Source organism: Serratia sp. CY37869 (genome assembly GCF_052168895.1).
GTDB lineage: Bacteria > Pseudomonadota > Gammaproteobacteria > Enterobacterales > Enterobacteriaceae > Serratia > Serratia ureilytica.
Genome location: NZ_JBJNLU010000003.1, coordinates 1 through 57,671 on the forward strand (window position 1 = coordinate 1; position 57,671 = coordinate 57,671).

Genomic DNA, 57,671 nt, shown 5'->3' on the forward strand with positions numbered 1-57,671 from the left:
CGAAGGTCCCCCTCTTTGGTCTTGCGACGTTATGCGGTATTAGCTACCGTTTCCAGTAGTTATCCCCCTCCATCAGGCAGTTTCCCAGACATTACTCACCCGTCCGCCGCTCGTCACCCAGGGAGCAAGCTCCCCTGTGCTACCGCTCGACTTGCATGTGTTAAGCCTGCCGCCAGCGTTCAATCTGAGCCATGATCAAACTCTTCAATTAAAAGCTTGATTTGCTTCCACTCGAGAAGCGATGCTCAAAGATTTACTGCATGAATTTTACTTCAGTTAGTCACTCTTCAAGACTTGATATTTTTTTGCACCCGAAGATGCTGGATATCGTCTTGTGGAGTGCCCACACAGATTGTCTGATAAATTGTTAAAGAGCAGTGAGTTAGGCGCTTTCGCTTGCTAACTCGAGGTGGCGTATATTACGCTTTCCTCTTTCAGAGTCAACCCTAATTTTCAGGATTTTTTCTCTGCGACCCCCGGAGACTCTGTGAAGTTGTTCACATGTTCCGTGTCGATGGAGGCGCATTATAGGGAGCCGGTTCAGAATGACAAGCGTTAATATGCATTTTTTATCTGACCGCTCACTATTCATTCGTAACGCCTATTAAACCCGCTTTTTGATGGCTGCCGGCAGGTCCGCCAGGCTGTTTAGCACCCAATCGGCCAGCTTTTCGCCCTGCTCCGTCACCGGCTTGCCGGTACGCACCAGCACCTTGGTGCCGACGCCGGCCGCGATCGCCGCCTGCATGTCTTCCGGTTTATCGCCCACCATATAAGAAGCGGCCATATCGATGTTCAATTCCTGCTGCGCTTGCAGCAACATGCCCGGCTGCGGCTTACGGCAGTCGCACACCTGGCGATACTCTTCTACTGCTGCCTCCGGATGATGCGGGCAGAAATAGATGCCGTCGAAGTCGACGTCGCGATCGGCCAGCGACCAGTCCATCCACTCGGTCAGGTACATAAACTGGTCTTCGCTGAACTTGCCGCGCGCAATGCCGGACTGGTTGGTCACCATCACCAGCGCGAAGCCCATCTTTTTGAGCTCGCGACAGGCGTCGATCACGCCGTCGATAAAGTGGAAGTTGTCGATTTCATGGACATAGCCATGGTCAACATTAATCGTGCCGTCACGATCGAGAAAAATTGCTGGAACGCTTTGTGTCACCGCTTTGCTCCTGAGGGCCTGTATACGCTAACAGTATCGCATGTTTTACCCCACGCTGAGAACGCCGGAGAACGTCGTTGGTCGTTGACTTAGACGTCTAGACGCCTTAACATCTGAGGCATACCTTGGTTCCACGCCGAGGTTTACTTTTATCTAGCCACGGGCAACCACGCTAAAATAAGAAGAATATGATTAAACTTTCTAACATCACTAAAGTGTTCCAGCAGGGTTCGCGCACCATTACCGCGCTCTCTGACGTGACCCTTCACGTTCCTGCCGGGCAAATCTATGGCGTCATCGGTTCCTCCGGCGCCGGTAAAAGCACGCTGATCCGCTGCGCCAACATGCTTGAGCGCCCCACCTCCGGCCAGGTGCTGGTCGATGGCCAGGATCTGACGTCTCTGTCAGAAAGCGAACTGACGCGCGCCCGTCGCCAAATCGGCATGATCTTCCAGCACTTTAACCTGCTCTCTTCCCGTACGGTGTTCGGCAACGTGGCGTTGCCGCTTGAGCTGGACAATACGCCGCGCGCCGAGATCAAAAAGCGCGTGACCGAACTGCTGGAACTGGTCGGCCTGGCGGACAAGCACGACGCCTACCCGGCCAACCTGTCCGGCGGCCAGAAACAGCGTGTGGCGATCGCGCGCGCGCTGGCCAGCAACCCTAAAGTGCTGCTGTGCGACGAGGCCACCAGCGCGCTGGATCCGGCCACCACCCGTTCCATCCTGGAACTGCTGAAAGACATCAACCGCCGTCTGGGCCTGACCATTCTGCTCATCACCCATGAAATGGACGTGGTGAAACGCATCTGCGACCAGGTCGCGGTCATCAGCCAGGGGCAGCTGATCGAAAAAGACAGCGTCAGCGAAGTGTTCTCGCACCCGAAAACGCCGCTGGCCCAACAGTTCATTCAGTCCACGCTGCATCTGGATATCCCGGACGACTACGCCGCGCGCCTGTCGCCGGAGCGTCAGGGCGACCGTCAGCCGCTGCTGCGCCTGGAGTTCACCGGTCAGTCGGTCGATGCGCCGCTGCTGTCTGAAGCCGCTCGCCGCTTCAACGTGAACAACAACATTATCAGCGCCCAGATGGATTATGCCGGCGGCGTGAAATTCGGCGTGATGCTGGCGGAGCTGCACGGCAGCGACGAAGACGCGCTGGCAACGATTAAGTTCCTGCAAGAAAATCAGGTAAAAGTAGAGGTTCTGGGTTATGTCTGAGGCAATGATGTGGTTGATGGCGCGTGGCGTGTGGGAAACCGTCATGATGACCTTTGTCTCCGGCTTTTTCGGTTTCGTGCTCGGCCTGCCGGTAGGCGTGCTGCTGTATGTCACCCGCCCGGGGCAGATCATCGCCAACAATTCGCTGTATAAAATCCTGTCCGGGCTGGTGAACATCTTCCGTTCCATCCCGTTCATTATCCTGTTGGTTTGGATGATTCCGTTTACCCGCATGATCGTCGGCACCTCGATCGGTCTGCAAGCGGCGATCGTGCCGCTGACCGTCGGTGCCGCGCCGTTCATCGCGCGCATGGTGGAAAACGCCCTGCTGGAGATCCCGTCCGGTCTGGTGGAAGCGGCGCGCGCTATGGGCGCCACGCCGATGCAGATCATCAAGAAAGTGCTGCTGCCGGAGGCCCTGCCGGGCCTGGTCAACGCCGCGACCATCACCCTGATCACCCTGGTGGGCTACTCCGCCATGGGCGGCGCGGTCGGCGCCGGCGGCCTGGGCCAAATCGGTTACCAATACGGTTATATCGGTTATAACGCCACAGTTATGAATACCGTATTAGTATTACTGGTAGTTTTGGTTTATCTGATCCAATTCTGCGGCGATCGCATCGTCAAAGCCGTTACCCATAAATAGTTTCACAGCATATTAATGCGAGTCTAATGAGGAAGGGATATGTCGTTAACATTTAAATCCATCGCGACAATTGGCGCACTGATCGGCACTCTGGCTCTGGCGGGCTGCGGCCAGGATGAAAAGAATCCAAACCACATCAAGGTCGGCGTGATCGTCGGCGCTGAACAGCAAGTGGCCGAAGTGGCGCAGAAAGTGGCGAAAGAGAAATACGGTCTGGACGTTGAGCTGGTCACCTTCAACGACTACGTGCTGCCTAACGAAGCGCTGAGCAAAGGCGATATCGACCTGAACGCCTTCCAGCACAAACCGTATCTGGATCAGCAGATCAAAGATCGCGGCTACAAGCTGGTGCCGGTCGGCAACACCTTTGTTTACCCGATCGCCGGTTACTCCAAGAAAATCAAATCGCTGGACGAGCTGAAAGAGGGTTCTCAGATCGCACTGCCGAACGATCCGACCAACCTGGGCCGTTCGCTGCTGCTGCTGCAGAAAGTCGGTCTGATCAAACTGAAAGACGGCGTTGGCCTGCTGCCGACCGTACTGGACGTGACCGAGAACCCGAAAAACCTGAAGCTGGTTGAGCTGGAAGCCCCTCAGCTGCCGCGCTCTCTGGACGATCAGCAGATCGCGCTGGCGGTGATCAACACCACCTATGCCAGCCAGATCGGCCTGACGCCGGCGAAAGACGGTCTGTTTGTGGAAGATAAAGACTCGCCTTACGTCAACCTGCTGGTTGCGCGCGAAGATAATAAAGACGCGGAAAACGTGAAGAAATTCGTTCAGGCCTACCAGTCTGACGAAGTGGACGCCGCCGCCAACAAAATCTTCAACGGCGGTGCCGTGAAAGGCTGGTAAGCGCTTATTCACCAATTTTATTCCTATAATTGCAAGACGGGCCAAGGCCCGTCTTGTTATTTCCGCCATAGATTGCTTCAATAGCGCCACTTTCATTAAGGCAGAGGAATCTCAATGCGTGTTTTACCTCTCTGTTTGTTAGCGCTCGCGCTGGCCGGATGTTCATCGCAACGTATCGCGCCATCCTCAACAAACAGCACCAGCAAGCCGACCACGACCGCCCCGACCAAGACCACGCCGGCCGCCCGCCCCGCTCCGGTAAAACTGTATAAAAGTGCAGAAGAACTCGTGGGTAAACCATTCCGCGATCTGGGTGAAGTGTCCGGCGAATCGTGCCAAACCACCGTACAAGACTCCCCACCGAATCTGGCTACCGCCCGTAAACGCATGCAAATCCGTGCGTCTTACATGAAGGCCAACGCCGTGCTGCTGCACGACTGCCAGATTGTCAGCGGCGTCGCCGGTTGTTACCAGCAGGCCGTTTGCCAGGGCTCGGCGCTTAACGTCTCGTCTAAATGACCGAATTCGTTTTTGAGCAGATCGGCGTGATCCGCTCGCCTTATAAAGAGAAATTCGCCGTGCCCCGCCAACCGGGGCTGGTCGAAGACGGTGGCGGCGAACTGCTGCTGCTGCCGCCTTACAACCAGGCGGAAGCGGTTCGCGGTCTCAGCGATTTCAGCCATCTGTGGGTGATGTTCATTTTCCATCAAACCATGGAAGGCGGCTGGCGCCCGACGGTACGCCCACCGCGTTTAGGCGGCAATGCCCGCATGGGCGTGTTCGCCACCCGCTCCACCTTCCGCCCCAACCCGCTCGGCATGTCGCTCATTGAGCTCAAAGGCGTACGGGTGAAAAACGGGGAAGTGGCGCTGGAACTGGGCAGCCTCGATCTGGTCGACGGCACCCCGGTGGTGGACATCAAGCCTTATCTGCCGTTCGCCGAGAGCCAACCGCAGGCCCGCGCAGGCTTTGCCCAGGCCGCGCCCGCCGGCGATATGCCGGTGCGTTTCGCGCCGCAGGCGGAACAGCAGCTGCAGCAACATCAGGCGCGCTACCCGCAATTAAGGCGTTTTATCAGCCAGGTGCTGGCACAGGACCCCCGTCCCGCCTATCGTAAAGGAGAGGACGTCGAACGGGATTACGCCGTCTGGCTGCTGGATTTCAACGTGCGCTGGCGCGTCGTGGACGGCCACACCGAAGTGCTGTCGCTCGACCCGCGTTAAAATTCCGCCGCCTCTCTTTTGGCGACCCGCTCGCGCTGGTAAACTAAATCACTTTTTGGCCGCCACTCTGGCAGCCCGATGCAATTTGCAGTTCTAACGGAACCAAAACACCATGCGTACTAGCCAATATCTGCTCTCCACTCTGAAGGAGACACCTGCCGACGCCGAAGTGATCAGCCACCAGCTGATGCTGCGCGCCGGGATGATCCGCAAGCTGGCCTCCGGTCTTTACACCTGGCTGCCGACCGGCCTGCGCGTTCTGAAAAAGGTTGAAAACATCGTTCGCGAAGAAATGAACAATGCTAACGCGATCGAAGTATCCATGCCGGTGGTTCAGCCTGCCGACCTGTGGCAGGAAAGCGGCCGTTGGGAGCAATACGGCCCCGAACTGCTGCGCTTCGTCGACCGCGGCGACCGTCCTTTCGTGCTGGGCCCGACGCATGAAGAAGTGATCACCGATCTGATCCGCAACGAGATCAGCTCGTACAAGCAGCTGCCGCTGAACTTCTTCCAGATCCAGACCAAGTTCCGTGATGAAGTGCGCCCACGTTTCGGCGTGATGCGTTCCCGTGAGTTCCTGATGAAGGATGCCTACTCCTTCCATACCTCGCAGGAGTCTCTGCAGGAGACTTACGACGCGATGTACGAAGCGTACAGCAAAATCTTCAGCCGCATGGGCCTGGATTTCCGCCCGGTGCAGGCCGATACCGGCTCGATCGGCGGCAGTGCGTCGCACGAATTCCAGGTGCTGGCGGACAGCGGTGAAGACGATATCGTGTTCTCCACCGGTTCCGACTTCGCCGCCAACATCGAGCTGGCGGAAGCGGTCGCTCCGGCAGCGCCGCGCGCGGCGGCCAGCGAAGAGCTGCGCCTGGTGGATACGCCAAACGCCAAAACCATCGCCGAGCTGGTCGAGCAATTCCAGCTGCCGGTGGAAAAAACCGTGAAGACGCTGATGGTGCGCGCCACCGAAGAGAGCGGCCATAAACTGGTCGCCCTGCTGGTGCGCGGCGATCACGAGCTGAACGAAATCAAGGCCGAGAAGCTGGCGCAGGTTGCCGCGCCGCTGACCTTCGCCACTGAAGAAGAGATCCGCGCCATCGTCGGCGCCGGCCCGGGTTCCCTCGGCCCGGTCAAGCTGCAGATGCCGGTGGTTGCCGACCGCAGCGTGGCGGCGATGAGCGACTTTGGCGCCGGTGCCAACGTCGACGGCAAACACTACTTCGGCATCAACTGGGAGCGGGATCTGCCGCTGCCGCAGGTGGCCGACATCCGTAACGTGGTGGAAGGTGACGCCAGCCCGGACGGTCAGGGCACGCTGCTGATCAAACGCGGCATCGAAGTGGGCCATATCTTCCAGCTCGGCACCAAGTATTCGGAAGCGATGAAAGCGACCGTACAGGGTGAAGACGGCCGCAACCAGGTGCTGACCATGGGTTGCTACGGCATCGGGGTGACGCGCGTCGTGGCCGCCGCCATCGAGCAGAACCACGACGAACGCGGCATTATCTGGCCGGACGCCATCGCGCCGTTCCAGGTCGCTATTCTGCCGATGAACATGCACAAGTCGTTCCGCGTGCAGGCGCTGGCCGAAGAGCTGTACAACACCCTGCGCTCCCACGGCATCGACGTGATCCTCGATGACCGCAAAGAGCGCCCGGGCGTGATGTTCGCGGATATGGAGCTGATCGGCGTGCCGCACTCTATCGTTATCGGCGACCGTAACCTCGACAACGAAGAGATCGAGTACAAAAACCGCCGCGTCGGCGAGAAGCAAATGATCAAAACCGGTGAAATCGTTGATTTCCTGCTGGGCCAGATCAAACGCTGAACACCGCCCATCAGCGAATAAAAAACCCGCCTAGGCGGGTTTTTTTATGTCCATGGGGACAGGGGAAGTTAGTTGTTGCTGCAGCTTTTACTGCGGTCGAAAGCGATTTTACCGTCCGGCACCACCGCCTTCTCTATCTGCCCCTCTTCCATCGACGGCTGCACGCTGAAGTGCGCGTTGAAAGTCAGAAACACCGGCTCACCGGCATTCTTATTGGCTTTGGCGTAACCTTGCTCCAGCGCGATGTTGTTATCCACCGGGAACGTGATGCCGGTGGCGCAATCTTTGAACACCGCCGCGTCGGCCATATAGGTGTAGCTGCCTTTCATCACCATCGGCGTTTTAGGCAATGGCTTCTCGACCGGCTCCAGACGATAATTCAGCTTGGAGGCGATCGGCGCGCCGCTGCGATCCAGCATCTCAAGACTCTTGCCCACCGGGCGGAAGTAGCGTTTTTCCCCGGTGCTGTCAGTCAGCACCAGCTTATCCGCGGTGCGCGCCCATTTGCCGTAGTCGGCGAAGGTCTGATCGCCGTCTTTGGTGCCGCGATAAGTTTCCTGCAGCACAAAGGTGCCGTCCTCATCCAGGAACAGCGCCGTATCCAGCCCGCCGCAATCGGCGCAAGGCAACAGCCCTTGATAACTCTGCGGCATCGCCTGCAGCGGTTGTTCCTTCGGTTGATAATGATTGTTGCATCCCAACAACGAGAGTGCGCCTGCCGCCAAGAACAGGGCTACCGTAATTTTCTTCACAGTTATTCTCCTACTGTGTTCATGTATTCCTAAGTGCGAACCTTGCCACGCAGCGCCTTGGTGGCGCCCTTACGCGCCTTGCCTTCCAAACGGCGCAATTTTGCCCCTTTGGTCGGCTTGGTCGCCTTGCGCATTTTTTCCACCACCATCGCCTGCTGAATCAGTGCGACCAATCTGGCCAACGCCGCTTCGCGATTCAATTCCTGACTGCGATACTCTTGCGCCTTGATAATCACTACGCCATCAGCGGTAATGAGATGATGATTCAGCGCCAGCAGCCTTTCCTTATAATACTCTGGCAGGCTGGATGCCCGGATGTCAAAGCGCAAATGGATCGCCGTTGAGGTTTTGTTCACGTGCTGGCCACCCGCGCCCTGCGCGCGGATCGCCGTCAATTCCAGCTCATTATCCGGTATGGCTACGTTTCTTGACAGTTCCAGCACCGGTCACACCTGTGCCTGCTGCCACTCGGCAAACTGGATTTCCAGACTATTCTGAGCATCAGACAGCCAAATAGTTCCCTCCTGCAGCGTTGCCTGTAGCGTCATGGTGCGGCTGGCCAGCGCCGTCAGGCGCGCCAGCTGTTCGTCATCGAGGAAGCGCACGCTCAGGTTCTTGTAGCCGGCCACTTTTCCCTGCATCGCCTGCCACCAAACGTGCGCGGCGCGCTCGCCGTAAGCGTACAAGACCACGCGCGGCGACTGGTTGCAGGCCTTGCGGATGCGTTTCTCGTCGGGCAATCCCATCTCGATCCACATTTCCAGCCCGTTGTGGTCGTTGCGCTGCCAGATCTCCGGCTCGTCGTCGGCGCTCAGCCCTTTGGTGAACACCAGCCGCTCGTCGGCGTGGCAGATCCAGGCCAACAGGCGCAGCATCATGCGTTGCTCATTTTCGGACGGGTGTTGCGCCAGCGTCAGCGTGGCGTCGTGGTAGAAGTGACGATCCATATCAGCAATATTGACCGCGGCTTTATAAATGGTTGCTTTCAGCGCCATGGGTGACCTCGTTATTATCCGGCGACAGTGTACTTGATCAGGGCCAAACCCCGCCAGCGCGGCCAGGCTGCGGCAGTGCGAAAGGCGTGCCGGGGTGCTGATAACTCCATAACAGCTGTGCTATAGTCGTCTAGGATAGGATAAAACTCCGAGAGTCTGCGCCTCATCGCGATAGTAGTCTTGATGATGCAGAGGTTCTTAAGGGAGGAAACTGTGCAACAATACTGTGAGTTAGTACGCCGTACTTACGCCGAGATTGGCAGTGGAGATCTTGGCTACGTGCCTGATGCGCTGGCTTGTGCGTTAAAGGCATTGGACGATGTCGCAGCGAACCACGCGCTACCGTCCTCCGTTAGGGAACAGGCGGCCTTTGCCGCCGCTAACTTATTGGTGAGCGACTATGTTGATGAATGATGAGTACCAACCCATCAATTGCGATGACTACGACAACCTGGAACTCGCCTGTCAGCATAAACTTATTCTGAAGCTGGAGTTACGCGACGGAGAAGTGATCGAGGCCAAGGCGATCGACCTGCTGCAAAAGAAACGCGTTGAGTATCTGACCATCGAACAGAACGGCCAGCAGCGCGACCTGCGTCTGGACCATATCAGCAGTTTCAGTCATCCGGAAATCGGTACCGTGGTCGTCAGTCTGTCGGACTGAGCAGCGGTAACCCCATCCCAACAGGGCAGCCCAACGGCTGCCCTCGTCATTTAGGGCTTCAGGCTGGCGTAATAAGCCGCCAGATCGGCGATATCGTCATCCGACAATCCCGACACATAGGCTTTCATCACCTCGGCCTGGCCGCCGTTGCGTTCCCCTTTCTTGTACGCCTGCAACGCGTGCTGCAGGTACATGGCGTTTTGCCCGGCCAGATTCGGGTACATCGGCACCGTCACCTTGCCCTGCGCGCCGTGGCAGGCCGCGCACGCGGCGGCTTTGGCCTGACCGGCGGCCGCATCCCCCGCCGCCAACGCCGGCAGGCTGAACAGGCCGGCGGCCAACAGCGCGATTTCCACAAACTTCATCATTGCTCCTCACGATTATGATTTTTTTCCCAGCGCAGCCGCCACGGGCGTTCGCCTTCCGGCACCTGCCCCGCCTCACAGACGAATACGCCCAGCGCGGCGATCAGCTGCTCATCATAATAAATCAACGGGATGCGTTCACGCTGCCAGGGAGGAATACCCAGCTCCTGCCACAGTTTTTTTATCGGCCGCGAATGGGCGCGCCCCACGATGCGCACCGCGCCCTGCACGCCGCCGAAACGAATGCTAATCTGCTGCGATGGCAGCGGCGCGCGCAGCGCCAGATCGCCCTCACCGGCAACCAACTGCCCCATCCCGTCCGGCAACGTCAGCGGCAGGTCAGGCTGCCAGGGCAGACGCACATCGCGCAGTGCCGCCAGCGGCGGCAACAGGTGCAATCGGCCTCGGAAGCGGCGGATCTGATAGGCGCCGAGCTGCAGCTGCGGTTCGGCATCTTCCCGGCTGAGCGCCACCTCCTCCCACAGACGCTGCAACTGCTCACGCGCCGGCATGGTAACGTTGAACAATGCGATCCAGCGCCGCAACAGAGCGAAGCGCCGCACCGGCGAACAGGCCGTCAAACCGTCGATCGCCAATGAGCGATCCGCCGCCAACAGGCTTTGCAGCGGTTCCGCCAGCAGCTCGTCCAACAATTGTTCCTGTTCGGCGCACAGGCTGGCGCTGCGCGCCACCGCCGAAGCGAAGTGCGGCCAACGTTGATTGAGCTGCGGCAACACCTGCAACCGCAGGAAATTGCGATCGAAGCGCGTGTCCTGATTGCTGTCGTCGTCTATCCAGGTTAAGGCGTGGCGTTGCGCGTAATTTTCCAGCGTTTGACGCGAGCAGCCCAGCAGCGGCCGCAACAGCAGGTGCTCGCCCAGCGTGGCGCGCGCCGCCATCGCCGACAATCCCGCCGGCCCGCTGCCGCGCTTGAGCGCCAACAGGAAGGTTTCGCTTTGATCGTCAAGGTGTTGGGCGGTGAGCAGCGCTTCGTCCTCCGCCAATGCTGCGCTGAAAGCGGCATAGCGCGCCGCACGCGCCGCCGCTTCGATGCCGCCCTGGCGGGCATCCACCTGCACGTGCGTCACCGTCAGCGGGATCCGCCACTCGGCACACCGGCTGCGGCAATGCTCAACCCAACGGTCGGCAAAGGCGCTCAGGCCATGGTGCACGTGCAGCGCACGTAGCTGCAGCGCCGGACGTTGGCGGCGCAACGCCGCCAGCAGATGCAGCAGCACGCTGGAATCCAGGCCGCCGCTAAACGCCACCAGCAGCCGCTGCTGCGCGCCCAGCTGGTCCGCCACCTGCGTCGTTAATTGATCAGTATCCATCGGTAGGCTTTGTCACTTCTACATAGCTGCACGTTAACCCCGCCTACCGCCATCAATCAAGCATTAACCGTCCGGGCCTGGCGTCGCGTCAGCAGCCACCAGCCGCCCAGCACCGCGATCACCGCCAGCGCACATCCGGTCGCTCCCCAGCCGATCTGGGCGAAAATGCGGCCATACGCCTGCATCGCCGCCCCTTCGATGTGATCCTCGGCGGTCTGATTGGCGATAATGCCCGCCAGATAGTTGGCGATCGAACCGGTCGCCAACATATAGATGCCGGTCAACACGCCGGTGGCGCCGGGGATATTCAGCCGGGTGATCTGCGCCATCGCCACCGGATCGATAAACAGTTCGGCAAAGCCCATCACCGCCAAACCGGCGATCATCAGCCCCATTGATCCCGGCCCGTGCAGCCGCGTATTGAGCGCCATCAGCGTAAAGCCGACGCCGATCAACAGCAGACCGAAGGCGAACTTGCACCAGATGCGCAGCGTGCGATCGCCATCGCCGCTCGCCAGCCAGGCCAGCGCCACGCCACCCAGCATCACCGCGCAGGCGTTAACCGACTGGAACAGCGCGGTCGGCACCGTCCAGCCAAACCAGCGCCGGTCAACGAAATGATCGATAAACAGGCTGATGGAGCTGCCGCCCTGCTGGGCAAAAGCCCAGAACAGCGTGCCCAGCAGCATCAGTACGATGATCTGCCACAGCCCCCGGCGCTGGCCGGCATCCGCACGCAGCATAATGCGCGCCACCAGCGCCACCGCCGCCACGCACACCAACCCGAGCAAATAGCCGGCCCAGCCGCGTTCAAACAGCAGCGTGAAGAACAGCGGCGACGCCAGCAGCGCCGCCAGCAGCCATCCCCAGTGCGGCAGGCCCAGGCTCCTGGCGCGCATCAGCGGTGCATTCACGCCGCGCGTGTGGCGGAAATGGCGTCCGCCCAGCAGAAAAATCACCAGACCGGCGAACATGCCGATCCCGGCCAACGCAAAGCCGACGTGCCAGCCATAGCGCTCGGCCGCCAACCCGCAGGCGATCGGCGCCAGAATAGATCCGACGTTGCCGGCGGCGTACAGCAGTGAGAAGCCCCCTTCGCGGCGCGAGTCCTGCGCCGGATACAGCTCGCCCAGCAGGCAGCTGATATTGGATTTGAACAGGCCGTAGCCGCAGATGATGATCGCCAGCGCCAGATAGAGCGACTGGGCGGAGACCGCGCTCAGGCCGAGCACGATATGCCCCAGGGTCATCAGCGCCGCGCCGGCGATCACCGCGACGCGGTTGCCCAGCAGGCGGTCGGCGAGCCAGCCGCCAAGAATAGGAGTGACGTAAACTAACGAAGCGTAAGCGCTGTAGAGATCGATGGCGTGGCTGTCGGTATAGCCGAGTTGGTGGGTCAGATAGAGGATCAATAACGCACGCATGCCGTAAAAGCTGAAATATTCCCAAATTTGTATCGCTACGACATAGTAGATTGCGCGCGGCTGTGAGGGTGTTTTCATGGTGGTCTCCCATCAGTCGGTGAACGACAAAGGGGAAGCGCGAGCGCCTCCCCTCTTATTGGCTGCGGTTATTTCGCCTTCAGCACTTTCACCCGATAACGTCCGTCCGCCTGGCGATAGGCGCCGTGAATGTCGGTTTCAAAGCCCGGATAATGCGCGCCGATTTCGCACAGCATCTGCAGGAACTCCAGCACCGGCCGGCTCTCTTCGGTCAGCATCTCGCCCGGCATCACCAGCGGCACGCCCGGTGGGTATGGGAGGATCATGTTGGCATTGACCTTACCGACCATCTCTTCCAGATAGACCTCTTCCACTTCGCCGTGCAGCTCTTTCTGGAACGCCTGGTACGGATTCATCACCATGGTTGGCAGCACTTCGAACGCGCGGTACATCAGGTCCGGCAAGTTGTGTTGCTCCACCAGGCGGTGAATGTTCTGCGCCAGATCCTGAATGCGCATGTTTTCATAGAAATCAGGCGCTTCCTGATACAGCGAAGGCAGCATGTTTTTCACCCGCAGGTTCAGGTCGAACGAGCGTTTGAAGTCGGTCATCGCGCGCAGCAGGCTGAGCGCCTTGGTTTTATCGATGCCGATGCTGAACAGGAACAGCAGGTTGTAAGGCCCGGTTTTCTCGACGATGATGCCGCGTTCGTCGAGGTATTTCGCCACGATGCTGGCCGGGATGCCGAACGGCTGCATCTCGCCTTCCTTGCTCATCCCCGGGGTCAGGATAGTGACCTTGATCGGGTCCAGATACATGTGTTCGTTGTCGATGTTCTTGAAACCGTGCCAGGCGCTGTCGGAGCGCAGCGGCCAGCATTCCGGCTCATCGATATGCTCCGGCTGCCAGACGTCGAAGAACCAGCCGTCGGACTCGACTTTCAGGCGTTTGATCTCTTTGCGGAACTTGATCGCGCGCTCGATAGAGCCGTTGATCAGGCGCTTGCCGGCGTTGCCTTTCATCATCGCCGCGGCGGTTTCGGTCGACGCCACGATGCCGTAGTGCGGCGAAGTGGTGGTGTGCATCATGTAGGCTTCGTTGAAGGTCTCTTCGTTGATATCGCCCTTCACATGAATCATCGAAGCCTGCGAGAAGGCCGCCAGCAGTTTGTGGGTGGACTGGGTTTCGTAGATCACCTTGCCCTCCACGCGGCCGCCGCTCATGCCGCACTTGCCTTTATAGATCGGATGGAAGTTGGTGTAAGGCACCCAGGCGGAGTCGAAATGAATCGACTTCACGTCCAGAGTGTTCTTGATAAAGTCGGTGTTGTACAGCAGGCCGTCATAGGTGGAGTTGGTGATCACCGCATGCACCGGCCAGGTGGCGTTCGGGGTCTCCTTCACGCGGTTGGCGATGGTGGCGCGCTGGAACTCGCTCTGCGGAATGCCGCCGAGGATGCCGTAGGCATTGCGGGTCGGGCGGAAGTAGATCGGCGTGATGTCGCTCATCATCATCAGGTGAGTCAGCGACTTGTGGCAGTTACGGTCAATCAGCACCGTGCTGCCCGCCGGCGCCGAATACATGCCGACGATCTTGTTGGCGGTGGAGGTGCCGTTGGTCACCATGTAGCTGCGCTCGGCGTTGAACACGCGGGAAATGTACTCTTCCGCCTCTTTGTGCGGGCCGGAGTGATCCAGCAGCGACCCAAGCTCGGACACCGAAATCGAGATATCCGACTTCATGGTGTTCGGGCCGAAGAAATCGTAGAACAGGCTGCCCACCGGGCTTTTCTGGAAGGCTGTGCCGCCCATGTGGCCCGGCGTACAGAAAGTGTATTTGCCTTCGCGCACGTATTTGAACAGCGCCTTGGTCAACGGCGGCAGGATGGTGTCGATATACTCGTCGGTGTTCTGTTTGATCTTGGCGGCGATGTCGGTTGCCGCGCCGAGCGCATACTCGAAGAAGCGCACCTGCATGCGCAGATCGTTCAGGCTGACGTCCAACGTGGAATAGGTGTTGGCGAATGCGTACAGCGGCATGTATTCGTTCAGTTGGCTGATCTCTTCGCACAGCTCCAGATTGTATTTGTCCCAGTCGAAGATCACCCCGCACAGACGGGCGTTGTTCTCGATCAGTTTCAGCAGGTCTTCGCGATCGTTAGGGTAAACGATGCGGAAATCCAGACTTTCCAGCGCCTGATGCAGTTCACGGATAGGCTCTTCTTTGAAGTAGACACCCATGTGATTCATGATGGCGATAACGTTCATATGCATTTCTCCTGGCAAAGCAAGCCCCTTCCCGTCGCGGCTGACAGGTCGGAAAGAAAGGGGCTGGGTAAATTCAGTCGGTCAGCGGACGCGAATCAGTGCGCTTTGGCCGTGGTGTTTTCATCGACCGCCGCTGCATTGGCAGCCTGGCGGGTATTCATTTTCCGGGCGTAGAACATCAGGATAATCAGGCTGATGATAAAGGTGCCGGACAGTTCGAAAGAGTTGGCGCCCATCAGCGCGATGAAGCAGAAGCCGCAGCCGCACACCGAAGCGATCAGGCTCAGCAGGTTGCGCACGTTGACCCCTTCGAAGCGAATCAGGTCTACGCAGGAGTAGAAGTAAGGCAGCATGGTCAGCAGCACCGCGATGCCGGTCAGCTCGCCGAACAGATCGGAAGCCTTGCCGCCGGCGGAGCTCATCAGGGTGATCAGCACCATCAGCGCGGTCATTTTGCAGCTCGCGAGCAGCAGGCCTTTTTTCGGAATGCCGTTTTTATCCAGCTCGCCGTACACTTTCGGGAAGTTGCCGTCGTTGGCGGCGCGCACCCCGGCCTGGCCGACCAGCATCATCCATGACCCGAGCGAGGTCAGGCAGGCAAAGGCGGTGAACGCGGAAACCATCGGTGCCGCCCAGTTGCCCATAATCGCCGAGGCGCTGATGGCGAACGGCGCGCCGCTGGCGGCCATTTCAGACGCCGGGAACATGCCGCTGATCACTTGGGTGGCGGCGATGTAGATGATGCCCGCCAGGCCGGTGCCAAGCATGGTCGCCAGCGGCACGGTGCGTTTCGGGTTTTTCACCATGCCGGTGCTGACCGCCGCGGATTCCACGCCGATGAACGCCCACAGGCACAGCAGAATACTTTTGATGACCGCATGGCTGTCGGTGGTGCCGGAGGTATTCCAGTTAGCCTGGTAGGTGGCGGCGTCAAACCAGTGCCAGCCGAGGGTGGCGGTTACGATCACCGGGATCAGCACCAGCACCAGGCCCAGGGTGGTCAAGCGGCTGACCCAGGTCCCGCCCAGCATGTTGACGAAGGTGAAGATCCACACGATGGCGATACAGGCGATGCCGGCAGGCACCGGGTTGTTCAACGCCGGGAAGAAGGTGGAGAGATAAGAAACGGCGGTAATGCCGATGGCCAGGTTGCCGATCCAGTTGGCATGGTAATAAAGCACGCCGGTCTGGAAGCCGAACGCCGGGGAAATTTCACCGGCGTAGGCGATAGGGCCGCCCTGCTGCGGGTTTTTGGTCGCGAGGCGGGCGTACACGTAGGCCAGCGACATCGCCCCGATAATCGAGATCACCCATCCCCAAATGGCGATGGATCCGAGACTCGCCAGGTTGGCGGGCAATAAGGCAATCCCGCTCCCCATCATATTACCGGCGACTACGCCGGTGCAGGCAATAAGCCCTATTTTCTTGGGTGAAGCCATGGTCAGTTTCTCCTGATTTACGTTTCTTATAAGCCACACCCATAAATAAAAGATTTTAATGAGCCGGCTTGATAGTCAGGATGCTAACCATCGGCAGAAATAAAGTCCTAAAGATAAAGTGAGATTACGCTCATGATCATACAAATGATAATCTGAGGTTTTTGATTAACACATCAAGATAAAAAGGTAAGCTAAAGAAAAGATAAACATCGTTAAAAAACAGGATAATAACCAGGTTAATCACGAATAACAAACGGCAGAAAAGGAACGATATTGCGCAGCAAAATAACACAATGGCGCAACATGTCTTCACCAATAAATAACGCCGCCGGAATTCCCTGAGAATAATGGCGGCGTGGTTCTGGTGAATTATTGGCGCTGATAGTTATTTAAATAAGGCACCACGTTGGTCAATGACGTCTGGAATACGCCATTGGTGATCCAATGCAAGGTATCTTCACCGGGGCGCAGGTTGAACGCGGTAATATAAGAATCCGCCGCCAAATGATTCTGCCCCTGCATTTCATACACTTTGCCCAGCAGCACATAATTCAGCCACGACATTTGCAACTCAATCCCCAGCTCGATCGCCCGGTGCGCATCGTCAATGCGTCCCTGCGCCAGCGCATCAACCGCCAGAACTTGCTGCACGATCGGCGTATTTTTCAATTCGGGGATCGTCGCCAGATGGCTGATATCGGCGCGCAATTGCGCCAGCCCCTGGCTGTCGAACGGTTGATAAGAGTTGCGCAGCACATCCACCAGCGCTTTTTCCGCCAGCAGGTAGTGGAAATTCGGCGCGCTTTTAATCAGCTCGCTCAGCTGCGCGCTGGCGCGAGTCAACGAATCAGCGTCGCCATGGATCAACAATTGATGCGCCTGGTAGAAGCGCTGCAGCAGCGGCCCGTTGTCCGGCAGCAGCTGCGCCAGACGCTGTTCCAGCTGCGGCGGCCAGGGCTGTTTCAGCGCGGCGGACAGGCTGGCGAGGAAGTCGCTTTGGATCTTCAGCTGGTTATCGGCGGTAATGAAGTAACGCTTGTCCAACATGATTGAGCTGTCGGCGTTATCCACCAGCCGTACGGACAGGAAACACTGCTGGGCGCGGTAGTGGCGCTGATTAACGAACTCGATATACAGCGACTTGCCCGAGTTGCTGGGGCCGGAATAGTTGTAATTGGTTTGGTCGTGCACCAGGAAGGTCGAGTAGGTGTTGAGCGAATCGGTGATCAGCTCGCTGACGCCCACCACATAGGAGAGCTGCGGCATCCAGTTGCTGCAGCTCTCGCCGCCCTGAATGCGGATATCGATATCGCGCGGGTTAAGCAGCACCGGCATGGTCGATACCGGCACGCGTTGCGACAACGTGGCGATGCCGACAAACGCCACGCAGACGCTGAGCGCCGCCAGAAACGCCAGCCACACCCAGAACGTCGAGCGGCGATAAAAGCGCGGCTGCTTTTCGCCGGGCGCGGCAACCGGCGTTCGGGTCCGGCTCGGCGGCACGTACGGCGTATCGTCTTCATCATCGCTGCCGTCTTCCGGCTCATGCATGATCACCGCAATCTGCGGCGCCGGCGCAGGGGCGGGCTGCGACTCCCCGTCTTCACACCAGATCACCGAAGCCGCCAACTTATACCCGCGCTTAGGCACGGTGATAATGTATTCCGGACTGTCGCTGTCGCCGTCTTTCAGGTATTTGCGCAGTTCTGAAATGCATTGGGTCACCACGTGATTAGTGACGATATTGCGCTTCCAAACGCTATCGATCAGCTCGTCGCGGCTCAACACCACATCGGGGTGCCGGGCGAAATAGCACAGCATGTCGATCAGGCGCGGTTCCAGCGTTTTCTGGCGGCCGTCACGGCTGATGGTGTTGTCGGCAGGGGTAACCAGCCACTCCCCGACGCGAAAAGCAGGCTCTTGCATGGCGGAAATAACTCTGTAGGCATGTGGGGCAAGGGCGCGATCATAGCATAATCGCCCCCGGCTGTGGCCGCCGGGAGGCGATTAAGCCGTTAACTCTCGTATAATTCTAACGGTAAACCATCGGGATCGCTGAAAAAGGTAAAACGAGATTGAGTATAAGGATCGACGCGTACCGGTTCGCAGGCGACGCCGGCCGCCTGCAGATGGGCGATGGCTTGGTCTATATCGTCAACGCTGAACGCCAGATGGCGCAGGCCGCAAGCCTCCGGGCGGCTGACGCGGGCCGGCGGCGAAGGGAAAGAAAACAGCTCGAGGGTGTATTGCCCGTTGAGCGCCAGATCCGCTTTCCAGGAGTCACGCTCCTCGCGGTAAACTTCACTCAGCAGGGTAAAGCCGAGAATGTCGCAATAGAAATGCTTACTGGCGGTGTAGTCCGCGCCAATGATCGCGATGTGATGCACCTGACGTAATGCCAGCATAGAAACCCTCTCCTGTTCATTCTGATGGTGCACGGTATCCGGCGGCGATGAGGCCGTCAATGAGGAAGCCCGGCGCATCTTTCCAAACCGCCGGGCGCATTATGGCCTTATGGCTGCGGGGCTTTCAGCACCTTCACCAGATAGCGTCCGTCCTCCGTCAGCTTGGCGCCGTGGATATCGGTTTCAAAACCGGGATAGCGCTCGCCGATCGAGCACAGCATCAGCAGGAAATCGAGCACCGCCCGGCTCTCTTCGGTGATCATTTCCCCCGGCATCACCAGCGGCACGCCCGGCGGATAAGGCAGGATCATATTGGCCGCCACTTTGCCCACCAACTGATCCAGCTCGCAGGTTTCCACATTGCCGCGCACCTGCTCCTGGAACATCTGGTGCGGCGTCAGCTTCATTTCCGGCAGCACGTCAAACGCCCGCTGCATCAGGCGCGGCAGATCGTGTTGGCAGATCAGGCGATGAATACCGGCGGCCAGCTCCTGGATGCGCATATGGCGATAGAAATCCGGATCCTCGGCGTACAGATCCGGCAGCATGTTCTTCACCCGCAGGTTGAGATCGTAGGCGCGCTTGAAGTCGGTCAGGCCGCGCAGCAGGCTCATCGCCTTGGTTTTATCGATGCCGATGCTGAACAGGAACAGCAGGTTGTACGGCCCGGTCTTCTCCACCACGATGCCGCGCTCGTCGAGGTACTTCGCCACCAGCGCCGCCGGGATCCCCTCTTCCTCCAGCGCCCCCAGCTCATTCATGCCCGGCGTCAGGATCGTCACCTTGATCGGATCGAGATACATATGATCGCGATCGGTCTGGCCGAAACCGTGCCAGTTATCGTCCGGATCCAGCGGCCAGCACTGCGCTTCATCGATCTCTTCCGGCTGCCAGATATCGAAGAACCAGCTGTCGCTTTCCTCGCGCAGCCGCTGCACTTCACGGCGAAAATGCAGCGCGCGCTCCACCGAACGGTTGATCAAGCGGCGCCCCGGATTGCCGCGCAGCATGGCGGCGGCGGTCTCCATCGACGCCACGATGCCGTAGTGCGGCGAAGTGGTGGTGTGCATCATGTAGGCTTCGTTGAAGGTGCTCTCGTCGTAGTCGCCCTTGATATGAATCATCGAGGCCTGCGAGAAGGCCGCCAGCAGCTTGTGGGTGGATTGGGTTTCGTAGAAAACCTTGCCGGGCACCCGATCGCCGCTCATGCCGCTCTTGCCGTCGTAAATCGGGTGGAAGTTGGTGTAAGGCACCCAGGCGGAGTCGAAGTGGATCGACGGCACCTCCAGCGTCTGCTTGATGTAGTCGGTGTTGTACAGCAGGCCGTCATAGGTGGAATTGGTGATCACCGCATGCACCGGCCAGGTGGCGTTCGGGGTCTCCTGCACCCGGGCGGCGATGCTGGCGCGGGTAAACTCGCGCTGCGGAATGCCGCCGAGGATGCCGTAGGCGTTGCGCAGCGGGCGCAAATAGATCGGCACGATATCGCTCATCATCAGCAGGTGGCACAGCGATTTGTGGCAGTTGCGGTCGATCAGCACCGTGCTGCCCGCCGGCGCTGAATACATGCCGACGATCTTGTTGGCGGTGGAGGTGCCGTTGGTGACCAGATAGCTCTGCTCGGCATTGAAGGTGCGCGCGATGTACTCTTCGGCCTCCAGATGCGGGCCGGTGTGATCCAGCAGCGACCCGAGCTCGGTGACCGAAATCGAGATGTCGGCCTTCAGGGTATTGGCGCCGAAGAAGTCATAGAACAGGCAGCCCACCGGGCTTTTCTGGAACGCGGTGCCGGCCATGTGGCCCGGCGTGCAAAAGGTGTACTTTCCTTCGCGCACGTAGTTGAACAGCGCCTTGGTCAGCGGCGGCGTAATGGTGTCGATGTATTCCGCCGTGTATTGCTGGATGCGCTGCGCGATATCGTCCGCCGCATTCAGGCCATACTCGAAGAAATAGAGCACCATGCGCATTTCATGCAGGCTGACGTCGAAGGTGGAGTGGGTATTGATAAAGGCGTACAGCGGCAGGTATTCGTTCAGCTCGTTGATCTCGCTGCACAGCTCCAGGCTGTAATCGTCCCAGTCGAAGATCACGCCGCAGATGCGGGCATTGGCTTCGATCAGCTTAAGCAGGTCACCGCTGTTTTTGGGGTATACCAGCTGGAATCCCATCGCGCCCAGCGCCGCGTGGAGCTCGCGGATCGGCTCATCTTTGTAGTAGACGCCCGTCGGGCCCATGATGGCGATGATATTCATCGGCAGCTCCTGTCAGTTAACGGCCAAGTCTCTATAACACCACGAAAATCCGGCGGTGTGTAGCCAAAAAAAAACCGCCCGAAGGCGGTTTATTACCGTGAAGATCGCAACTCAGCAGTAGCCGTAGTTCATCAGACGCTGGTAACGGCGGTTGAGCAACTCTTCGTCGTTCAGGCCATCCAGATCTTTCAGATCGGCCAGCAGCTGCGCTTTCAGCGCGGCGGCCATCGCCGGCACGTCGCGGTGCGCGGAACCCAGCGGCTCCGGGATCACCGAGTCGATCAGCTTCAGCTCTTTCAGACGCGGCGCTGTGATGCCCATCGCTTCCGCGGCCAGCGGCGCCTTGTCGGCGCTCTTCCACAGGATGGAGGCGCAGCCTTCCGGCGAAATCACCGAGTAGGTGCTGTACTGCAGCATGTTCACCTTGTCGCCCACGCCGATCGCCAGCGCGCCACCCGAGCCGCCTTCACCGATGACGGTGCAGATGACCGGTACGTTCAGGCGCGACATCTCACGCAGGTTGCGCGCGATGGCTTCCGACTGGCCGCGTTCTTCCGCGCCCACGCCCGGATAAGCGCCCGGGGTATCGATAAAGGTGATGATCGGCATTTTGAAGCGGGCGGCCATTTCCATCAGGCGCAGCGCCTTGCGGTAGCCTTCCGGCGCCGGCATGCCGAAGTTGCGGCGGATCTTCTCTTTGGTCTCACGGCCTTTCTGGTGCCCGATGATCATCACCGGGCGGCCATCCAGACGCGCAATCCCCCCGACGATCGCTTTGTCGTCGGCGTAAGCGCGATCGCCCGCCAACTCTTCGAAGTCGGTAAAGATGTGTTTGATATAATCCAGGGTATAAGGACGGCGCGGGTGGCGTGCCAATTGGGCAATCTGCCAGGCCCCAAGATCGGCAAAAATCTTGCGCGTCAGCTCAACGCTCTTTTCACGCAGGCGCTGAACCTCTTCGTCCAGATTAATATCTAATTTTTCGTCTTGACGGCTGACTGCAGTCAGCGAGTCAATTTTCGCTTCCAGCTCTGCAATCGGCTGTTCAAAATCAAGAAAATTCAGACTCATAGCATTCCTATTTTAGTCAAATTCCAAGTCCACCTGCTCATTGCCTACCAACGTCCGCAAGTCTATCAACAAGCGGTCGGTGGGCGTCACGCGCCAGGTTGCGCCAAAACGCAGCTTGGCTCGCGCATCTTCCCGTTGATAGTAGAGATGCACTGGAATCGTCCCCGAGCGATGGGGTTCCAACGACTGACGGAGACGGTTCAAAAGCTGGTCATCAATTTGCCTGTCAGTCAGCGAGATAGCAAGCCCGCGAGCGTATTTTTCCCGGGCTTCACTGATGTCCATTACCTCGCGGGCCATCATTTTAAGCCCGCCGCTAAAGTCATCAAAGCTGACCTGTCCACTGGCGATAAGGATACGGTCTTTTTCCAACAAATGCTGGTATTTTTCTAACGCTTCGGTGAATAGCATCACTTCCAGACGGCCCGAACGGTCATCCAGCGTACAGATGCCGATGCGGTTGCCGCGCTTGGTCACCATCACCCGCGCGGCGACCACCAACCCGACGGCGGTGGTCATTTTGCCCCGATCCGTCGGGTGCATGTCTTTCAAACGCTGGCCACCGGCGTAACGTTCGATCTCCTTGAGGTATTGGGTGATCGGGTGGCCGGTCAGGTACAGCCCCAGCGTTTCCCGTTCACCGTCCAACACCACCTGCTCCGGCCAGGGCGCGATGTTGGCGTAGGATTGCTCCACCTGCTCCGGCGCTTCCGCCAGCACGCCAAACATGTCCACCTGGCCGATAGCTTCGGCTTTCGCATGCTGATCCGCCGCTTTCAACGCGTCGCCGAGCGAATTCATCAGCGCGGCGCGGTGTGGCCCAAGGCGATCGAACGCCCCGGACATGATCAGTTTTTCCAGAATGCGGCGGTTCAGTTTCTTGATGTCGGAGCGCGCGCAGAGATCGAACAGGTCTTTGAAATAACCTTGCTCGCCGCTGTTGCGCGCTTCGATAATGGCTTCGATCGGCCCTTCCCCCACGCCCTTGATGGCGCCGATGCCGTAAACGATCTCGCCGTCGTCGTTGACGTGGAAGTGATACAGGCCGCTGTTGATGTCCGGCGGCAGGATCTTCAGCCCCATGCGCCAGCATTCGTCCACCAGACCCACCACTTTGTCGGTGTTGTCCATATCGGCGGTCATCACCGCCGCCATAAACTCGGCCGGATAGTGCGCCTTCAGCCACAGCGTCTGGTACGACACCAGCGCGTAGGCGGCGGAGTGCGATTTGTTGAAGCCATAACCGGCGAATTTCTCCACCAGGTCGAAGATTTTCACCGACAGTTCGCCGTCGATGCCGCGCGCTTTGGCGCCGTCTTCAAAGCCGCCGCGCTGCTTGGCCATTTCGACCGGGTTCTTTTTACCCATCGCACGGCGCAGCATGTCCGCGCCGCCCAGCGTATAGCCGGCCAGCACCTGGGCAATCTGCATCACCTGTTCCTGATACAGGATGATGCCGTAGGTCGGCTCCAGCACCGGCTTGAGCGACTCATGCTGCCACTGAATGTCCGGGTAGGAGATCTCTTCGCGGCCGTGTTTGCGGTCGATGAAGTTATCCACCATGCCCGACTGCAGCGGCCCCGGACGGAACAGCGCCACCAGTGCGATCATGTCTTCGAAGCAGTCGGGCTTCAGACGTTTGATCAAATCTTTCATGCCGCGCGATTCAAGCTGGAACACCGCCGTGGTTTCCGAACGCTGCAGCATGTCGAAGCTTTTCTTGTCGTCGAGCGGGATGGCGGCGATGTCGATCGGTTCCAGCCCGGTCTTGGCGCGCCGGGCGTTGATCATCTCCAGCGCCCAGTCGATGATGGTCAGGGTGCGCAGACCGAGGAAGTCGAACTTCACCAGCCCGGCGTATTCCACGTCGTTCTTGTCGAACTGGGTCACCGGGTGGTTCCCTTCGGCATCGCAGTACAGCGGCGCGAAGTCGGTGATCTTGGTCGGCGCGATCACCACGCCACCGGCGTGTTTACCGGCGTTGCGCGTCACCCCTTCCAGCTTGCGCGCCATGTCGATCAGCGCTTTGACCTCTTCGTCGGCCTCGTAAATCTCCGGCAGCTGCGGTTCGGCGGCGAAGGCTTTCTCCAGCGTCATGCCCGGATCCGGCGGCACCAGTTTGGAGATGCGATCGACGAACCCGTACGGGTGCCCCAACACGCGGCCTACGTCGCGGATAACCGCTTTCGCCGCCATGGTGCCGAAGGTGATGATCTGCGATACCGCTTCGCGGCCGTACATCTCCGCCACGTGCTCGATTACCTGGTCACGTTTCTCCATGCAGAAGTCGACGTCGAAGTCGGGCATCGAGACACGTTCCGGGTTCAGGAAGCGTTCGAACAGCAGGTCGAATTCCAGCGGATCGAGGTCGGTGATTTTCAACGCATAGGCCACCAGCGAACCGGCGCCGGAGCCTCGCCCTGGGCCCACCGGCACGTTGTTGTCCTTCGACCACTGGATAAATTCCATCACGATCAGGAAGTAGCCGGGGAACCCCATCTGGTTGATCACTTTCAGCTCGACGTCCAGACGCTCGTCGTATTCCGGGCGGCGCTGCGCGCGCACTTCAGGATCGGGGAACAGGAACTCGAGACGCTCTTCCAGCCCCTCTTTCGATTTGAGTACCAGGAAGTCCTCGGTGCTCATATCGCCGGTCGGGAACTGCGGCAGGAAGTACTCGCCGAGGCGAATGGTGACGTTACAGCGCTTGGCGATTTCGACGCTGTTCAGCAGCGCTTCCGGGATGTCGGCGAACAGCTCGCACATCTCGTCTTCGCTGCGCATGTATTGTTGCGGGCTGTAGTTGCGCGGCCGCTTGGGATCGTCCAGCGTAAAGCCGTCGTGGATGGCGACGCGGATCTCATGAGCGTCGAAGTCATCTTCCACCAGGAAACGCACGTCGTTGGTGGCCACCACCGGCAAACCGCGCTCGGTGGCCAGTGCCACCGCCGCATGCAGATAGTTCTCTTCATCCGGGCGGCCGGTGCGGATCAACTCCAGGTAGTAGCAGTCGGGGAAATATTGCTGGTAGAAATCCAGACACTGATCCACCTGCGCCTGGTTGCCGCGCAGCAGGAACTTGCCGACGTCGCCCTGACGCGCGCCGGAGAGCAGGATCAGCCCTTCGCGATGTTCAATCAGCCAGTCGCGATCGATGATCGGGCCGGCGGCGCCGTAGCCGCGCTGATAGGCGCGGGAAATCAGCAGCGTCAGGTTCTGGTAGCCTTCGTTGTTGCTGGCCAGCACCGTCAGTTGAGCGAGTTCGTCGCCCAAGACTTCGCTTTGCACATGGAAATCCGCGCCGATGATCGGTTTGATCCCGGCGCCGTGCGCGCTGCCGTAGAACTTCACCAGCCCGCACAGGTTGGTGAAATCGGTGATTGCCAGAGCAGGCATGGCTAACGCGGCGGCTCTTTTCACCAGCGGCGCCGTCTTGGCCAATCCATCAATCATGGAGTAGTCACTGTGGACGCGCAGGTGAATAAAACGAGGTTCGGCCATCTCCAGATACCTGATTGAAGGGGCTCAGCGTGCTGAGCCCGGGTTAATGCTATCGTCGAGCCGGTCAGGCTCGCAGGCTACAGCGCGAGCGCCCTTTTCACCGGCGCGAAGCTGCGGCGATGATGCTCGGTGGCGCCCAGCGCGGCCAGCCGCTCCAGGTGGAAGGCGGTCGGGTAGCCTTTATGCTGCGCGAAACCGTAGTCCGGGAACTCGCTGTCCAGTTCGGCCATTTCGCGATCGCGCGTGACCTTCGCCAGAATGGACGCCGCGCTGATCTCCGCCACGCGGCTGTCGCCCTTCACCACCGCCTGCGAACGCATCGGCAAGCTCGGGCAACGGTTACCGTCGATTAAAACCATGTCCGGCGCGATATGCAACCCGGCCACCGCGCGCTGCATCGCCAACATGGTGGCGTGCAAAATGTTCAGCTGGTCGATTTCCGCCGGTTCGGCGCGCCCCAGGCTCCAGGAGAGCGCTTTGGCGACGATTTCGTCATACAGCGCCAGCCGGCGTTTTTCACTGAGCTTTTTGGAGTCCGCCAGCCCGACGATCGGCCGCGCCGGATCGAGGATCACGGCGGCGGTGACCACCGCGCCGACCAACGGGCCGCGGCCCACTTCGTCCACACCGGCAATCAGCGTGGCAGCGGGATAGATAAAGGGTTCAATCATGCTTTCGCCAGCTCCAACACAGCCTGAGCGGCCTGTTCGTCCGCACCGCAACGGATGCTTTGGTGCAAGGTAAGGAAAGTCTGTTTCAGCGCGTCGGTTTCCGGGCTCTCTTCCAGCAGCGGCATCACGGCGGCAGCCAGTTTGTCCGGGACGCAGTCATGCTGCAGCAGTTCGGTGACGATCTCCCGCCCCGCCAGCAGATTCGGCAGCGAGACATAAGGCGTTTTCACCAGCTTCTGCGCCAACCAGAAAGTGAACGGCTTCATGCGATAGCCCACGACCATCGGGCACTTGGCCAGCATGCATTCCAGCGCCGCCGTGCCGGATGCCAGCAGCGCCGCGTCGCTGGCGATCATCGCTTCACGCCCCTGCCCATTCAGCAGGTGTACGGTCAGATCCGGCGCCACTTCGGCCTTGATGCGCTCAAACTGCTCACGCCGTTTGGCGTTGACCAGCGGCACCACCACTTCCAGCTCGGGATAACGCGTGCGCAGCAGCTGCGCGGTTTTGAGGAAGTCGGCGCTCAGCATCTCGACTTCGGCGCCGCGGCTGCCCGGCAACAAGGCCAAACAGCGCGCCTGCGGAGCGATGCCAAGCTGAGCGCGCGCCGCCAACCGATCGGGCTGCAGCGGCATGGCGTCCGCCATGGTGTGACCGATAAACCGGCAGGGGACGTTGAAACGATCGTAAAACGCTTTTTCGAAAGGGAGAAAGGCCAGCACCAAATCGGTGGCTTTGCCTATTTTGAAAACGCGCTTTTGTCGCCAGGCCCACACTGAAGGGCTGACATAGTGGATGGTGCGAATGCCGCGCTGCTTGAGGCGGCCTTCCAGCGTGATGTTGAAGTCCGGCGCGTCGATGCCGACAAACACGTCCGGCCGCAGCTCACCGAAGCGGCGGGTAAGATCCTTGCGGATCTTCAACAGGCGTGGCAAGCGCTCGAGCACTTCCACCACGCCCATTACCGCCAGCTCTTCCATTTCGTACCAGGCTTCGCACCCTTCGGCCTGCATCAGCGGGCCGGCGACGCCAACGAAACGCGCGTCAGGGATCTGCGCTTTGAGCGCACGGATCAAACCGGCGCCGAGAATGTCACCGGAGGTTTCTCCGGCGACCAATCCGATAGTCAATGGACGATTCGACATAACTCAGCGAATGATGCCACGGGTAGAACGGGTGAAGAAATCGAGGTACTGCTGCACCACCGGCTGCTCTTTGGCCAGGGCTTCGATTTCCGCTTTCGCTTCATCCAGCGTTTTTTCGCTGCGATACAGGATTTTGTAGGCGTTGCGGATCGCCTGCATTTCATCCTTGTCAAAACCGCGGCGCTTGAGGCCGACCGCGTTGACGCCGAACGGCGTAGCGTGGTTGCCCTGAGCGATGACGAACGGAGGCACATCCTGAGCGACACCGGAACAACCGCCTACCATCACATGCGCGCCGATAATGCAGAACTGATGGATCGCCGTCATGCCGCCGATGATGGCGTGATCGTCGATTTCCACATGCCCCGCCAGCGTGGCGTTGTTGGCCAGCACGCAAGCGTTGCCAACTACGCAGTCGTGGGCGACATGCACGTTGACCATCAGCAGGTTATCGTTGCCCACTTTGGTCAGGCCGGTGCCCTGCGCGGTGCCGCGGTGGATGGTGACGCTTTCGCGGATGCGATTGCGATCGCCCACTTCCACACGCGTCGGCTCGCCCGCGTATTTCAGATCCTGATTCACTTCGCCGATAGAGGCGAACTGATAAATCTGGTTATCGCGGCCAATCTTGGTAATGCCGTTCACCACCACGTGGGATTTCAGCACCGTGCCGGCGCCGATTTCCACCTGGGAGCCGACGTAGCAGAAAGGGCCGATATGCACGCCGGCGCCAATCACGGCGCCTTCTTCGACTATCGCGCTAGGATGGATAAAGGCGGTTTGGTCAATCACGGATTAAGCCTCCCGGCTGCGGGCACACATCATGGTTGCTTCGCAGACAATTTTACCGTCAACGGTCGCCACGCCTTTGAAGCGAGTCAGACCGCGGCGAGTTTTCTCGAAGGTGACTTCCATGACCATCTGATCGCCTGGCACCACAGGGCGCTTGAAGCGAGCTTCATCGATACCAGCGAAGTAATACAGCTCGCCCGGTTCCAGTTTGCCGACGCTTTTAAACGCCAGGATGCCGGTGGCCTGCGCCATGGCTTCCAGGATCAATACGCCTGGGAAAATCGGTTTGCCAGGGAAGTGGCCCTGGAAAAACGGTTCATTCACCGATACGTTCTTCACCGCACGCAGATATTTGTGCTCTTCAAACTCGAGGACGCGGTCGACCAGCAAGAACGGATAACGGTGAGGAAGCAGATCCAAAATTTCTGCAATATCCAGAGTATGAGTGTCAGTAGTCAAAATACTCTTCCTGTCTCTAAAAACTGATGGCATCAACAACACGGCCTGCGCTGACCCCAAAAGGAGATCATCATGCAGGCCGCAAATTAACATCTCTTTGCGCTTTTGGTCTCACGACCAACGCGTTTCGTTTTGTACCCGCGAGAGCGGGCGGCAATGACTAGTCTTTTCCGACTTTACGTTCGACAGCTTTCAAGCGCTTGCTGATCTCATCGATATTCATTACCAACGCAGCGGTTTTACGCCAAACCTTGTTAGGCTGCAACGGAATGCCCGAAGAGTATACCCCAGGTTCGGTGATTGGTCGCATAACCATTCCCATTCCGGTAACAACAACCTTGTCGGCAATTTCCATGTGACCGTTGATCACGCTGGCGCCGCCAATCTGGCAGTAGCGGCCGATTTTCAGGCTGCCGGCCATGATCACACCGCCGGCGACGGCGGTATTGTCGCCAATCACGACGTTATGTGCAATCTGGCATTGGTTGTCGATGATAACACCATTCCCGATTTGGGTGTTATCCAAAGCGCCGCGGTCAATGGTGGTGCAAGCGCCGATTTCGACGCGATCGCCGATAATCACCGTGCCCAACTGAGGGATCTTGATCCACTCGCCGCGCTCATTCGCATAGCCGAAACCGTCTGCGCCGATCACGGTGCCCGACTGAATCAGGCAGCGCTGGCCGATTTCGACCGCATGATAAATCGTTACGTTCGCCCACAGACGCGTTCCCGCGCCGATGCGTGCGTGTTTGCCGATGAAGCAGCCCGGGCCGATAACCACGTTATCGCCAAGCACCGCACCCGACTCGATCACCGCGTTCGCCCCAATGGCGACGTTCTGCCCCAGCTGCGCTTCAGGCGAGATCACCGCGCTTGGCGCGATATCCTGAGCCGGCGACGGCGTGGTGTCCATCAGTTGCGCCATGCGCGCATAGGTCAGGTAAGGGTTCTTAACCACCAGCGCCGCAGCACGGCAGTGTGGTAAATCCGCTTCGGTAAGCACCACGGCGCTTGCCTGGCAGGAAGACAGCTGCTCTTGATAGCGGCTGTTTGACAAAAACGTGATTTGGCCAGGCTGTGCCGAATGCATAGAAGCAATGCCGGTGATGACGAGATCGCCATCACCGTGCAATTGTGCATCCAACTGCTGCGCTAAATCAGCCAGTCGAATTGAAAGCATGTGTTATTTAACCTGTTTCAGCACGTCAGCAGTGATATCTTTGGAAGAGTCTGCATAGGCAACGGCGTTGGCGTCGATCACCACGTCATAACCGCCTTTGCTCGCGACAGATTTCACCGCGTCCTGAATGCGGCTCAGGATCTTGTTACGCTCTTCCATCTGGCGACGACGATTGTCCTGCTCGAAAGCCTGGGCTTTCTGAGAGAACTGCTCGCGCTGCGCCATCACGTCTTTTTCCAACTTGCTGCGGTCGCTGGCTTTCATGGTAGCGCCGTCACGCTGCAGACGTTGCATTTTGGTCTGCAGGCTACGTTCCATGTTCTGGAGTTCGCTTGCACGGCCTTTAAACTCGTTTTCCAGCTGTTTAGCGACCGCTTCGCGGGCCGGCAGCTGTTGGAAAATGCTGGAGACGTTAACGACAGCGATCTTATCTGCTGCCTGAACGCCAGCTGAAGCAGCCATTGCTAAACCGAGGCCTGCGGCACACAACCACTTTTTCACTATAAACTCCTTACCATCACCCATTTGTGTCATATGACACTGAAGTACACAATTTGCCAGACTTGTCCCACCAAACAATGAGAATCATCTCCCTCTGCCGGCGGGCGCCTGGCCATTGCGATTCTTAATAACTGTTATGCCCAGAGGCGAGACCCGTTACCAGGTCTTACCGATGTTAAACTGGAACTGTTCGGACTTGTCGCCTTCGTATTTCTTGATCGGGTTGGCGTAAGAGAACACCAATGGCCCCAATGGCGACATCCACTGCAGCGCGATACCGGCGGAAGAACGAATATTGCTGGCCTTGCTGTAGTCCGGCACGCCGTACATCAGCGTATCGTTGGTATTCTTCCACTTGGTATCCCACACGGTACCGGCATCGATGAACAGCGACGTGCGCACCGAGTTGGCGTATTTCTCGCTGATGAACGGCGTTGGGGTGATCAGCTCCAGGCTGGCGACCGCCATGGCGTTACCGCCCACCGCGTCATCCGAACCACAGATGCTCTGACGATCGGTGGTGCTGCCGGCGTTGAACTGGCACTGGTACGAATTGGAGTTGTAGTACACCGCCTTCGGACCAATGGTGTTGGACTGGAAGCCACGCACGGTGCTCGAACCACCGGCGTAGAAGTTCTCGTAGAACGGCATTTCCTTGCCGCCTAGCCCATCCGCGTAACCCAGGCGGCCGCGACCCAACAGCACCCAGGTGCGGTCGTCGTTGATCGGCACGTACTGTACGCTGTCCAGCGTCACCTTGTAGTATTCGTTGTCCGAGCCCGGAATGGTGACCTTGCCGTTCAACGTGGTGCGGTTACCCGAAGTCGGGAAGTAGCCGCGGTCCAGGTTGTTGTAGGTCCAGCCCAGGTTCAGGGTAAAGTCGTCCGTCGAGTAGCTGGCGCGGTCGGTCTTGTTCGCATCCACACCCATCGAGTCGAGGTAACGCCACATGGCGATCTGCGGCTGCATGTTCGACAGGCCGTTGTGGACATAGCCCAGGCCGGTGCGCAACGAGTTATTTTCGTTGATCGGGAAGCCCAGCGTGCCGTCAACACCGTAACTCTTGTTGGTGTAGTCGGACAGATCCGCGTTATCCGCTTTAAAGTCGTTGTAGAAGACGCGGCCGCCCAGGCTCACACCGTCAACGGTGAAGTACGGGTTGGTGACCGAGAATTCGGTATACGTCTGGTAATCGTTCTTGGTGCCGCTGATGCCGACCGAGTAGCCGGTACCCAACCAGTTATCCTGCTGCACGCCGGCCTGGAAGCTGACGCCGCTCTCGGTGCCGTAACCGACGCCGAAGTTAAAGGTACCGGTGTTGCGTTCTTTCACCTTGTAGGTCACGTCGACCTGATCGGCAGTGCCCGGCACACGCTGGGTTTCCACATCGACCGTTTCGAAGTAGCCCAGGCGGTTCAGACGCTCCTTGCCCTGCTCGACCTGCTCGTTGCCGAGCCAGGCGCCTTCCATCTGGCGCATTTCGCGACGCAGTACGGAATCCTTGCTGGTGTCGTTGCCTTCGAACTTGATGCGGCGCACGTAGAAACGGTTGCCCGCGTCAACGTTGACGTGCAGTTTGACGGTTTTATCCGCGTCGTTGATCTCCGGCTGGGTGCCGACGCGCGGGTAGGCGTAACCATAACGGCCCAACATCGTTTTGATGTTGTCTTCCATTTTGGTCACTTTGCTGCCGTTATACAGCTCGCCCGGCTCGATTTTGGTGATCTGAGCGACTTCCGCCGAGTGGCCGGCCAGGTTGCCGTTCACGACAACATCAGAAAGCTTGTACTGATCGCCTTCGGTGATGTTGATGGTGATGTAGATGCCTTTTTTATCCGGCGTCAGGCTCACCTGGGTAGAATCGATGTTAAAGCGGGCATAGCCGCGATCCAGATAGAAGCTGCGCAGGGTTTCGAGATCGCCCGCCAGTTTTTGCTTCTGGTATTTGCGATCGCCGACCAGGTTCCACCACGGCACTTCGTCACGCAGTTGGAAGCGCGAGATCAGTTCATCGTTGGTGAAGGCATGGTTGCCGACGATGTTGATTTGTTGAATCTTGGCGGAGACCCCTTCCGTGAACACCAGCTTCAGGTCGACACGGTTGCGCGGCAACGGCGTGACCACGGCTTTCACCGAGGCGCTGTATTTACCAACGCTGTAATAGAAGTCTTCCAGCCCTTTTTCAATGCTGGAAATCGTGGTGCGGTCGAGCGCCTCGCCCACCCGGACGCCGGAGGCTTCCAGGTTTTGCTTGAGCATGTCATCCTTCACCGACTTGTTGCCGGAGAAAGTGATGCTGGCGATGGTAGGACGTTCCTTCACCTGCACGATCAAGGTATTACCATCGCGCAGTACGCGCACGTCCTCGAAGTTGCCGGTGGCAAACAAGGCACGAATGGTATTACTGATGTCATCGTCAGTGACGGTATCGCCGACGCGAACCGGCATGTTGAGTAACGCCGCACCGACGGCAACTCGCTGCAGGCCTTCGAAATGAATGTCTTTCACTACGAACCCGTCTGCACCGTATACGGTGGCGCTGCCAAACAGCAGCGACGCTATGAGCAACTTTTTCATCGCCATCGTTGTTATGCGTTCTTCCTAACCTATCCCCGCCCCTAAAGGCGGGAAAAATCATTGAAAAGTGCAAGACCCATCAACAACACCAACACGATCGAACCTATGCGGTAGCTGTAGTCCTGTACTCGCTCGGAAACCGGCCCACCCTTCAGCTTTTCTATCGCCAGGAAGAGGAGATGCCCACCATCTAACACCGGTAATGGGAACAGATTGATGATCCCCAGGTTGACGCTAATCAACGCCAGGAACATCAGATAATACACGAATCCGACTCCGGCTGACGCCCCAGCTCCCTGTGCAATCGAGATCGGGCCACTCAGGTTGTTCAGCTTTACATCACCGGTTATTAATTTGCCCAGCATGTTGACCGTCAGCCGCATCAGCTGCCAGGTCTTGTCGCCGGCCTGATACAGCGCCGGGAACGGTCCATACTGGCGAATCGTCTTATACTCTTCCGGCAGCGGCAGCACCTTTGGAATGATGCCTGCAAACCCCACCGATTTGTCTTTTCCCACCGGCTTTGTATCCGGTATCAGCGTCAAAGACAAGGGGGCGCCGTTTCTTTCAATCTCCAAAGCCAGCGGTTGCCCCGGGCCATCGTGGATACGCTTCACCAGCGTCTGCCAACGACCCAACGGCTGACCATCGACTTTAACGATCCTGTCCCCCGCTTGTAAACCCGCCTTTTGCGCCGCCGAGTTCGGCTGCACTTCCGCCAACACGGATTCGATCTGCGGGCCGCGCGGCATAATCCCCAGCGCGACAACGGGATCCTGCTTGTCCGGTTCAAAGTTCCACTGGCGCAAGTTCAGGGTTTTGGTCACCACCTGCGAAGAGCCGAACGGCGCTACGCCGACTTCGGTTTGCGCATCGCCAATCTTCGCCACCAGTGCCAGACGAACTGACTCCCAATCAGGCGTTTCGATGCCGTCAACCGACTTTAGTTCCATGCCAGACGAAATTTCAGCCTTGGCGGCGATCGATTGCGGCGCGATTTCGCCGATCACCGGACGGAAACTCGGCACGCCGATGATGAACACCAGCCAGTAGGCAAGGATAGCAAACAGGAAGTTGGCGATGGGGCCGGCGCTGATGATGGCCGCGCGCTGCCAGACGGTTTTATTGTTGAAGGCCTGGTGGCGCATCTCCGGCGCCACCGACTCCACGCGCTCGTCCAGCATCTTCACGTAGCCGCCGAGCGGGATCAGAGCGATAACGTACTCGGTGCCCTGGCGATCGGTTCGACGCCACAGCGCCCGGCCGAAGCCGATGGAGAAGCGTTCAACGCGCACGCCGCAACGACGGGCAACCCAAAAGTGTCCGAACTCATGCACGGTAATCAAGATACCGAGCGCAATCAGAAACGCCACCAGGTTCCAAAGCACGCTGACCATCATCCCTCACTTTCCGTCATCGACGGATTAAAACACCAACAGCATCAGGCAGGCAAACACCGGCACCGCCGCGGTCAGGCTGTCGATACGATCCAGTATGCCGCCATGACCGGGAATCAAATGCCCGCTGTCCTTGATGCCCGCTTCGCGTTTGAACATGCTTTCGGTCAAATCGCCCAGCACCGAAGCCAGCGCGGCGATCACCGAACAGGCCAGCAGCGTGGTCGGCACCACGTTCAGCGGCGCGTAGCGGCCGAACAGCCACGAGATCACCGCCGACGTCAGCAACCCGCCGATCAACCCTTCCCACGTTTTGCCCGGTGAGACCTTCGGCGCCAGCTTATGCTTGCCGAACAGCTTGCCGAACATGTAGGCACCGGAATCCGCGCCCCACACCAGCAACATCACGTACAACAGCCACCAGGCGCCGGTAAACGGGTTTTGCTCGTAGCCGAACTGGCGCAGCGCCAGCATGCCCCAGAAAAACGGCACGATGGTCAGCAGGCCAAACAGCAGGCGCAGCGGGCGCGAATTGCGCCAGATAGCGGCCGAGCCGGGATAGAACAACACCAACAGCAACGCCGCCAGCCACCAGGCCAACGATAGCCACAGCGAGCCGCTTATCTGCGGCACGGATTGATGGTAAGCGGGGACGCTGAGCATCATCAGCGCAAGCAGAAAACCGCACAGTATCGCCAACCAGATGCGCTGCGAACGGGAGGTAAAACCGGCCAATTGGCCCCACTCCCAGGCAGCTAACATGCACACGACGAGCGTTACCAGAGCAAAGGCCAACGGCGGCAACAGGAACAGCGCCGCGATAACGATCGGGATTAAAATCAGAGCAGTTATGAGGCGATACTTCAGCAAAAGTTCTCCCTAGGACGCATCGGCGCCGTTAGGTGTTGTTCCCCCGAAGCGGCGCTCACGTTGTGCAAATGCATTCAGCGCACCTTCAAAGACAAGTTCATCGAAATCAGGCCAGAGCACATCAGTAAAGTAAAGTTCAGCATAGGCGATTTGCCACAGCAGGAAATTACTGATGCGATGCTCGCCACCGGTGCGGATAACCAGATCCACCGGCGCCAGGTCGCTCATGCAAACCCGCTCGTTCAATAATTCCTCGCTGATCTGATCCGGGTGCAACTCGCCTACCCGTACCTGTTCGGCCAGTTCCCTTACTCCCTGAATGATATCCCAACGGCCGCCGTAGTTGGCAGCGATATTGAGCGTCAGGCCATCGTTATTTTCCGTCAGAGCTTCAGAGCGGCGGATCCGCTCCTGCAAACGCGCGCTGAATCGGCTGATATCGCCGATCACTCGCAGCCTGACGTTATGTTTATGCAGGCTTTTTACTTCACTATCCAAAGCGCGGACAAAAAGCTCCATCAGGGCAGAGACTTCCTGCACCGGACGGTTCCAGTTTTCGCTGCTGAAGGCATAAAGCGTGAGCGCATCTAAATGGTGGCTGGCGGCAAAACTGACCGCGCGGCGAACCGATTTCACCCCTGCTTTATGACCGAAGACACGTAACTTGCCCTGACGTTTGGCCCAGCGTCCGTTACCGTCCATGATAATGGCGACATGGCGCGGCCCCGGGGAAGATGGATTAGCCTCTTGTTGGTTTGCGGACGACATAACTCGTACTTATTTCCTCAATAGAAATATAACTGCCTTTCCGGAACATCAGGCCCTTACGCGCAAAAAAAGCCGTGTGCCCGACACGGCTTTCAGCCTGCCCTTGCGACACCCGGCGCAGCCGGGCCGCCATTGACGCACAAGGCGCCAATCGGGCCATAATTCAACGGTATAACCGCTGACAGGTGGCGCAGACTATACCACCTCAGCGGGGCATGAACAAACGGCCCCGCTGCGGCGCACGCGAATTACGAGCAAAATCGGATAATCACCGTGATCGGCCGCACAACGCGCGAACCCGCTCCTCAGCGGCGGCGCGCGCCTGACGGTCAATGTCTAAGACCGCTTCGATGCTCGTCGGTTCCTGCAGCGCGAGACGTTCCACCACCTGGCGATTGACCGCCGCGATATCGGTAAAGCGAATCTGCTGCTGCAAAAATGCCGCCACGGCGATTTCGTTGGCCGCGTTCAGCGCGGTGGTGGCCGCCTGGCCGGCATCAAACGCTTCGATCGCCAAATACAGGCAAGGATAACGCTCACGCTCCGGTTCGGCGAAGGTCAGCGAACCGATACGGCAGAAGTCCAGCGCCTCCACACCGGAATTCACACGCTGCGGATACGCCATCGCGTGAGCGATTGGCGTGCGCATATCCGGCGTCCCCAACTGCGCCAGCACGCTGCCGTCGGCATAGCGCACCATCGAGTGAATCACCGACTGCGGGTGCAGGATCACTTCCATTTGCTCGGCCGAGGCGTTAAACAGCCAGCGGGCCTCAATGTATTCCAGACCTTTGTTCATCATGGTGGCGGAATCCACCGAGATCTTGCGACCCATCGACCAGTTCGGGTGGGCGCAGGCTTGATCCGGCGTCATCGCGGCGAACTGTTCCAACGGCGTGGTGCGGAACGGGCCGCCGGAACCGGTAAGCACGATGCGCGAAACACCATGACTGTCCAGTGAAGAGTATCCCAACTGACGCTGAATGTTCTCAGGCAAACTCTGAAAAATCGCGTTGTGCTCGCTGTCGAGCGGCAGCAGTTGCGCCTGGCTTTGCCGCACCGCGTCCATAAACAGACGGCCGCAGGTGACCAGCGACTCTTTGTTGGCCAGCAGCACCTGCTTGCCCGCGCGGATCGCCGCCAGCGTCGGCAACAGCCCCGCGGCGCCGACGATGGCCGCCGTCACTTGATCGACGTCATCCAAAGCGGCCAATTCACAGGCCGCTTGTTCCCCGGCCAACACTTCGGTAGCGACGCCGTTCTCCGCCAGGATAGCGCGCAGCTCGCGCGCGGCGCTTTCATCCGCCATCGCGGCAAACGCGGGCCGAAATTCCATGCATTGCTGTGCCATGACCGTAACGTTGCGGCCGGCCACCAGCGCTTTGATCGCAAAACGGTCGAGATTCGCCCTGACCACGGCCAGGGTGCTGGTCCCTACCGAGCCGGTCGAGCCAAGAATGGTCAGTTGCTTCATGAGTTCACTCTGAATAACTGTCTGATGAGATCGGAGGTGCTCCAGTGTGGAACCTTGGACACCGCTTGTCCATGATCTTTCAGTACGATGAAACGGGATCTGCGCCACAAAAAACAAAGCGCCGCCCAGGCGACGCTTTTTTTCTGCGCGATGCTGATTAGAATTCCATCAGCTCTTTTTCTTTCTCCGCCAGCGCGGCGTCGACCAGCTTGATGTAAGCGTCGGTCATTTTCTGAATCTCGTCTTGTGAACGACGCTCTTCGTCTTCGCTGATCTCTTTATCTTTCAGCAGCGCCTTGACCTTGTCGTTGGCGTCGCGACGCACGTTACGCACCGCTACGCGGCCCTGCTCGGCTTCGCCGCGCACGATCTTGATCAGATCCTTACGACGTTCTTCAGTCAGCGGAGGCAGCGGAACGCGAATGTCAGAACCGGCGGAAGACGGGTTGAGGCCCAGATCGGAGCTCATGATCGCTTTCTCAACGGCTTGGCTCAGGCTGCGGTCGAATACGTTGATTTTCAGCGTGCGGGAGTCTTCCACGGTCACGTTGGCCAGCTGACGCAGCGGCGTAGCGGCGCCGTAGTATTCCACCATGATGCCGTCCAGAATGCTTGGGGAAGCGCGGCCGGTACGGATCTTGCTGATTTGGTTTTTGAATGCTTCTACGCTTTTTTCCATGCGTGAATCAGCATCTTTTCTGATTTCATTAGTCACGTTGCAAACCCTTGGAAGCTGGTTACTTGGCAGGCGATACTCAAGTATAGCCCGTAATCGTACTCGAAGAGCGCGCGGCGCCTGGCGTCACGCGCTCCGAAAAAGAGGTGTGAACAGTCTTATTTGCTGATCAACGTACCTTCGTTCTCACCCATCACCACGCGGCGCAGCGCACCAGGCTTGTTCATGTTGAACACGCGGATCGGCAGACCGTGATCGCGGGCCAGCGTAAACGCCGCCAGATCCATCACTTTCAGCTCGCGCTCCAGCACGTCCTGATAGGTTAATTGTTCATACAGCGTCGCATCCGGGTTTTTCACCGGATCGGCGGAGTATACGCCATCCACTTTGGTGGCTTTCAGCACCACGTCCGCTTCGATCTCGATGCCGCGCAGGCAGGCAGCGGAATCGGTGGTAAAGAACGGGTTGCCGGTACCGGCGGAGAAGATCACCACGCGGTTGTTGCGCAGCAGGCTGATAGCCTCTGCCCAGCTGTAATTATCACATACGCCGTTCAGCGGGATCGCTGACATCAGGCGGGCGTTCACATAGGCACGGTGCAGTGCATCACGCATAGCCAGGCCGTTCATCACGGTAGCCAGCATTCCCATGTGGTCGCCCACTACGCGGTTCATGCCAGCTTGCGCCAGCCCCGCGCCGCGGAACAAGTTCCCGCCGCCAATAACTACACCGACCTGAATTCCCAGTTCGACCAGCTCTTTCACTTCCTGAGCCATGCGATCCAAAACGCTGGCGTCGATACCAAAACCTTCTGCACCTTGCAGGGCTTCGCCACTCAGTTTAAGCAGAATACGCTGATATACGGGTTTTGCATTGGTTGCCATGGTGTTCTGTCCTAAGAAGCAGTATTAGTATTGGGGATTTCAGCCGATGAAACGCGCCTGAGGTGAGCATCACGCTGCAGGGCCTGCCACCGGTGTAATTCTGGCTGGATAGTATGGAACCGCCAGACGGCGGTTCCATCGACAGTCATTAAGACTGTTTGCTCATCGCGGCAACTTCAGCAGCGAAGTCGGTTTCGACTTTCTCGATGCCTTCGCCCACTTCGAAGCGAATGAAGTTGGTCACGTCAGCGTTGTGCTCTTTCAGCACCTGAGCAACGGATTTGCTCGGATCCATAACGAAAGGCTGACCGGTCAGAGAAACTTCGCCGGTGAATTTCTTCATGCGGCCTTCAACCATTTTCTCTGCGATTTCTTTCGGCTTGCCGGACTGCATGGCGATGTCCAGCTGAACCTGGTACTCTTTTTCTACCACTTCAGCAGACACGTCTTCTGGCTTCACGAACTCTGGCTTGCTCGCCGCAATGTGCATTGCGATTTGCTTAACCAGCTCTTCGTCAGCGCCTTTAGCCGCAACCAGAACGCCGATGCGCGCGCCGTGCAGGTAGCTGCCCAGCACGTCGCCTTCCAGGGAAGCAACGCGACGAATGTTGATGTTTTCGCCGATTTTTGCCACCAGCGCTACGCGCTCTTCTTCGAACTGTGCTTTCAGCACGTCAACGTCAGTGATTTTGCCGGCCATAGCGGCATCCAGCACTTTGTCGGCGAACGCCTGGAAACCGGCGTCTTTCGCAACGAAGTCAGTCTGGCAGTTAACTTCCAGAATGATGCCGTAGTTGCCTTCGATCTTGGTTTTGATCACGCCGTCAGCAGCTACGTTGCCTGCTTTTTTAGCGGCTTTGATCGCACCGGACTTACGCATGTTTTCGATTGCCAGTTCGATGTCGCCGTTGGATTCAACCAGCGCCTTCTTGCAATCCATCATGCCAGCGCCGGTACGCTCGCGCAGTTCTTTTACCAGGGCAGCGGTAATATCAGCCATTTATTTTTCCTCGGTTATCTCGCGTGGAGACAGTTCTCATTCAGATAAGCAAAGGGGGCCTTTACAGGCCCCCCTAACCAACATATGTCAATACCTGGTTAATAAGGGCTCAGTGACGAGCTTGCCTTATTATTCAGCTTCTACGAAGCCTTCTTCCGCCTGAACGGCCAGATCTTGAGAACGACCTTCACGCACAGCGGCAGCAACAGCAGTCAGGTACAGGTTTACTGCACGGATTGCGTCGTCGTTACCAGGGATGATGAAGTCAACGCCGTCTGGGTTGGAGTTGGTATCAACGATAGAGAATACCGGGATACCCAGGTTGTTGGCTTCTTTGATCGCGATGTGCTCGTGATCGGCATCGATAACGAACAGTGCGTCTGGCAGACCGCCCATATCTTTGATACCGCCCAGGGAGTTTTCCAGCTTGGCCAGTTCACGAGTGCGCATCAGCGCTTCTTTCTTGGTCAGCTTGTCCAGGGTGCCGTCTTGAGACTGGATTTCCAGATCTTTCAAACGCTTGATGGACTGACGAACGGTTTTCCAGTTAGTCAGCATGCCACCCAACCAGCGGTGGTTCACGAAGAACTGGTCACAGCTGTTCGCAGCGTCTTTTACCGCTTCGCTTGCTGCGCGTTTGGTACCAACGAACAGGATCTTGCCTTTACGGGAAGAGATCTTGCTCAGTTCAGCCAGAGCGGCGTTGAACATTGGTACAGTCTGCTCCAGGTTGATGATGTGAACCTTGTTACGAGCGCCGAAGATGAAAGGCTTCATTTTCGGGTTCCAGTAACGGGTCTGGTGACCAAAGTGAACACCAGCCTTGAGCATGTCGCGCATGGAAACAGTTGCCATGATTAAACCTCTATAGATTAATTGGGGTTATGCCTCCACGTATCCCATAACGCCGACCCTGGCGGCGACAAGTCACCTCAGGGCACCCCGGCGGATGTGCCGATACGTGTGTGTTATTTACACAAAATGAGTGCAGTTAAAGTATTTTCGGCTCATTCCCGCCAGGTCACAAGAACCAAGACACGGATCGCCGGCGCGCTTTATACCATAAACCCGCCGCCGACACCAACTTTTGTTGCGTTTCGCCGGGCGTCAGGAAATGAAATTTGGCAGCCCCCGGCCGGGCTGATACCATAAGTCACTGCTTCTTATTGTCGACGATAACGACACCTGCGGACGAATTTCATGGCAATCTCAATTAAAACACCTGATGACATCCAAAAAATGCGCGTGGCCGGCCGCCTGGCCGCCGAAGTGCTGGAGATCATCGAGCCGCACGTCAAACCTGGCGTGACCACCGGCGAGCTGGACCGTATCTGTCACGAGTACATCACCAACGAGCAGCAGGCCATTTCCGCCTGCCTCGGCTATCACGGCTTCCCGAAATCCGTGTGCATTTCGGTGAACGAAGTGGTGTGCCACGGCATCCCGAGCGACGACAAAACGCTGAAAGACGGCGACATCGTCAACATCGACGTGACCGTGATTAAAGACGGTTTCCACGGCGACACCTCGAAGATGTTCATCGTCGGCAAACCGACCATTCTGGGCGAGCGCCTGTGCCGCGTTACTCAGGAAAGCCTGTATCTGGCGCTGAAGATGGTCAAACCGGGCATCCGTCTGCGCACCCTGGGCAAGGCTATCCAGCAATTCGTCGAAGCCGAGAAGTTCTCCGTGGTGCGCGAGTACTGCGGCCACGGCATCGGCGAAGTGTTCCACGAAGAGCCGCAGGTGCTGCACTATGACGCGGACGACGGCGGCGTGGTGCTGCAGCCGGGCATGGCCTTCACCATCGAACCGATGGTCAACGCCGGCGACTACCGCATCCGCACCATGAAAGACGGCTGGACGGTAAAAACCAAAGATCGCAGCTTGTCGGCGCAGTATGAGCATACTATTGTGGTGACTGATAACGGCTGCGAGATAATGACGTTGCGCAAGGATGACACCATCCCCAACATCATTACGCACGAGATGTAAGCACCGCGGCGAACGCCGCGTGCAGAATATCACCAGGCCGGCTTATGCCGGCCTTTTTTATGGGCTGCGCACTATGTCTGACAATCTTCTTCAACAGGCGGCCCCGGCCGTGCCGATGCCGCCCGCCTCCCCCAGCGCCTACGGCGACGACGAGCTCACCTGCCCGGTGCTGAAACAGCGGCTGGAACAGTTTCAGCTGTGGCTGGCGGCGGCGTTCGACGCCGGCTCCAGTGCAGAAAGCCTGGTGGCGGCGCGCAGCGACTTCATCGATCGCCTGCTGCGCCGGCTGTGGACGTTCTACGGCTTTGAAGATATCCCGGAAACCGCGCTGGTGGCGGTCGGCGGCTACGGCCGCGGCGAGCTGCACCCGCTGTCGGATATCGACGTGCTGGTGCTCAGCCAGCGCCGGCTGACAGAGCAACAGTCGCAGCGGGTCGGCGAATTCATCACCCTGCTGTGGGATCTCAAGCTGGAAGTGGGCCACAGCGTGCGCACCCTGGAAGAGTGTCTGCTGGAAGGGCTGGCGGATCTGACCGTGGCCACCAACCTGATCGAATCGCGCATGATCTGCGGCGACGTCGCGCTGTTCCTGCAGATGCAAAAACATATCTTCAGCGACGGCTTTTGGCCTTCGCCGCAGTTTTTCCACGCCAAGATCAACGAGCAGCAAGAACGTCATCAGCGCTACCACGGCACCAGCTATAACCTGGAGCCGGATATCAAAAGCAGCCCCGGCGGCCTGCGCGACATCCACACGCTGCTGTGGGTGGCGCGCCGCCACTTCGGCGCCACCTCGCTGGACGAAATGGTCGGCTTCGGCTTTCTCACCCAGGCCGAACGCAACGAGCTGAACGAATGCCAGAGCTTCCTGTGGCGCATCCGCTTTGCGCTGCACCTGGTGCTGCCGCGTTACGACAACCGTCTGCTGTTCGATCGCCAGCTCAGCGTCGCGCAGCTGCTGCGCTATGAAGGCGAAGGCAACGAGCCGGTCGAGCGCATGATGAAAGACTTCTACCGCATGACGCGGCGCGTCAGCGAGCTGAACCACATGCTGCTGCAGCTGTTCGACGAGGCCATCCTGGCGCTGGACGCCACCGAAAAACCGCGTCCGCTGAACGGCGATTTCCAACTGCGCGGCGATCTGATCGATCTGCGTGACGAAACGCTGTTCATCCGCGAGCCGCAAGCCATCATGCGCATGTTCTACCTGATGGTGCGCAACCGCGAGATCAAAGGCATTTACTCCACCACCGTGCGCCAGCTGCGCCACGCGCGCCGCCACCTGAAACAGCCGCTGTGCACCATCCCGGAAGCGCGCGATCTGTTCATGGCCATCCTGCGCCATCCCGGCGCGGTGTCGCGCGCGCTGGTGCCGATGCACCGTCACAGCGTGCTGTGGGCCTATATGCCGCAGTGGGGCAAGATCGTCGGGCAGATGCAGTTCGATCTGTTCCACGCCTATACCGTCGACGAACACACTATCCGGGTGCTGCAGAAGCTGGAGAGCTTCGCCGATCCGCAAACCCGGCCGCGCCATCCGCTGTGCGTGGAGCTGTATCCGCGCCTGCCGCACCCGGAACTGCTGCTGCTGGCGGCCTTGTTCCACGATATCGCCAAAGGGCGCGGCGGCGATCACTCGATCCTCGGCGCGGAGGACGTGGTGGAGTTCGCCGAGCTGCACGGCCTCAACTCGCGAGAAACCCAACTGGTGGCCTGGCTGGTGCGCTGCCACCTGCTGATGTCGGTCACCGCGCAGCGCCGCGATATCCAGGATCCGACGGTGATCCAGCAGTTCAGCAGCGAAGTGCAGAGCGAAACTCGCCTGCGCTACCTGGTATGCCTGACGGTGGCGGATATCTGCGCCACCAACGAAACCCTGTGGAACAGCTGGAAGCAGAGCCTGTTGCGCGAGCTGTATTTCGCCACCGAGAAACAGCTGCGCCGCGGCATGCAAAACAGCCCGGATCTGCGCGAACGCGTGCGCCACCACCGGCTGCAGGCGTTGGCGCTGCTGCGCATGGACAACATCGACGAAGAGGCGCTGCACCGCATCTGGAGCCGCTGCCGCGCCGACTATTTCCTGCGCCACTCGCCGAATCAGCTGGCCTGGCACGCCCGCCATCTGCTGGCCCACGATTCCACCCAGCCGCTGGTGCTGGTCAGCCGCCAGGCGACGCGCGGCGGCACCGAGATCTTCATCTGGAGCCCGGATCGTCCTTATCTGTTCGCCGCCGTCGCCGGGGAGATGGATCGCCGCAACCTGAGCGTGCACGACGCCCAGATCTTCACCAACCGCGACGGTATGGCGATGGACACCTTTATCGTGCTGGAGCCGGACGGCAGCCCGCTGGCGCAGGATCGCCACGCGGCGATCCGCCAGGCGCTGCTGCAGGCCATCACCCAGCGGGAGTACCAGCCGCCGCGCGTGCGCCGCCCCTCTTCCAAGCTGCGCCACTTCAGCGTGCCGACCGAGGTCACTTTCCTGCCGACCCACACCGATCGCCGCAGCTACCTGGAGCTGACCGCGCTCGACCAACCCGGCCTGCTGGCGCGGGTGGGCGAAGTGTTCGCCGATCTGGGGCTGTCGCTGCACGGCGCGCGCATTTCCACCATCGGCGAGCGGGTCGAGGATTTGTTTATCCTGGCCGACGGCGAGCGGCGCGCGCTCGACCAAGAAACGCGCAGAAAGTTGGAGCAACGGTTGACAGAGGCCCTCACCCCAAACGATAAAATGTGATACAAGTAACTTTTTACCGACAACATCAGGAAAGAGAACAGCATGCAGCAATTACAGAACGTTATTGAAAGCGCCTTCGAACGCCGTGCGGACATCACCCCGGCGAACGTAGACACCGTAACGCGCGAAGCGGTAAACCAGGTGATCGGCCTGCTGGACAGCGGCGCCCTGCGCGTCGCCGAGAAGATCGACGGTCAATGGGTCACCCACCAGTGGCTGAAGAAAGCCGTGCTGCTCTCTTTCCGCATCAACGACAACAAGGTGATGGACGGCGCGGAAACCCGCTACTACGACAAAGTGCCGATGAAATTCGCCGACTACGACGAAGCGCGCTTCCAGAAGGAAGGCTTCCGCGTCGTGCCGCCGGCCACCGTGCGCCAGGGCGCGTTCATCGCTCGCAACACCGTGCTGATGCCGTCTTACGTTAACATCGGCGCCTACGTCGACGAAGGCACCATGGTCGACACCTGGGCCACCGTCGGTTCTTGCGCGCAGATCGGCAAAAACGTTCACCTGTCCGGCGGCGTCGGCATCGGCGGCGTGCTCGAGCCGCTACAGGCCAACCCGACCATCATCGAAGACAACTGCTTCATCGGCGCGCGTTCCGAAGTGGTGGAAGGCGTGATCGTGGAAGAAGGCTCGGTGATTTCGATGGGCGTCTACCTCGGCCAGAGCACCCGCATCTATGACCGCGAGACCGGCGAAATCCATTACGGCCGCGTGCCGGCGGGCTCGGTGGTGGTTTCCGGCAACCTGCCGTCGAAAGACGGTTCTTACAGCCTGTACTGCGCGGTGATCGTCAAGAAAGTCGACGCCAAAACGCGCGGTAAAGTCGGCATTAATGAGTTATTGCGTACTATCGACTAAATTGAAATAGCGGGTGATTCACCCGCTATTTTTTTGTCTGCGTTTCGCTGGCAGTCACAGTCGCAGATCTCGCTTTCCGCCATAATCGCAGTCGTGGAATATAACGATCACATCTAAAGAGGGCGCAGTATGTACGATAACTTGAAGAGTTTGGGCATCAATCAACCGGAAGACGTCGATCGCTATAGCCTGCGACAAGAGGCCAACAACGACATCCTCAAGATCTATTTCCGCAAGGACAAGGGCGAGTTCTTCGCCAAGAGCGTGAAGTTCAAGTATCCGCGCCAGCGTAAAACCGTGGTGGCGGACAACGCCGGCCAGGGCTACAAGGAAATTCACGAGATCAACCCGAACCTGCGTTACGTGATCGACGAGCTGGATCAGCTGTGCCAGCGCGATCAGGTGGAAGTGGATCTGAAGCGTAAAATCCTCGACGACCTGCGCCATCTCGAAGGCGTGGTGTCGCACAAGATTGCCGAGATCGAAGCCGATCTGGAAAAACTCACCCGCGGCAAATAATGCGGATCGGTTGACCCGCATCATCGTTAAGGCGCCCTTTTGCGGCGCCTTTTTACGTTATGACTGCAGCAGCGTGCCCCACTGCTCGACCCACGGGCAGGCGGCCACTTCCGGCTCCGGCTGTTCCATCGCATCGATTTCCAGCACTTCGCCAACGCGGGTGGCGCCCTGTTCCTGCAGCAGCGCATCGAACGTGCGCCCGGCGCCGCAGAAGTGGTCATAGCTGCTGTCACCGAGGGCGATCAGCCCATAGCGCAGCTCCGGCTGATAGCCAACCTGATCGCGGATAGCGTGGAACAGCGGCGCGATGCTGTCCGGCAGATCGCCCTGCCCGGTAGTGGAGGTGATCACCAGCGCGTAGTGCTGACGATAAAACTGCCAGGCCTCCAGCGTGCCCTCTTCGAACAGTTTGACCTCATGGCCCTGCTCGCTGAGGATGTTTTGCGCCTCTTCCGCCACCAGCAGCGAATTGCCGTAGACCGTTCCCACGAAGATACCAACCTGAGCCATGGCTCCTACTCCCTTCATTACCTTTAAAAATTGTCAGCTATCCTGACCGTTAGCCGCGTTAAACTCAACCCCGGCAAGTTCAGGGAATACCCCCGCCCAGCCGAACTGCGCCATCACCCCTTGCCAGGCCTCGTCCCAGCGCGCCGTTACCTGCAGCGGCTCGCCGGTCACCGGGTGCGTCAGCTGCAGATGGCTGGCGTGCAGCATCAGGCGCGGGCAACCGAAATGCTGCGCCATCCCGCGATTCTGCCGCAGATCGCCGTGCTTGCTGTCGCCGATGATCGGGTGGCGCAGGTGCGCCATATGGCGCCGCAGCTGATGTTTGCGGCCGGTTTCCGGCTGCAGTTCCACCAGACTGTAACGCGCGCTGTCGTAGCGGCCGACGGCCACCGGCATCTCTACCTGCGCCAACGGCCGGTAGTGCGTCACGGCCGGCTGCGGCCCCTTGTCGGCATCGGCATGTTTATCGGCGATTTTATCCAGCTCCGCCGTCAGCGGGTAGTCGAGGGTCGCCTCCTCCTGCACGTAACCGCGCACCACCGCATGGTAGGTTTTCTGCACCTGATGCTGCTCGAACTGCTGCGACAGCAGGCGCGCCACCTCGCTGGAGAGCGCCATCAGCAGCACGCCGGACGTCGGACGATCGAGACGGTGCACGGTAAAGACGTGCTTCCCGAGCTGATCGCGCACCGTCTGCATCATAAAGCGAGTTTCATGACGGTCCAGCCAACTGCGGTGCACCAACCAGCCCGACGGTTTGTTCACCGCCACCAGGTGTTCATCCTGATACAAAATCTCAATCACATCGCATTCCCAGGTCAATAGCCGTTTCGGGCGCGAGTATAACAGGCATGAGACGCAACGCTAGTTCACCCATTCGATGGTCACCAGGCGCGTATCGGCGCGGCCGCGATCGTCCACCGCCCGAATGCGGTAGCGCCCGTTGTTGATCGGCCGCCAGTCGATCGGTTTTTTACTGGCGCTGCTGCCGAGATAGATATCGTCGACGAACCAGTACACCGTCTTGCTGTCGGCGTCCGTCACCGCATTGAAGGCGATTTTGTCCCGTCCCTGTTGCGACTGGCGCAGGGTATAAGTGGTGTTTTTCAACGGCGAGGTGATGCGCGGCGCGTTGCCGCCGACGGCGATGCCGTTGTCCTTGCAGCGATTGACCGGCGGCGCCCGCTTCGGCAGCCCGGCCTGGGCGAACACGTTGGCCAAATCGGAAGGCCAGAATTCAAAAATTTCGGTGCGGGTCTGCGCCGCGTCATACGGCGGGCAAACAACCTCGCCGCTGTGAATATCCAGCACCACCGGCCGGTAGACGCTGTCTACCTTGATCGGCGACTTGCCGGGAATGAACCAGGTCTTGCCCTTTTGCTGGCACCACGGCGTCGGCAGATCGCCGCTGGCGAGACAGATGTCTACCCGCCGCAGCCGCTTGGGGAACGGATGTTTCGGTTCCCGCAGGGCGGGATAGCTGGCGTTGACGCTGTCGATGATATTGAAAAACAGCGGCGCGGCCGCCTCGGCGCCGACCAACGCATTGTTGCCGCGCCCATCGAAGTTGCCTTCCCACACCACCAGCACGTAAGGGCCGAAAATCCCGACGCTCCAGGCGTCGCGAAAGCCCCATGAGGTCCCGGTCTTCCAGTACACCGGCAGCGACGAAGAACGCTGCGCCAGCGTATCGCCCGGCCGCCGGTGCTGGCGCAGCATATCCAGCGTGATGAAACTGGCCTCCTCGCTCAACAGCCGCACCGGCCTCGGTTCACCCTCGTTCAGCCGCAATCGCAGCGGCCGCAGCTCGCCGCGGTTCGCCAGCAACGCGTACAGCTTCGCCAGCTCCTGCGCCGTCACCTCGCCGCCGCCCAGCACCAGCGACAGTCCGTAGTGGCTCTCATTGGCCATATTGGCGACGCCGGTCAGGCGCAAAAACTGATAAAAGGTCGGCTGACGCAGCTGTGAGGCGACATAGACCGCCGGGATGTTACGGCTGAAATTCAGCGCGTCGGTGGCGGTCACCGGGCCGAGAAAACGCCGGTCGAAATTTTCCGGCGCATAGGCGCCGAACGACGAAGGCACGTCTTTCAGAATGGTCATCGGATGCAGCACGCCCTGCTCCATGCCCAGCGCGTAGATGAACGGCTTCAGCGTCGATCCCGGCGAACGCTTGGCGTTGGTGCCGTTCACCTGCCCCTGGATCGGACGATTGTAATAGTCCGCCGAGCCCACCAGCGCGCGCACCCCCATATCGCGGCTGTCCACCAGCAGCACCGCGGCGTTTTGGATGCCGCGGCTGCGGTTGCGGGCGATAAAAGCGTTGACCTGCCGTTCGACCAGCCGCTGCAGCCCGGCGTCCAGCGTCGTGTCTACGCGGGTATCGCGCTGCACCAGTTGCTGCGTCTGCAGGCGCAGCTGTTCGATAAAGTGCGGTGCGATATAAGGCACTTGTTCAGGCTGCCGCAGCGCCAACGGCAGGCGGAACAGCGTTTGCTGGCTGGCGTCGGTGGGGTAAACCCGCTGCCAACGCTGGAACAGACGATTGCGCGCCTGCGTCAACGCCGCGCCGAGCACGCCGGTTTTCGGCTCCAGACGGTAGCTGGGTGACTGCGGCAAGACCGCCAGCGTCAGCGCCTCCGGCAGAGTCAACTCCCGCGGCGGCTTGGCGAAATAGATCAGGCTGGCGGCGCCGATGCTTTCAATGTTGCGGCCGTAGGGCGCGTAATTCAAATAGGCTTCCAGGATATCGCGCTTGGAGTAGCTCAGTTCCAGCTGCACCGCACGCAGCACCTGCAACACCTTGCCGCCCGGCGTACGGGTATTGAGATGCCAGCGCATCCGCGCCAGCTGCATGCTGATGGTCGAACCGCCCTGCATTTTGCCGCCGGCGACATAGCTGCGCCAGAAACCGCGCATCAGGCTGACAGGGTTAAAGCCGGGGTTATAGTAGAACCAACGATCTTCGTGCAGCAGCAACCCGCGCACCGCCAGCGGCGACACTTGCTCCAGCGGGGTCCACAGCCGGTAGCGATCGTCGTTGGCCAGCGTAATGCGCAGCAGCGCGCCGTGCCTGTCGTAATAAACGGAAGACTGCGGCAGCCCCTGCCACAGGGGCGGATGCGGCCACAGCCGAATTGCGGTCAACAGCAGCGCCAGTAAAAACACCGCCATCAAGCCGTTTTGCAGCACGCGCCCGGTCAGGATCTTCATACGTTCTCAGCATTCCGGCGCCAGACGCTGGCCTGGCGCCGGATACGGCCTAGTCGTTGCCCGCCGGCACCACCACCAGCTTGCCGCCGCCGGCCGACATGGCCTGCACTTCTCGGTCATACATGGCTTCGCCGTAGGCCGGTGGAATAATAAAGCTGCCGGTATTGGTGGCCTTGATCTGATAGACGAACTCCTGCACCTCGGTGCCGGCGCTGCCGTAGATAATCACCCGATCTTCACGGATGTCGCTGTAATCCGGCGCCCAGGTGGAGCCGGTGGCGGCCAGCGGCGACTGCCAGCCGCCGCGATCGTCGCTCTCCTCACCGGCATCGGCCGGTTCCGGCGGCGTCTGCTGCACCACTTCGAACCCGCCCGGCAGCAGATCGACAATCGCCAGGTTGCTCTGCCCCTCTTTCGAGTTGGCGCGCACCTTCAGATGGACGTTGATCTTCTGCCCCAGCGTCACCTGCGTCACCGGTTTGCCCTGTTCGTCGGTGTACTCGCGGACGATCTCAATCCCGCGCGACAGCGCTTTTTGCGGCGCGTTCAGATCGTAACCGGCCTGCGTCACCACATACCAGGCCGGCGCGCTGCCGCCGTTGGTGAAGCGCACGGCGGTGGCATCGGCGTTGAACTGCCCCTGAACGAACAGCCCCTGCAGCTCACTGATGCGCTGCGGGTCGCCGCCGCTTTTGCCCACCTGCACGATGCCTAACGCGTCCGCATTGGCGGATTGCGCCGCCACCTGGGCCGAATAGCTTTCCAGCGCCAGGATGCTCATTGCAGAGGAGTAGGTGGTATAACGCTCTTCCTTCAGTGCCTTGACCATATTCTCCAGCACCTGCGGCGGAATCGACGCCACCTTCTCAGGGAAGTGACGGGTAATCAAATACAGCCGCGTCGCATCCTGCACCAGCGGATCGAAATAGTTCTGCGTCCACCAGGCGCTGTCATAGGCTTTGCTCAGTTGCTGCCAGCTGGGTTGCAACAGCGCGGCGGCTTCGTCGTCCATCTTCAACAAACGATAGGAAGAGGCCAGATACAGCGCGCTCAGATCGGTTTTCCACCCTTCGCCATAGCGTTTTTGCAGCGTATCCTGCACGGCCGCCAGCGAGTTGGTGGTCACTTCGCCCTGCAGCGTCAGCAGGTAGACCGCCCAACTACGCAGGCGCAGCAGATACAGATCATCGAAACCGCTGGCCGCCAGCTCGCGCAGCGCGCCGTTAGCTTCGTCCAGCATGCCTTCCGGCAGGGCGTAACCCGCCGCTTTGGCTTCGAGCAGATATTGCACCACATAAGGCGTGACGAAAGGATCGGCATCCGGCGACGAACGCCAGGCGCCGATCGCCCCGCTGTCGTTCTGACGGGCGCGCAGCACGCCCAGCAGGTTGCGCAGCTGCTTGCTGACTTCCGCCTGGCTCAGGCTGCCTTTCATCTCTGGATGGCGGCTCTGCAACATCAGCGGAATGGAACGGCTGACGATCTGCTCGGAACAGTAATACGGATAATCCGCCAGGTATTGCGCCAACCCGCTGGTCAGCACCAGCGGCGAATTCGACACTGCCGCCCGGCGCTGCGCGAAAGCGTCGAACATCTGGCGCAGGCCATCGACGTTCTGGCTGCCGCCGCTCATGCGCCCCATCACCGATTGAGTACGGTACGGCGCCGCCGGCCGCACCGAGGTGCTGACGGTGCGACGGCTGGCCTGGTCGCCGTAACGGGCGTCGAACACCAGCGGCGCATCGCCCAAAACGGCTTTGGCGCGCAGACGGAAGGCGATCACGCCCTCGCGTTTTTCCGCTAGCGTCAGGCTTTGCGTCGCGTTGCCCACCACCTCCAATTGCGGCGGCGGCGTCAGCAGGACGTTGATGGCTGCCGACTGGCCGTTCAGCCCTTCGAGGTTGTTGCTGACGCCCACGCTGACGTCGAACTCATCGCCCGGCGCCACCATCGCCGGCACGTTCGGCGTCATGATGAAGCTGTCGCGCACCGTAGCGGCGGTTTGCGCCTTGCCGATTTTCTCCGGCGTCACCGAAATCGCCATGACGCGGATCTTGCCGTTGAAGTAATCCGGCACCGGATAGACGAACTGTTTCTCGCCGCTGACCTCGGTAATGCCGGACCAATAGGCCACCGGCTTATCGCGCTTGCGCTTGAACGGGTTGAGGTTGAGATCCAGCCCTTCGCCCGCATCGCCGCCCGGCGCCGCGGTCAGCGCCATCAGCTTGCTGAATTCCGGCAGGATCAGATCGAGGATCTGCGAGCTGCTCACGTTCAGTTCGCGCTTGCTGAAGAAGAACTCCAGCGGATCCTTCAGGCGATAACGCGCCACCTGCAGAATACCCTCATCGACGGCGAACAGCGCCACCTGCTGCGGCGCATCGGTCTTGACCGTCATCGTCAGGTTTTCACCCGGTTTGATGACCTCCGGTGCCGTCACCTCAAGGCTGTTTTGGCGCGCCTTGGTACTGATCTTGAACGGCATCACGCCATAGCTCAGCGGGCTCATGAAGATCTCGCTGGAGTTGATGTCGCGCACGAACTGCACGTTGATGTAGCCGTTGCCCTCCATGCCGGCCGGCACGCGGATCGTCTGCACCGAGCTGGTGGTGTCGGTGTGGAACCACTGCCAGGCGTAAACCTTGTCCTTCTCGATGGTGATCAAGCCGCTGCCGGTATAGGGCGCGTTAATCGCCACCTCGATCTCTTCACCGGGCTGGTATTCCGCCTGGTTGAGTTTTAGCTTCAGTTCGGCGTTGCGATCCAGCGAACGACTCAGGTTGGCGTTGCCGGCCACGCTGTAGGCGACGCGGTTGAGCGTCTTGCCCTGCGCATCTTCGATCACCAGCACGAAGTCGCCCGGCTTATCGGTCGCCAGCCGCAGCTCCGCGCCCTGATCGCCCAGCGCCAGCGGCTGTTCCGAGAGCTGCACTTCCTTCATCTTCGACTGATATTTGTAAACGCCCGAATCCTGTTTGGTCAGCACCGAAATGTATTTCTGTTCGATCAGCACCTGCTTCAGGTTCGGCATGGCGATCTGTTTCAAGGCCGGATCAATGGCGATCACATTCAGATGCCGCTCCGCATCGCGATTGATGTAGCCCAGATCGCCGTCGGCCTTCACCCCAATCAGGTAATCGTAAGGCGAAACCAGCGTACGGGCGGTAGCCGCCACCGAGCGACCGCCGCCGGCAACGAACGCCTCCGACAACAGCTGCAGCTGATAAGTGGCGTCGGCGTAAGATTTCAGATCGAGCGGAATATCAGCCGCGCCGTGTTCATCGGTGGTGCGATCTTCCAGCTCGGTTTCGAACCCGTCGCTGTTTTGTCGGTTTTCGTAGAACGCATAATCCGGGAAGCGATCGAAGCTCGGATACATTGGCCGCAGCGTCAGCCTGGTGGTCACACGGCGATCTTGCGCCGGGGTGCCGAACAGGTTCTGCACATCGATGCTGGCCTTCAGCTCAGACGGCTTGACCCAGCCTTGCTGGCGGTCCGGCGTCAACGCCAGCTTCACTTTCAGTTGATCCGGCTCGAACTCCTTCACATTGACTGCGGTATGGCCGAGCAGCGTGGAGGTGTCGTTGTTTTTGCCGATCAGATACAGATAAACGTTCCACTCGCCGGTGGGCGAGTTTTCATCGGTGGTATAGCTCAGTTCGTTGAAACCGCTGGCGCCCAGCGTCAGCGGCACGGTGGACATCAGCTTGTCGCGCGGATCGCGAATTTCTGCGCGCACCGGCACACCGGCGAGGCCAACGCGCCAGTCGGCGGCGCGAGTGATCAGGCCGATATTGAAGGTGTCTCCCGGCCGATACACGCCGCGGTCGGAGAACAGGTAGCTGCTGAGCGTGCGCGGATCGGTCGGCGTTTGTTCACCGGCAACGTCGAAGCGCGAGAAATCCAGCCCGCGATCGTTAGAGCTGCCGGTCGGCAGGAAGGAGACATCCCCTTCTTTCTCCACCAGGAACATCACCGGCTGGCGCTCGTTGGTGTACACATCCAGCGCCGGGAAACGCACGTGGCCGTCGGCGCCGGTGGTTTGGCTGAGCAGCGTCACGCCGTTTTTGGCCACCACCGATACGTTGGCGCCGCTGACCGGCGCACCGCTTTGGATCGACTGCACGAAGACGTCGCGCGTCTTATCCTGCGAGCTCTTGGCGACGATGCCCAGATCGGTCACCACCACAAAACGCGAATCGCCGACGTCGGGCTGCTCTTCCCCTGCGCTCTCGTCCTGTTCCTGCTCCTGCTCGGCGCCCGCCTCTTCCGCCGCCGGTTTGCGATTCGGCTGCCATTCCGACAGCGTCAACAGAAACACCCCACGATGGGAACTGGCGTTGGTGGAGAGATAGCGGGAAAGATCGATGCCCTGATAGTTCACTTCCCCCGGCCGCTCGTTGTTGAGCGCCGTCTGGTATTTGAAATGCTCGGTGAAATACTCATCGTTGAGCCGGTTGAATTCCGTGGACGAGTATTCCCGGCTTTTGAAGGAAACAATGTGCTGCAGCTGACTCGGGATCACCCGCTTGATGTCCAGCCGCAGGCCCGCCACGTTGCGCGCCGCCACGCTGATCTGCTTGTCGCCGTTGACCGACAGCAGCGAGCCCTGCGACATGAACTGCAGCGATTTCGGGAACTCCGGCACGTCGACCACCCGATAAACCTTCTTCGGCATTTTGTAACCGCCGGCGGAGACCAGCTGGTTATCGATCTCGAGCAGCATAAAGCGGTGCGCCGGGGCGTCAAAACGGAAGCTGAACTGCGGCTGATAGGCCTCTTCCGCCTCGTTAAGCGTCAACGGCAGCGGCGTCGCCTGCGCCAGCACGTTCTTGCCGACGCTGTCTACCGTCCATGGGTAAAAGTCTTCAGCATCATTGGCGGCCTCGGCATCGCTCGGATCGTGCTGCGGCAGCAGCCAAGCTTTCGCGGCCCGCGCCAGCTCTTTATCCTTCACCGCATCGCTGAAACCAACCACCAGCGCACGCTGCCCTTTGCCGCCGTCGGTGTCCACCACCTGGGCGCTGGCGTCGCTCAGCGCCAGGCTGTACAGGGTGGGAACCTTGACCCAGTTGCTTTTCGCCTCTTCGACCGCGTTGCCGGCCGCCGTCGATTTAACGCCCTTGCCGACGGTCAGATGTACCGCGCCGCCCTGATCCAGCGCCTGCAGCGGCTCGGAATGCACCCAGGCGTTCAGTTTTTTCTCGTCATAGACCAGAGAGAAATTCAGCTTCTTCTCGGAGGTGGCGCTGCCTTCTTTCAATCCCAGCGAAATCTGTTTTTCAAAGCTGGCGACGTCGACCGGCGCGTTGAACTGCAGATTGAAAATCGCGCTGCGTTTCTGCGCATTCTGCGGATCGCGGTAGTACTCGGCCTGCCCCAGACGGTAGTCGAACGCAGGCACGGTGAAGGCATAGCGGGTTTTGGCGAGTTTGACCTGCGGCGCCAGCAAGGCGGCGGGCTCGAGGGTCACGTCATATTTCGCGCCCATCGGCAGCGGCTTTTTCGGCGTGAACACCAGCGTCGATTCATTGTTCCACGCCCACTGTCCTTCCGCCGTCGGTTTGAGGGTGATGCCGGCGCTCACGGTTTTGCCCACCGCGGCGATCGGCGCGACCGAGCCGCTGAAGGCCAGGCTCACCGTTTGTGGCGCTTGCCGGGCGGCGGTGTAATCTATCGGCGCGGGGTTAGCCAGCGATGCGCTGACCTCCTGAACCACCATCGGCGCCGGTTCGATCGGCTGAGGCCGATTTTGCCACCAGTGCCAACCGTAAAACGCGCCGCCCGCGGCGCCTGCCAGCAGCAGCAGGCCCAGACCGATCGCTTTCGGATGTTTATCCACGCCGCTTTCCAGCCGCAGAAAACCGCGCGGCAGCGCAGCCCACCAGGCCGGCGCGCGCCAGCTGAGGTTGCCGACCAGCGGTCTCAGCAACCGCCCCAACAGCGACAAGACCCCACCCAACAGGCGGCAAACGCCCTTAACCAGGGTAAAAGGCAAACGAAGGATAAACCTTAATAAATCCATTATTGCAGCACCTCATCATCCTAATGCAGCCCCCGGTCAACCGCCGCGGTTTAACCGAGCCGAAAGACGCCGTCGGCTCTCCTGCCCGGCATCCGCGCGAGTACTCTACACTGCCGGGCGGCAAAAATCTGCGCGCCGCCGGCGAATTACGGCTCTTTATTCAACATCAAATCCAACTGCTGCAGCAGCACCAACAGCGGCAGACTGCTCGGCTCACGCTCCTTCAACGCCTCCTCGAAGTAAGGCGTGATGGCAAAACGCGTCGGCAGCGGCGCTTCGGCGTCCAACAGCGCATACATGCGTGGCAGAAACACCCACTGCAGCCAAGCCTCGGCCGACATGCTGTCGATGCAGAACGGCTCGGTGCTGGAGAAAGCCTCAGGCTCGGGCGGCGCGGCCTGCCACAAGGCCAAATCACGCATGGATTGTTCAATCGCCTGCAAACTGCGGCGAACCTGATTATGTATACTCATCTGCATTCCCGATCTCTTTTCATCATGATATTCAGCTCGCTGGCTGAAAGGCGGCAAAGCATAGCATTTTTATAGCCCAAATTTGGCGCGCCCGAGACCGGCTGCCGTTTTTATCTGGTGGCGTGCGCCGCCGCGCGGCACAATAGGCCCACCGAATTCACCACACAGATAAAGATTCATGTCCGTAATAACAGAGAAAAAAAATCACGCGACGCCCGGTAAGGCCATGCTGGCCTCGGTCACCGGTTACGCCATGGACGGGTTTGACCTGCTGATCCTCGGCTTTATGCTGCCGGCCATCAGCATCGAATTAGGATTAACCTCATCGGCCGCCGGTTCGCTGGTCACCTGGACGCTGATCGGCGCGGTGCTGGGCGGCGTGATCTTCGGCCATCTCAGCGATCGCTTCGGCCGCATCCGGGTGCTGACTATCACCATCCTGATGTTTTCCCTGTTCACCGGCCTGTGCGCCGTGGCGCAAGGCTATTGGGATCTACTCGCCTATCGCACGCTGGCGGGCATCGGGCTGGGCGGCGAGTTCGGCATCGGCATGGCGCTGATCGCCGAAGCCTGGCCGGCGGAGAAACGCAACCGCGCTTCGGCCTACGTCGGCATGGGCTGGCAGTTGGGGGTGCTGGCGGCCGCTTTCCTGACGCCGCTGCTGCTGGAACATATCGGCTGGCGCGGCATGTTCCTGGTCGGCCTGCTGCCGGCGCTGGCGTCATTCCTGATCCGCCGCACGCTGGGCGAACCGGAGGAATTCGTGCGGCAGAAAGACGCCGGGCAGCCGCTCTCCTTCCTTCAGCGTTTGCGCCTGCTGTTTAAGGATCGCGCCACCAGCAAGGCCAGCATCGGCATCTTCATTCTCTGTTCGGTGCAGAACTTCGGCTACTACGGGCTGATGATCTGGATGCCGACTTATCTGGCGAAAAACTTCGGCTTCTCGCTCACCAAGTCCGGCCTGTGGACGGCGGTGACGGTGGTCGGCATGACGTTCGGCATCTGGCTGTTCGGCGTCCTGGCCGACCGCTTCGCCCGCTGGAAGATTTTCGTGCTGTATCAGGTCGGCGCGGTGGTGATGGTGATCGGCTACGCCCAGTTGAGCGATCCGATGCTGATGCTGTTCGCCGGCGCAGTGATGGGCATGTTCGTCAACGGCATGATCGGCGGTTACGGCGCGTTGATTTCCGATACCTATCCGGTGCAAGCGCGCGCCACCGCGCAAAACATCCTGTTCAATCTGGGACGCGGCGTCGGCGGCCTGGGGCCATTGGTGATCGGCGCGCTGGTGACGCAGGTGTCGTTTACCGCCGCCATCAGCCTGTTGGCGGCGATTTACCTGCTGGATATCTACGCCACGCTGTTCCTGCTGCCGAAAAAACAGGGCGCAGGCGATACGCTGGGCGCGATTGGTTAACGCGGAAGAAGGATTGAGACGGGGCGCACGCGCGGCGGAATAGAACAAAAAGTTGGGGGCACTGCGTTAACAGTGCCCCCGGTTCGTTTTA

47 protein-coding genes and 1 rRNA gene are annotated in these 57,671 nt (G+C 59.5%); 13 read left to right on the top strand and 35 right to left on the bottom strand.

Annotation, left to right across the window (positions count from 1 at the left end; genetic code table 11):
• Both ACJ8J1_RS15625 and gmhB read right to left on the bottom strand, forming a co-directional pair.
• Positions 1-211 (bottom strand): 16S ribosomal RNA (locus ACJ8J1_RS15625); the annotation flags it as partial.
• Between the two features lie 393 nt (positions 212-604).
• Positions 605-1,168 carry a D-glycero-beta-D-manno-heptose 1,7-bisphosphate 7-phosphatase gene (gene gmhB / locus ACJ8J1_RS15630; RefSeq protein ID WP_025304009.1) on the bottom strand — a complete coding sequence of 188 codons (564 nt, stop codon included), beginning with the start codon at positions 1,166-1,168 and terminating at the stop codon, positions 605-607.
• A 188-nt stretch (positions 1,169-1,356) separates the two neighbouring features.
• Between gmhB and metN the strand changes: the two genes are divergently transcribed.
• The 6 genes from metN (at position 1,357) to proS (ending at position 6,943) form a co-directional block, all read left to right on the top strand.
• Positions 1,357-2,388: a methionine ABC transporter ATP-binding protein MetN gene (gene metN, locus ACJ8J1_RS15635; RefSeq protein WP_004932012.1), complete on the top strand. Its 1,032-nt coding sequence runs from the start codon at positions 1,357-1,359 to the stop codon at positions 2,386-2,388.
• Entirely contained in the window at positions 2,381-3,034 is a 654-nt protein-coding gene (locus tag ACJ8J1_RS15640) for a methionine ABC transporter permease MetI (protein ID WP_004932010.1), read from the top strand. Before metN ends, ACJ8J1_RS15640 begins: the two co-directional genes overlap by 8 nt.
• A 39-nt stretch (positions 3,035-3,073) precedes the next feature.
• The gene (locus ACJ8J1_RS15645; protein WP_033644900.1) at positions 3,074-3,889 is read left to right on the top strand and encodes a MetQ/NlpA family lipoprotein; all 816 of its coding nucleotides are present in this window, start codon (positions 3,074-3,076) and stop codon (positions 3,887-3,889) included.
• A 114-nt stretch (positions 3,890-4,003) separates the two neighbouring features.
• Entirely contained in the window at positions 4,004-4,408 is a 405-nt protein-coding gene (gene rcsF, locus ACJ8J1_RS15650) for an Rcs stress response system protein RcsF (RefSeq protein ID WP_033644899.1), read from the top strand.
• Positions 4,405-5,112, top strand: coding sequence for a tRNA (N6-threonylcarbamoyladenosine(37)-N6)-methyltransferase TrmO (gene tsaA, locus ACJ8J1_RS15655; RefSeq protein ID WP_033644898.1), 708 nt, complete (start codon positions 4,405-4,407; stop codon positions 5,110-5,112). Before rcsF ends, tsaA begins: the two co-directional genes overlap by 4 nt.
• A gap of 112 nt (positions 5,113-5,224) precedes the next feature.
• The gene (gene proS, locus ACJ8J1_RS15660; RefSeq protein ID WP_033644896.1) at positions 5,225-6,943 is read left to right on the top strand and encodes a proline--tRNA ligase; all 1,719 of its coding nucleotides are present in this window, start codon (positions 5,225-5,227) and stop codon (positions 6,941-6,943) included.
• Positions 6,944-7,011: 68 nt separating this feature from the next.
• Here proS and nlpE read toward each other — a convergent pair whose 3' ends face one another.
• The 3 genes from nlpE to ACJ8J1_RS15675 are packed head-to-tail and all read right to left on the bottom strand — an operon-like array spanning position 7,012 to position 8,690.
• Complete coding sequence (gene nlpE / locus ACJ8J1_RS15665; RefSeq protein WP_033644894.1) at positions 7,012-7,695, bottom strand: envelope stress response activation lipoprotein NlpE; 684 nt, start codon at positions 7,693-7,695, stop codon at positions 7,012-7,014.
• 29 nt (positions 7,696-7,724) lie between these two features.
• The gene (arfB, locus tag ACJ8J1_RS15670) at positions 7,725-8,138 is read right to left on the bottom strand and encodes an alternative ribosome rescue aminoacyl-tRNA hydrolase ArfB (protein ID WP_033644893.1); all 414 of its coding nucleotides are present in this window, start codon (positions 8,136-8,138) and stop codon (positions 7,725-7,727) included.
• 3 nt (positions 8,139-8,141) lie between these two features.
• Entirely contained in the window at positions 8,142-8,690 is a 549-nt protein-coding gene (locus tag ACJ8J1_RS15675) for a YaeQ family protein (protein WP_033644891.1), read from the bottom strand.
• A 213-nt stretch (positions 8,691-8,903) separates the two neighbouring features.
• On the opposite strand from ACJ8J1_RS15675, the gene ACJ8J1_RS15680 reads away from it, so the two are divergent.
• Positions 8,904-9,104, top strand: coding sequence for a YaeP family protein (locus ACJ8J1_RS15680; RefSeq protein WP_033652508.1), 201 nt, complete (start codon positions 8,904-8,906; stop codon positions 9,102-9,104).
• Positions 9,091-9,354: a Rho-binding antiterminator gene (gene rof, locus ACJ8J1_RS15685; protein ID WP_004931991.1), complete on the top strand. Its 264-nt coding sequence runs from the start codon at positions 9,091-9,093 to the stop codon at positions 9,352-9,354. The genes ACJ8J1_RS15680 and rof overlap by 14 nt, the downstream gene beginning before the upstream one ends.
• 50 nt (positions 9,355-9,404) lie before the next feature.
• Here rof and ACJ8J1_RS15690 read toward each other — a convergent pair whose 3' ends face one another.
• From ACJ8J1_RS15690 to rpsB, 25 genes are all read right to left on the bottom strand, one after another.
• Complete coding sequence (locus ACJ8J1_RS15690) at positions 9,405-9,719, bottom strand: c-type cytochrome (RefSeq protein WP_025304017.1); 315 nt, start codon at positions 9,717-9,719, stop codon at positions 9,405-9,407.
• Positions 9,719-11,050 carry a tRNA lysidine(34) synthetase TilS gene (gene tilS, locus ACJ8J1_RS15695; protein ID WP_033644890.1) on the bottom strand — a complete coding sequence of 444 codons (1,332 nt, stop codon included), beginning with the start codon at positions 11,048-11,050 and terminating at the stop codon, positions 9,719-9,721. The genes ACJ8J1_RS15690 and tilS overlap by 1 nt, the downstream gene beginning before the upstream one ends.
• Before the next feature lie 56 nt (positions 11,051-11,106).
• Positions 11,107-12,552: a dipeptide permease DtpD gene (dtpD, locus tag ACJ8J1_RS15700; protein WP_033644888.1), complete on the bottom strand. Its 1,446-nt coding sequence runs from the start codon at positions 12,550-12,552 to the stop codon at positions 11,107-11,109.
• A 68-nt stretch (positions 12,553-12,620) separates the two neighbouring features.
• Positions 12,621-14,759, bottom strand: a complete 2,139-nt coding sequence (gene cadA / locus ACJ8J1_RS15705; protein ID WP_033644887.1) for a lysine decarboxylase CadA — start codon at positions 14,757-14,759, stop codon at positions 12,621-12,623.
• Positions 14,760-14,854: 95 nt separating this feature from the next.
• The gene (cadB, locus tag ACJ8J1_RS15710) at positions 14,855-16,198 is read right to left on the bottom strand and encodes a cadaverine/lysine antiporter (RefSeq protein ID WP_033644886.1); all 1,344 of its coding nucleotides are present in this window, start codon (positions 16,196-16,198) and stop codon (positions 14,855-14,857) included.
• A 369-nt stretch (positions 16,199-16,567) separates the two neighbouring features.
• Positions 16,568-18,124 carry a lysine decarboxylation/transport transcriptional activator CadC gene (gene cadC, locus ACJ8J1_RS15715; protein ID WP_033644885.1) on the bottom strand — a complete coding sequence of 519 codons (1,557 nt, stop codon included), beginning with the start codon at positions 18,122-18,124 and terminating at the stop codon, positions 16,568-16,570.
• A gap of 89 nt (positions 18,125-18,213) precedes the next feature.
• Positions 18,214-18,603: a VOC family protein gene (locus ACJ8J1_RS15720; protein ID WP_033644884.1), complete on the bottom strand. Its 390-nt coding sequence runs from the start codon at positions 18,601-18,603 to the stop codon at positions 18,214-18,216.
• Positions 18,604-18,710: 107 nt separating this feature from the next.
• A complete protein-coding gene (locus ACJ8J1_RS15725; RefSeq protein ID WP_033644883.1) occupies positions 18,711-20,855 on the bottom strand; it encodes a lysine decarboxylase LdcC in 2,145 nt (714 codons plus the stop codon).
• Positions 20,856-20,966: 111 nt separating this feature from the next.
• Positions 20,967-21,926, bottom strand: coding sequence for an acetyl-CoA carboxylase carboxyl transferase subunit alpha (gene accA / locus ACJ8J1_RS15730; protein WP_004931972.1), 960 nt, complete (start codon positions 21,924-21,926; stop codon positions 20,967-20,969).
• A 12-nt stretch (positions 21,927-21,938) separates the two neighbouring features.
• Positions 21,939-25,427, bottom strand: coding sequence for a DNA polymerase III subunit alpha (gene dnaE, locus ACJ8J1_RS15735; protein ID WP_033652500.1), 3,489 nt, complete (start codon positions 25,425-25,427; stop codon positions 21,939-21,941).
• Between the two features lie 77 nt (positions 25,428-25,504).
• Entirely contained in the window at positions 25,505-26,098 is a 594-nt protein-coding gene (gene rnhB, locus ACJ8J1_RS15740) for a ribonuclease HII (RefSeq protein WP_033644879.1), read from the bottom strand.
• Entirely contained in the window at positions 26,095-27,243 is a 1,149-nt protein-coding gene (lpxB, locus tag ACJ8J1_RS15745) for a lipid-A-disaccharide synthase (protein WP_004931967.1), read from the bottom strand. Before lpxB ends, rnhB begins: the two co-directional genes overlap by 4 nt.
• Before the next feature lie 3 nt (positions 27,244-27,246).
• A complete protein-coding gene (lpxA, locus tag ACJ8J1_RS15750) occupies positions 27,247-28,035 on the bottom strand; it encodes an acyl-ACP--UDP-N-acetylglucosamine O-acyltransferase (RefSeq protein ID WP_033644878.1) in 789 nt (262 codons plus the stop codon).
• 3 nt (positions 28,036-28,038) lie between these two features.
• Positions 28,039-28,494: a 3-hydroxyacyl-ACP dehydratase FabZ gene (gene fabZ, locus ACJ8J1_RS15755; protein WP_004931962.1), complete on the bottom strand. Its 456-nt coding sequence runs from the start codon at positions 28,492-28,494 to the stop codon at positions 28,039-28,041.
• A gap of 160 nt (positions 28,495-28,654) precedes the next feature.
• Positions 28,655-29,677 carry a UDP-3-O-(3-hydroxymyristoyl)glucosamine N-acyltransferase gene (lpxD, locus tag ACJ8J1_RS15760; RefSeq protein WP_025304030.1) on the bottom strand — a complete coding sequence of 341 codons (1,023 nt, stop codon included), beginning with the start codon at positions 29,675-29,677 and terminating at the stop codon, positions 28,655-28,657.
• 3 nt (positions 29,678-29,680) lie between these two features.
• A complete protein-coding gene (skp, locus tag ACJ8J1_RS15765) occupies positions 29,681-30,178 on the bottom strand; it encodes a molecular chaperone Skp (RefSeq protein ID WP_004931958.1) in 498 nt (165 codons plus the stop codon).
• A gap of 156 nt (positions 30,179-30,334) precedes the next feature.
• Complete coding sequence (bamA, locus tag ACJ8J1_RS15770) at positions 30,335-32,761, bottom strand: outer membrane protein assembly factor BamA (protein WP_033644877.1); 2,427 nt, start codon at positions 32,759-32,761, stop codon at positions 30,335-30,337.
• Positions 32,762-32,796: 35 nt separating this feature from the next.
• Positions 32,797-34,152, bottom strand: a complete 1,356-nt coding sequence (rseP, locus tag ACJ8J1_RS15775) for a sigma E protease regulator RseP (RefSeq protein ID WP_033644947.1) — start codon at positions 34,150-34,152, stop codon at positions 32,797-32,799.
• A 27-nt stretch (positions 34,153-34,179) separates the two neighbouring features.
• Positions 34,180-35,022 carry a phosphatidate cytidylyltransferase gene (gene cdsA / locus ACJ8J1_RS15780; RefSeq protein ID WP_033644875.1) on the bottom strand — a complete coding sequence of 281 codons (843 nt, stop codon included), beginning with the start codon at positions 35,020-35,022 and terminating at the stop codon, positions 34,180-34,182.
• Between the two features lie 9 nt (positions 35,023-35,031).
• Positions 35,032-35,790, bottom strand: a complete 759-nt coding sequence (ispU, locus tag ACJ8J1_RS15785) for a (2E,6E)-farnesyl-diphosphate-specific ditrans,polycis-undecaprenyl-diphosphate synthase (protein ID WP_033644874.1) — start codon at positions 35,788-35,790, stop codon at positions 35,032-35,034.
• Positions 35,791-36,058: 268 nt separating this feature from the next.
• Positions 36,059-37,264, bottom strand: a complete 1,206-nt coding sequence (gene ispC, locus ACJ8J1_RS15790; RefSeq protein ID WP_033644873.1) for a 1-deoxy-D-xylulose-5-phosphate reductoisomerase — start codon at positions 37,262-37,264, stop codon at positions 36,059-36,061.
• A gap of 157 nt (positions 37,265-37,421) precedes the next feature.
• On the bottom strand, positions 37,422-37,979 hold the full coding sequence (frr, locus tag ACJ8J1_RS15795) for a ribosome recycling factor (protein WP_025160240.1): 558 nt from the start codon (positions 37,977-37,979) through the stop codon (positions 37,422-37,424).
• Between the two features lie 119 nt (positions 37,980-38,098).
• Complete coding sequence (gene pyrH / locus ACJ8J1_RS15800) at positions 38,099-38,824, bottom strand: UMP kinase (RefSeq protein ID WP_004931940.1); 726 nt, start codon at positions 38,822-38,824, stop codon at positions 38,099-38,101.
• Positions 38,825-38,972: 148 nt separating this feature from the next.
• Entirely contained in the window at positions 38,973-39,824 is an 852-nt protein-coding gene (gene tsf / locus ACJ8J1_RS15805; protein ID WP_033644872.1) for a translation elongation factor Ts, read from the bottom strand.
• A gap of 129 nt (positions 39,825-39,953) precedes the next feature.
• A complete protein-coding gene (rpsB, locus tag ACJ8J1_RS15810; protein WP_016929891.1) occupies positions 39,954-40,679 on the bottom strand; it encodes a 30S ribosomal protein S2 in 726 nt (241 codons plus the stop codon).
• Positions 40,680-41,024: 345 nt separating this feature from the next.
• Between rpsB and map the strand changes: the two genes are divergently transcribed.
• The 4 genes from map (at position 41,025) to ACJ8J1_RS15830 (ending at position 45,942) form a co-directional block, all read left to right on the top strand.
• Entirely contained in the window at positions 41,025-41,819 is a 795-nt protein-coding gene (gene map, locus ACJ8J1_RS15815) for a type I methionyl aminopeptidase (RefSeq protein WP_028127527.1), read from the top strand.
• Positions 41,820-41,892: 73 nt separating this feature from the next.
• On the top strand, positions 41,893-44,556 hold the full coding sequence (glnD, locus tag ACJ8J1_RS15820) for a bifunctional uridylyltransferase/uridylyl-removing protein GlnD (RefSeq protein ID WP_033644945.1): 2,664 nt from the start codon (positions 41,893-41,895) through the stop codon (positions 44,554-44,556).
• Positions 44,557-44,598: 42 nt separating this feature from the next.
• On the top strand, positions 44,599-45,423 hold the full coding sequence (dapD, locus tag ACJ8J1_RS15825) for a 2,3,4,5-tetrahydropyridine-2,6-dicarboxylate N-succinyltransferase (RefSeq protein WP_004931932.1): 825 nt from the start codon (positions 44,599-44,601) through the stop codon (positions 45,421-45,423).
• A 129-nt stretch (positions 45,424-45,552) separates the two neighbouring features.
• Positions 45,553-45,942 carry a DUF3461 family protein gene (locus ACJ8J1_RS15830; protein WP_004931929.1) on the top strand — a complete coding sequence of 130 codons (390 nt, stop codon included), beginning with the start codon at positions 45,553-45,555 and terminating at the stop codon, positions 45,940-45,942.
• A gap of 57 nt (positions 45,943-45,999) precedes the next feature.
• On the opposite strand, the gene ACJ8J1_RS15835 is transcribed toward ACJ8J1_RS15830, so the two are convergent.
• The 5 genes from ACJ8J1_RS15835 to ACJ8J1_RS15855 all read right to left on the bottom strand — a co-directional run bounded on the left by ACJ8J1_RS15835 (position 46,000) and on the right by ACJ8J1_RS15855 (position 56,163).
• A complete protein-coding gene (locus ACJ8J1_RS15835; RefSeq protein WP_033644870.1) occupies positions 46,000-46,452 on the bottom strand; it encodes a flavodoxin in 453 nt (150 codons plus the stop codon).
• 33 nt (positions 46,453-46,485) lie between these two features.
• Positions 46,486-47,256, bottom strand: a complete 771-nt coding sequence (gene truC, locus ACJ8J1_RS15840) for a tRNA pseudouridine(65) synthase TruC (protein WP_033644944.1) — start codon at positions 47,254-47,256, stop codon at positions 46,486-46,488.
• Between the two features lie 60 nt (positions 47,257-47,316).
• The gene (pbpC, locus tag ACJ8J1_RS15845) at positions 47,317-49,665 is read right to left on the bottom strand and encodes a penicillin-binding protein 1C (RefSeq protein WP_033644869.1); all 2,349 of its coding nucleotides are present in this window, start codon (positions 49,663-49,665) and stop codon (positions 47,317-47,319) included.
• Positions 49,666-49,714: 49 nt separating this feature from the next.
• Positions 49,715-55,690, bottom strand: a complete 5,976-nt coding sequence (locus tag ACJ8J1_RS15850) for an alpha-2-macroglobulin (RefSeq protein WP_033644868.1) — start codon at positions 55,688-55,690, stop codon at positions 49,715-49,717.
• A 146-nt stretch (positions 55,691-55,836) separates the two neighbouring features.
• A complete protein-coding gene (locus ACJ8J1_RS15855; protein ID WP_033644943.1) occupies positions 55,837-56,163 on the bottom strand; it encodes a YqcC family protein in 327 nt (108 codons plus the stop codon).
• Between the two features lie 178 nt (positions 56,164-56,341).
• Here ACJ8J1_RS15855 and ACJ8J1_RS15860 point away from each other — a divergent pair, with 178 nt between their 5' ends.
• On the top strand, positions 56,342-57,580 hold the full coding sequence (locus ACJ8J1_RS15860) for an MFS transporter (protein ID WP_033644867.1): 1,239 nt from the start codon (positions 56,342-56,344) through the stop codon (positions 57,578-57,580).
• The last annotated feature ends 91 nt before the right edge of the window (positions 57,581-57,671 follow it).

Coding starts and splice junctions, on each gene's coding strand:
- ispU (WP_033644874.1), bottom strand. CDS start 35,790: ATGTCGTCCGCAAACCAACAAGAGGCTAATCCATCTTCCCCGGGGCCG.
- glnD (WP_033644945.1), top strand. CDS start 41,893: ATGTCTGACAATCTTCTTCAACAGGCGGCCCCGGCCGTGCCGATGCCG.
- ispC (WP_033644873.1), bottom strand. CDS start 37,264: ATGAAGCAACTGACCATTCTTGGCTCGACCGGCTCGGTAGGGACCAGC.
- ACJ8J1_RS15720 (WP_033644884.1), bottom strand. CDS start 18,603: ATGCTGGCATTACGTCAGGTGCATCACATCGCGATCATTGGCGCGGAC.
- pyrH (WP_004931940.1), bottom strand. CDS start 38,824: ATGGCAACCAATGCAAAACCCGTATATCAGCGTATTCTGCTTAAACTG.
- dnaE (WP_033652500.1), bottom strand. CDS start 25,427: ATGGCCGAACCTCGTTTTATTCACCTGCGCGTCCACAGTGACTACTCC.
- ACJ8J1_RS15860 (WP_033644867.1), top strand. CDS start 56,342: ATGTCCGTAATAACAGAGAAAAAAAATCACGCGACGCCCGGTAAGGCC.
- bamA (WP_033644877.1), bottom strand. CDS start 32,761: ATGGCGATGAAAAAGTTGCTCATAGCGTCGCTGCTGTTTGGCAGCGCC.
- rof (WP_004931991.1), top strand. CDS start 9,091: ATGTTGATGAATGATGAGTACCAACCCATCAATTGCGATGACTACGAC.
- ACJ8J1_RS15855 (WP_033644943.1), bottom strand. CDS start 56,163: ATGAGTATACATAATCAGGTTCGCCGCAGTTTGCAGGCGATTGAACAA.
- proS (WP_033644896.1), top strand. CDS start 5,225: ATGCGTACTAGCCAATATCTGCTCTCCACTCTGAAGGAGACACCTGCC.
- cadA (WP_033644887.1), bottom strand. CDS start 14,759: ATGAACGTTATCGCCATCATGAATCACATGGGTGTCTACTTCAAAGAA.
- cadC (WP_033644885.1), bottom strand. CDS start 18,124: ATGCAAGAGCCTGCTTTTCGCGTCGGGGAGTGGCTGGTTACCCCTGCC.
- lpxB (WP_004931967.1), bottom strand. CDS start 27,243: ATGTCGAATCGTCCATTGACTATCGGATTGGTCGCCGGAGAAACCTCC.
- lpxD (WP_025304030.1), bottom strand. CDS start 29,677: ATGCTTTCAATTCGACTGGCTGATTTAGCGCAGCAGTTGGATGCACAA.
- metN (WP_004932012.1), top strand. CDS start 1,357: ATGATTAAACTTTCTAACATCACTAAAGTGTTCCAGCAGGGTTCGCGC.
- tsf (WP_033644872.1), bottom strand. CDS start 39,824: ATGGCTGATATTACCGCTGCCCTGGTAAAAGAACTGCGCGAGCGTACC.
- ACJ8J1_RS15850 (WP_033644868.1), bottom strand. CDS start 55,690: ATGGATTTATTAAGGTTTATCCTTCGTTTGCCTTTTACCCTGGTTAAG.
- ACJ8J1_RS15690 (WP_025304017.1), bottom strand. CDS start 9,719: ATGAAGTTTGTGGAAATCGCGCTGTTGGCCGCCGGCCTGTTCAGCCTG.
- ACJ8J1_RS15835 (WP_033644870.1), bottom strand. CDS start 46,452: ATGGCTCAGGTTGGTATCTTCGTGGGAACGGTCTACGGCAATTCGCTG.
- ACJ8J1_RS15640 (WP_004932010.1), top strand. CDS start 2,381: ATGTCTGAGGCAATGATGTGGTTGATGGCGCGTGGCGTGTGGGAAACC.
- ACJ8J1_RS15830 (WP_004931929.1), top strand. CDS start 45,553: ATGTACGATAACTTGAAGAGTTTGGGCATCAATCAACCGGAAGACGTC.
- cadB (WP_033644886.1), bottom strand. CDS start 16,198: ATGGCTTCACCCAAGAAAATAGGGCTTATTGCCTGCACCGGCGTAGTC.
- accA (WP_004931972.1), bottom strand. CDS start 21,926: ATGAGTCTGAATTTTCTTGATTTTGAACAGCCGATTGCAGAGCTGGAA.
- rcsF (WP_033644899.1), top strand. CDS start 4,004: ATGCGTGTTTTACCTCTCTGTTTGTTAGCGCTCGCGCTGGCCGGATGT.
- dapD (WP_004931932.1), top strand. CDS start 44,599: ATGCAGCAATTACAGAACGTTATTGAAAGCGCCTTCGAACGCCGTGCG.
- ACJ8J1_RS15675 (WP_033644891.1), bottom strand. CDS start 8,690: ATGGCGCTGAAAGCAACCATTTATAAAGCCGCGGTCAATATTGCTGAT.
- pbpC (WP_033644869.1), bottom strand. CDS start 49,665: ATGAAGATCCTGACCGGGCGCGTGCTGCAAAACGGCTTGATGGCGGTG.
- tilS (WP_033644890.1), bottom strand. CDS start 11,050: ATGGATACTGATCAATTAACGACGCAGGTGGCGGACCAGCTGGGCGCG.
- rnhB (WP_033644879.1), bottom strand. CDS start 26,098: ATGATTGAACCCTTTATCTATCCCGCTGCCACGCTGATTGCCGGTGTG.
- map (WP_028127527.1), top strand. CDS start 41,025: ATGGCAATCTCAATTAAAACACCTGATGACATCCAAAAAATGCGCGTG.
- ACJ8J1_RS15725 (WP_033644883.1), bottom strand. CDS start 20,855: ATGAATATCATCGCCATCATGGGCCCGACGGGCGTCTACTACAAAGAT.
- ACJ8J1_RS15645 (WP_033644900.1), top strand. CDS start 3,074: ATGTCGTTAACATTTAAATCCATCGCGACAATTGGCGCACTGATCGGC.
- rpsB (WP_016929891.1), bottom strand. CDS start 40,679: ATGGCAACTGTTTCCATGCGCGACATGCTCAAGGCTGGTGTTCACTTT.
- rseP (WP_033644947.1), bottom strand. CDS start 34,152: ATGGTCAGCGTGCTTTGGAACCTGGTGGCGTTTCTGATTGCGCTCGGT.
- dtpD (WP_033644888.1), bottom strand. CDS start 12,552: ATGAAAACACCCTCACAGCCGCGCGCAATCTACTATGTCGTAGCGATA.
- tsaA (WP_033644898.1), top strand. CDS start 4,405: ATGACCGAATTCGTTTTTGAGCAGATCGGCGTGATCCGCTCGCCTTAT.